We start from the raw sequence: 57,272 nt of genomic DNA, 5'->3' as shown, positions 1-57,272 counted from the left end.
TGACTTCACTGGCGTACCTTTAGTATTACACGGTGGTACTGGTATCCCAACTGCTGATATCGTAAAAGCTATCTCTTTAGGTACTTCAAAAATCAACGTAAACACTGAGAACCAAATCGAGTTTACAAAAGCTGTTCGTGAAGTATTAAACAAAGACCAAGAAGTTTACGATCCTCGTAAATTTATCGGACCTGGCCGCGACGCTATTAAAGCAACTGTTGCTGGTAAAATGCGTGAGTTCGGTTCTAACGGTAAAGCGTAAGAATAAAATTCCGTTTTGGAAACCGTCTAGTCTTTTAGACGGTTTCCTTTCGTTGTATAATGAAAGCGTGAACAAGTCGAAAGATTTTATCATTTTTGGTTTTTAAATAGAAAATAATGTGCATAGTCCTATTAATAAATGTGATAACGTATCTAAATTGATAAAGTGAATTCGATGAATAGTTGATCTTTATCTATTCGTGCTACAGGAGAAATGAAGATAATGGTTTCCTATTTATCCCGCATTAAAGGGCAGTAAGACCCCCACCTCAAAATTTAGTGGAAGCAAAAAAGTTAGGTGGGGGTCAACTGCCCGTAAAAGCCCGATTGGTTCAACTAATAACCAGTGGGGGATAAACACCCCCGACTAATTAAAGTTTCACTTTATTGAGTTTTGGGATGGAAAGAGTAATTGAGATTCTTAAGGGGAGCTTTCTATAAAAATATAGAAAGTAAATACATTCACAAGAAGGGAGCTCAATATGGAAAAATTGCTAATTGAAGGCGGAAGAGCTTTAAATGGAACAATTCGAGTAAGCGGTGCAAAGAACAGTGCCGTTGCATTAATTCCAGCGACAATTTTAGCAGATACTCCAGTAACTATTGGTGGTGTCCCTAATATTTCGGACGTGAAAATGTTAGGAGACTTACTAGAGGAAATTGGAGGGAAAGTAACTTATGGACAGGAGGAAGAGATGGTAGTCGATCCTTCTAACATGGTTGCAATGCCTTTGCCAAATGGAAAAGTGAAAAAGTTGCGCGCTTCTTATTATTTAATGGGTGCGATGCTTGGCCGTTTTAAAAAAGCTGTTATTGGGCTTCCGGGTGGATGTCATTTAGGACCGAGGCCAATTGATCAGCATATTAAAGGGTTTGAAGCGCTGGGTGCACATGTTACAAATGAACAAGGTGCCATCTATTTAAGGGCAGATGAACTACATGGAGCACGTATTTATTTAGATGTTGTTAGTGTGGGAGCTACGATTAATATTATGCTAGCAGCTGTACGAGCGAAAGGTAGAACTGTTATTGAAAATGCAGCGAAAGAGCCCGAGATTATTGATGTAGCTACATTGTTAACAAGCATGGGAGCACGTATTAAAGGTGCTGGTACAGATGTAATCCGAATAGATGGTGTGGACTCTTTACATGGTTGTCACCATACTATCATCCCAGATCGTATCGAAGCTGGTACGTATATGATTCTAGGAGCTGCATCAGGAGGAGAAGTAACGGTTGATAACGTTATTCCTCAGCACTTAGAATCAGTTACTGCAAAGCTAAGAGAAGCTGGTGTTCAAGTTGAAACGAACGATGATCAAATTACGGTGAACGGTAATAGAAAGTTAAAAGTAGTTGATATCAAAACGCTTGTATATCCAGGTTTTCCAACAGATTTACAACAGCCGTTTACGACGCTTTTAACAAAAGCGCACGGGACGGGAGTTGTAACAGATACAATTTACGGTGCCCGTTTCAAACACATTGATGAATTACGTCGTATGAATGCTCAAATTAAAGTAGAAGGTCGTTCGGCAATTGTAACTGGTCCTGTGTTACTGCAAGGTGCAAAAGTGAAGGCGAGTGATTTACGAGCGGGAGCGGCACTTGTTATTGCAGGGTTAATGGCAGATGGAATTACAGAAGTAACAGGACTTGAGCATATTGATCGAGGTTATGAGAATATAGTGGACAAGCTTAAAGGGCTTGGAGCAAACATTTGGCGAGAACAAATGACAAAACAAGAAATTGAAGAGATGAAGAACGCATAAGTGATACTTCCGCAAGGGGGAAGCGAAGGATCACTACTTGCGGAAGTACACTTTATAGAAAAACACGGTTCACAAAATACGGCAGAAATATAAAGACTTAAAGGAGAGGGATTATTGTGGAAAGAAGTTTATCTATGGAGTTAGTACGTGTAACAGAGGCTGCAGCATTATCATCAGCGCGTTGGATGGGGCGCGGGAAAAAAGATGAAGCAGACGGTGCAGCAACATCAGCTATGCGTGATGTATTTGATACAATTCCGATGAAAGGTACAGTTGTAATTGGTGAAGGTGAGATGGATGAAGCACCAATGCTATATATCGGAGAGAAATTAGGTACAGGATATGGACCACGTGTAGACGTTGCAGTTGATCCTTTAGAAGGGACAAACATCGTAGCAGCTGGTGGCTGGAATGCTCTTGCTGTTATTGCAATTGCAGACCATGGTAATTTGTTACATGCTCCTGACATGTACATGGATAAAATCGCGGTTGGCCCAGAAGCAGTTGGGGCGGTCGACATTGATGCGCCTATTATTGATAACTTACGTGCAGTTGCGAAAGCGAAAAATAAAGATATTGAAGATGTTGTAGCGACAGTTTTAAATCGCCCACGTCATCAAGAAATTATCGAAGAAATTCGTAAAGCTGGTGCTCGTATTAAATTAATTAATGATGGAGATGTAGCTGGAGCGATTAATACAGCGTTTGATCGTACAGGTGTAGATATTTTATTTGGATCTGGTGGAGCACCTGAAGGTGTATTAGCAGCAGTTGCTTTAAAATGTTTAGGTGGAGAAATTCACGGAAAACTATTGCCACAAAACGAAGCTGAATTAGCGCGTTGTAAAAAAATGGGCATAGAAGACATTAATCGTATCCTTCGTATGGAGGACTTAGTAAAAGGTGACGATGCAATCTTTGCAGCAACAGGTGTAACAGATGGAGAACTATTACGCGGTGTTCAATTTAAAGGTAGCGTAGGAACAACGCAATCTCTTGTTATGCGTGCGAAATCAGGCACAGTTCGCTTCGTAGATGGTCGTCATAGCTTAAATAAAAAACCGAACTTGGTTATTAAGTAAAAGGTGGAAGTGGCTCGCTCAGAATCGCAGGACATTGGAACTCTCGACCTTGAAGCGCTCTTTGCTTCGAGTGAGAGAGTGAAATGACCGGAGATTCTAGCCGCTGGAACTGGATTTAAGTAAAAAGCGTAAGCAGCTTGCTCAGAAGGGGAAGGCATTGGAACTCCTGACGAAGAGGCGTTTTGTGCCTCGCAGGAAGGGGTGAAATGACTGACCCTTCTAGCCACCGGAGCTGGATTAAATAAAAAGCGTAAGCGGCTCGTTCAGAATGGGAGGGGGATGGAGCTTCTGACGTAGAGGCGCTTTTTGCCTCGCAGGAAGAAGTGAAGCCACCGACCATTCTAGCTGCTGAAGCTGGATTAAATAAAAAGCGTAAGCGGCTCCTTCAGAAAGGTTAAAATGGTCGATCTTTTTAACTATCGGAGCTGGAACTAAACTAAATAAGAAGCGAAGACAAATTTTCTTGTCTTCGCTTCTTGTATTTGTGTTCCAACGTATTGATTAAAACTAGATAAAAGGGTTACAATAGTGAATATTACCCTACTTGAACTTATTGCCTTTCATTATTAATTATTTGCCTTCCGTATTTTTCCCTTTACCCATGAAAAAAGAGAATAACGTTAAAGTGTGGTGTCTGAATGAATTTGTCAATTGCAGCATTAGAAAACATGAAATTAAAAGAGTTATACGAGCTTGCGAAAGAATTTAAGATTTCGTATTATAGCAAGTTAACGAAAAAAGAGTTAATCTTTTCTATTTTGAAAGCTCGAGCAGAAAAAGAAGGTTTCTTTTTCATGGAAGGCGTATTAGAAATTATTCAATCAGAAGGATTTGGATTCCTACGTCCTATCAACTATTCTCCAAGCTCAGAAGATATTTATATCTCAGCTTCGCAAATTCGTCGTTTCGATTTACGTAATGGAGACAAAGTTTCTGGTAAAGTACGACCTCCGAAAGAAAATGAACGCTATTTTGGGTTATTACAAGTTGAAGCTGTAAACGGAGATGATCCAGATTCAGCAAAAGAGCGTGTGCATTTCCCTGCATTAACACCATTATACCCAGATCGCCAAATGAAATTGGAAACGGAACCGAAAAAGTTACCGACACGTATCATGGATTTAATCGCACCAGTTGGATTTGGACAACGTGGTTTAATTGTTGCGCCTCCAAAGGCTGGTAAAACAAGTCTATTAAAAGAAATTGCACACAGTGTTACAACAAATCATCCAGAAGCAGAATTAATTGTTCTTTTAATTGATGAGCGTCCAGAGGAAGTAACAGACATTGAACGTTCTGTTAAGGGTGACGTTGTAAGTTCTACTTTTGATGAAGTACCAGAAAATCATATTAAAGTAGCTGAACTTGTGTTAGAACGTGCAATGCGTCTTGTAGAGCACAAAAAAGATGTTATCATTTTAATGGATAGTATTACCCGTTTAGCGCGAGCTTACAACCTCGTTATTCCGCCAAGTGGTAGAACATTATCGGGTGGTATCGACCCAGCGGCTTTCCATAGACCGAAGCGTTTCTTTGGAGCTGCACGTAATATTGAAGAAGGCGGTAGCTTAACGATTTTAGCAACAGCCCTTGTTGATACAGGATCTCGTATGGACGATGTTATTTACGAGGAATTTAAAGGAACTGGAAATATGGAACTTCACTTAGATCGTTCGTTAGCTGAACGTCGTATCTTCCCAGCGATTGATATTCGTCGTTCTGGTACACGTAAAGAAGATCTATTAATTCCAAAAGAGCATTTAGACAAGTTATGGGGCATTCGTAAAACAATGCGTGATACACCAGACTTTGTTGAAAGTTTCTTACGTAAGCTTCGTCAAACGAAGACAAACGAAGAATTTTTACAAAACATTGTTGCAGACTCTAAAAGGTATGTAACAACTAAGTAAAGGGAAAAGATTGGGACTCGCTTATTTTATAGTAAGCGAGTTTTCTTATGCCTTTTAGGTGATATTAAAGAGAGAAATAAGTGGGAGAACCTTAGCTGGTCAGAGCTGATCGAGCCCAAGCCACTTTAAATTTCAAAAGACAAAAACAGGTAGTTGCAAAATGAAGTTAGCCTTGTTATAATTTCATCATATGTGTTTCATCAATATAGTTGTGTATGCAGCTGAAGATGAAAAACTCTGTTTCGAAAATGATTCAGGGCGGAAGGAGATGAAAAGAATGAAAGCAGGAATTCACCCAGATTACAAGAAAGTTGTATTCATGGACACAAACACAGGCTTCAAATTCTTAAGCGGGTCTACTAAAGGCTCTAGCGAAACTGTTGAGTGGGAAGATGGTAACACTTATCCATTACTAAAAGTTGAGATCAGTTCTGATTCTCACCCATTCTACACTGGACGTCAGAAGTTTGCTACTGCAGACGGACGCGTTGATCGCTTCAATAAGAAATACGGTATCAAGTAATAAAAACATAAAACAGGCAAGTGTATGTATTCGCTTGTCTGTTTTTTTTGTGAAAATATTATACCTTTACCCTACTTTTAACTAAAAAGTAGATGAAAGGAGAGCTTCATGTACTTAATAAATCAAAATGGCTGGATTGAAGTGATTTGCGGTAGTATGTTTTCTGGTAAATCAGAAGAGTTAATCCGCCGTGTGCGCCGTACGCAATTTGCAAAACAACATGCAATTGTATTTAAACCATGTATTGATAATCGCTATAGTGAAGAAGACGTTGTATCACATAACGGATTAAAGGTAAAAGCAGTTCCTGTTTCAGCTTCAAAAGATATATTTGAACATATCACTGAAGATATGGATGTAATTGCAATCGATGAGGTACAATTCTTTGATGGGGACATTGTGGAAGTGGTGCAAGTATTGGCAAATCGTGGCTATCGTGTCATTGTAGCTGGTTTAGACCAAGATTTCCGTGGTCTACCATTTGGACAAGTTCCTCAGCTGATGGCAATTGCTGAACATGTAACAAAGCTACAAGCAGTATGTTCTGCATGTGGATCTCCGGCAAGTCGTACACAACGATTAATTGATGGAGAACCAGCGGCATTTGATGATCCGATTATTTTAGTTGGGGCTTCAGAATCGTATGAACCACGATGTCGTCATTGTCATGCAGTTCCTACAAACAAAGACAAGTAAAACTCGCTGCGCAAGGCGGGTTTTTTTCAGAATGGAGAGTGTGGGTGGTGTGAGCCACTTATGCTTTTAAATATTATCTAGCTTCAGCGGCTAGAATCTCCGGCCATTTCACTCTCTCGCTTGAAGCAAAAAGCGCTTCAAGGTCGAGAGCTCCAATGGCCTGCGATTCTGAGCAAGCCGCTTACGCTTTTAAATATAATTTGCGTTTTTTTGAGTAAGTACCATATACTATTTGTATTAGATACTAGGATGTAGAGGTGAATGATGTGTTAGATCGTTTGCAAGCTGTAGAAAATCGTTATGAGAAGTTAAATGAATTGTTAAGTGACCCAGAGGTTATTAGCGATACAAATAAGCTTCGTGAATATTCAAAGGAACAGTCTGATATACAGGAAACGGTAGAGGTGTATCGTGAGTATAAGGATGTTCGTGAGCAATTAAAAGATGCGAAAGCAATGTTAGAAGAGAAGTTAGACGCTGAAATGCGTGACATGGTAAAAGAAGAGGTTTCTGAGTTAGAATCACAAGAAAAAACGTTATCAGAACGTCTGAAAATTTTACTAGTTCCAAAGGACCCTAATGATGATAAGAACGTTATCGTTGAGGTTCGTGGGGCTGCTGGTGGCGATGAGGCCGCTTTATTTGCTGGTGACTTATACCGCATGTATAGCCGTTATGCTGAGGTTCAAGGTTGGAAAACAGAAATTATCGAGGCTAGCTATACAGAGTTAGGTGGATATAAAGAGATTATCTTTATGATTAACGGTAAAGGTGCTTTCGCGAAGCTGAAATTCGAGAATGGTGCTCACCGTGTACAACGTGTTCCTGAAACGGAATCTGGTGGACGTATTCATACATCTACAGCAACTGTAGCTGTATTACCAGAGGCAGAAGAAGTAGAAATCGACATTCACGAGAAAGATGTTCGTGTTGATACATTCGCTTCTAGTGGTCCTGGTGGACAAAGTGTTAATACAACGATGTCAGCGGTACGTTTAACGCATTTACCGACTGGTGTAGTTGTATCTTGTCAGGATGAGAAATCACAAATTAAGAATAAAGAAAAAGCGATGAAAGTATTACGCGCACGTGTTTATGATAAGTTTAGACAAGAAGCACAAGCTGAATATGATCAAAACCGTAAACAAGCTGTTGGTACGGGTGATCGTTCAGAGCGTATTCGTACGTATAACTTCCCGCAAAACCGTGTTACAGACCATCGAATCGGTTTAACGATTCAAAAGCTAGATCAAATCTTACAAGGTAAGTTAGATGATTTCATCAATGCCTTAGTGATGGAAGATCAGGCTCAAAGGATGGAGGCAGCTGAGTAATGCGTGTCTATGAAGCCCTGAAATGGGCTTCTTCTTTTTTACAGGAAAATGGACGAGATGAAAATGCGGGAGAAATTGTCCTTTGTCATGTATTAAAGATGAACAGAACAGGATTACTTATGAATATGCGTGAAGAAATAAATGAGGAACAAGAGGCAAGCTTTACGGAGTTTATCCACAAGCACGTAGAAGGTATTCCTATTCAATATATGATTGGTTATGAAATGTTTTATGGCCGGTCGTTCTTTGTGAATGAAGAAGTATTAATACCAAGACCGGAAACAGAAGAGCTTATAGTAGGAGTATTAGAAAGAATTGAGCGCCATTTTGGCGACAAGGAACTACATGTAGCAGATATAGGCACAGGTAGTGGAGCGATTTCTATTACGCTTGCTTTAGAAAATAAAAATCTCCACGTGTATACAGTAGATATTGCACAAGAGTCGATTGAAGTTGCAAAAGAAAATGCAAAAGCTTTAGGTGCAGAAGTAACGTTCTATCACGGTGATTTATTGTCACCATTTCATAAAACGGGTCAAAAGCTAGATGTTGTTGTTTCAAATCCTCCATATATACCGGAAGAGGATTGGCGTGGTCTTTCTCCTGTTGTGAAAGAGCATGAGCCGAAGAGAGCGCTTGTTGGTGGAGAAGACGGATTAGATTTTTATCGCCGTTTTATGGAAGAATTGCCGAATGTGTTGCAGGAGAAAGCAATTGTAGCGTTTGAAATTGGAGTAGGACAAGGTGAGGATGTAAAAAGATTGTTACAACAAGCTTTTCCACATGCCCATGTTGAGGTTGTTTTTGATATTAACGGAAAAGACCGTATGGTATTTGCAGAGATGGAGTAAGGTTCACACCTTACTCCATTTTTTTGTGGGAAAATTCATATAGATTTTGAATTTAATAGTTTAGAAATATGAAAGTCTGTCCACACTGTTTGTAGAGGGGACGGTGGAGGAAATGAAAAAACAAGTTATTGCTTATCTTCTTATATTATTAATTGGTGCACAGTTACTTGTGCAGTTTGGATATATGAAAGCTGATGCAAAAGGGCCTTCAGTTATTCCGAAAGAGGCCGTTCGATTACGAATTTTAGCAAATAGTGATTCAGATAAAGACCAGGCATTAAAGCGTAAAGTGCGTGATGAAGTAAAAGCACAAATTGATGGATGGGTAGCGGATTTAACTTCATTTGAAGAGGCGCGCAAAGTAATTCAAAGTCATATTCCAGAAATCGAGAAAACGGTGGAAAATACGTTAAAAAGAGAAGGAAGTAAAGAATCATTTCAAGTGAAATTTAGTAAGAATGTAAAGTTTCCTACAAAGGTATATGGGAATTTTATTTATCCAGCAGGAGAATATGAAGCGGTATTGATTACAATTGGAGAAGGTGAAGGGGCGAACTGGTGGTGTGTATTATTTCCACCAATGTGTTTCTTAGATTTTTCGAGTGGGACAGCTGTAAGAAAAGAAGAGCACGTTGTGAAGGCGGAATCTCCTGAAGAGGAGCAGGTGAAACAACTAGATGAGGAAGTAGTAAATACAGAAGAGAAGAAAGTGGATAAGGTTAAAGAAACGAAAGTTGTAAAACAGGAAGTAGTAAAAGAAGTAACAGCTTCTGAAAAGAAAGTAGTAAAAAATGAAACAAAAGTCGAAGAGCAGCCTGTAAGTAAAGAAGAAACAAAAACGGTGGAAAAAGTGGAGAAACCTGTGGAGAAAAAACAAGAAAAGCAAAATGAGTATGTAAAAGTAGAAGAGGAAGAAAAAAAGCCAGAAGTTAAATTGTTTATTGTAGAAGCTTTTACATCTTTATTCTCTAAATAGTACTATTAATAAATCCCTCCTCATATATAAAAATGAGGAGGGATTTATTATGAAGAAAGTGTATTTTGCTACGAAAGCAGATGTGGAAAGATTACATTCTTTTTTCGGACAAGCTAATAAAAAAGATGATAAAATAAATGAGTTGTACGCACAATTTATGATTTTGGAAGAGGCGGAAGAAATAAGAGCTGTAATTGGTTATGAACAAAGTGGGGAAGATGTACTTATTCGTTCTTGTTTATTCACACCTCATGTGGATAAACAGACTTTCTTATATTTTTTTGAAATGTTTTTGCAGTATATGAAAGAAAAAAGTGTTCAACAATTGTACTTACTAACAAACCATCCACAATCTGTACCGATCTTTCAGTTCTTTGACTTTTTTACTATAGAAAAGGATGAGGTTCCAGAGGGTATTCAACAGTTAGAACATTTTTGTAAAAATATAAAAGAGCAGAATGCAATAATACTAAATTGTCAGCTATTCACAAAGTTATCCACGGATTAATTGGGTTTATCCACATTTTGTGGATAAACCTTGTTTGTCTTTTGGATAAATCTCATAGTAAACTAAAAATAGACAAGTATTTAAGGGTAGAAAAGGACGTGGAAAAAAATGCATACAAATATGTGGGTTGTGGATAATGTTGTGGAAAGAAAAAAATATTATCCACAGTTACAAGAAGCAGCAAAATTATTAAGAGAAAATGAGGCGGTTGCTTTCCCTACGGAAACAGTATATGGGTTAGGTGCAAATGCGATGGATGATGAAGCAATCGCGAAAATTTTCGAAGCGAAAGGAAGACCGAGTGATAATCCACTCATTGTCCACATAGGTACAAAATCTCAGTTAGATGGGATTGTGAAAGAAATCCCACCAGTTGCAGAGAAGTTAATGGCGCATTTTTGGCCAGGACCATTAACAATTATTTTGCCGAGAAAAGAAGGGATTTCAGAGAGGGTGACGGCGGGACTTAATACGGTTGGGGTAAGAATGCCTGATCATCCAGTTGCACTTGCTCTTATTGAAGAGGCGAATGTACCTGTTGCGGCACCAAGTGCGAATCGTTCAGGGCGTCCAAGTCCAACACTAGCTTCTCACGTATATGAAGATTTGAATGGGAAGATTGCAGGTATTGTTGATGGTGGTGCAACTGGAGTAGGCGTTGAATCAACTGTAATTGATTGTACAAGCACGGTTCCAACAATATTACGTCCAGGTGGGATTACGAAAGAACAATTAGAAGCGGTGATAGGTACCGTTTCTTTAGATCCAGCTTTAAAGGATGAGAAGGAAAAACCGAAATCACCTGGAATGAAATACACACATTATGCGCCGAAAGCACCACTTAGTATTGTTGAGGGCTCGCGTGAGTTTATTCAGCAACTTGTGGATGAGAAAAAGGAAGAAGGATTTAAAGTAGGCGTATTAACGACGGAAGAGTATCAGCATGTATATAACGCAGATGTTATATTGTCTTGTGGTGTTAGAAGTGACTTAGCTAGCGTTGCGACTAAATTATATGATGTACTTAGAACATTTGATGCAAGTGAAGTGGATGTTATTTTTAGTGAGTCGTTCCCTAATGAAGGAATAGGAAATGCTATTATGAATCGTTTAACAAAAGCGGCAGGACATCATATTATTATTGAATGATAAGGTAAGGTTAGCAAACAGAATATTTCTCCTTGGATAAGCATATTGTGAAGTAGCACGTCCAAGGAGGGGCATGAATGACGTTTGAACAGCTAATACCTTTAATAATTATGGCATTCGCCTTAGGGATGGATGCGTTCTCGGTGAGTCTTGGTATGGGGATGATGCCCCTAAAGTTAAGACAAATCCTGTATATTGGTATGACGATAGGGATATTTCATATTATTATGCCATTTATAGGGATGGTACTAGGTCGTTTTTTATCAGAGAAGTATGGAGATATTGCACATTTTGCGGGTGCTATTTTATTAATCGGACTAGGTTTTTATATCGTATATTCGACCATTTTACAAAATGGAGAGACTAGAACTGTCCCTATTGGAATTAGCTTATTCGTATTTGCATTTGGCGTTAGTATAGATAGTTTCTCAGTAGGGCTTAGTCTTGGTATTTATGGGGCACAAACAATCATTACGATATTACTTTTTGGATTTGTTAGCATGTTGTTAGCGTGGATTGGTTTATTAATTGGTAGACATGCGAAAGATATGCTCGGTACATATGGCGAGATAGTAGGTGGCATCATTCTAGTTGGATTTGGATTATATATCCTTTTTCCTATATAATTTTATGTAGGAGGGAATTATGAACAAGCTATTGGGATGGTATGTTAAGTTTTTAACCTTCTTTCCTCGATGGCTAAGAGGGCTTATAATTTGGGGTATTATTTTGCAAATTGCAATTTTAGGTTGGATTAAGTTAATTCGCGAATAGTAAGATAGCTCCTTTCTGTGCATAGTTTTGTTTGTACTATATTGATTGCGCTAAAAAATTACACATATAGAAAGGATGAGATGAATGACAAGATTGAAGCAAGTTTTTGGTATTATTATTAGTTTTTTTGTTTTTTGGTTTAGTATGCTCGGTGTACAAATGTTTGCTGAGTTTTTAGATATTGAGTCATTGAAATTTGTTGCGGGAAAGACTGAGGCGGCGCGTGCTTTTTACTCTCCGTACCCGTTTTTAATTGTTTTTCTTATTACACTGCTTTCCCTATACTTCTTCGTAATTAAGCTAGGGAAACCGAAAAAAGAAAAACTCCCTACTTTAGAGGAAAAGAAGGAAGAATTACAATGATAAAAATCCCCTGCTAAAAAGCAGGGGATTTTTATGTTTGAGTGATGACAGGAATCGATTCTGAGCGAGCCGCTTCCGCTTTTAGATATTATCCAGTTCCAGCGGCTAGAATGGTCGGTGGCTTCGCGTCTTCCTGTGAGGCAAAAAGCGCCTCTACGTCAGAAGCTCCATCCCCCTCTCATTCTGAGCGAGCCGCTTCTGCTTTTAGATATTTATCCAGCTCCAGTGGCTAGAATGGTCGGTGGCTTCGCGTCTTCCTGTGAGGCAAAAAGCGCCTCTACGTCAGAAGCTCCATCCCCCTCTCATTTTGAGCGAGCCGCTTCTGCTTTTAAACTGGCCTAACCAGTTCAAATTGTTCTCCTAATTTTGCATAGTTGTGTCCTGCTAGGCGGCTTATTGGTTTGAGTCCTTCTGCGTGAATGCGCCCTTTTTCATATAGATGCTCGGCAACGTGGAAACGAACGACGCGTCCAATTAGTAGATCACAAGCTGGTGAGTCTTCTGTTCCACCAAGTGGAATTGCACGTTCTAATATACATTCCATTCGAATATTTGCTTCTTTTACACCTGGAACAGAGATGACTTCACTTTCAATTGGTGTTAGTTTTGCTAGTTCAATTTCACTTTCATTTGGCGGGAGATTAGCTGCTGTTTCGTTAATTGCTTCTACGTAAGATTCATCAGAAATATGTACGACAAACTCACCTTTTTCAATTGCGTTTCGGGAAGTGTCCTTTCTTTCTCCGGCTTTTCGTTGTACAGAAACAGAGATAAGTGGTGGATTAGCAGCGACAATATTGAAATAACTATATGGTGCGCCGTTTAATACACCGTCTTTTGTTACAGAAGTAACGAATGCGACAGGGCGAGGGATGATACTTCCAGTAAGTAATTTGTAATTATCTTTTTCAGTTTGTTCATTTGGATTAATGGATAACATGCTTGTAATCCCCTTTCTAAATATGAATACTTATTGTTTGTTTACAAGATATCGGTGAGAAAATCCTGCTGGAAATAATATTTTGTTTCATAAAAAGAACTTACTTCAATTGTAATGAAGTAAGTTCTTTTTCAAGAATCTCAAGATTGAGATGAAAATTAAAGTAAAACGTATGCGCCAGGTCCGATTAAAGCTACACCAACAGCAACAGCGATTAACATTAAATTATATTCATATCCGTTTTGTGTCACCCAGTAACCATTTTTCCCGTGAACAGTGAAGATAGCCATTAACATTGTTCCAACGATAAATAATGAGCCAACTATAATGAAAATACCTGATGCGAATAAGAAACCACCTAGTAATTCAGTTGCACCAGCCATAAATGCCATAAATACACCAGGACGTAAACCGATTGATTCCATCCAGCCACCTGTTCCTTTTAAACCGTAACCGCCGAACCAACCAAATAATTTCTGAGCACCATGACCCATGAATGTAATTCCTATAATAAGACGAATAATAAGAAGACCGAAATCCATCATTTTTAAAAACCTCCTAAAAGTTATTAGCTTACCTTATGTAAGTAATGATAAAATAGTTACTTACTTTAGTCAAGCGGATTTTGAAAAAAGTTTGAATTAAATTTTACAAATTAACAACAAAAAACAAAATGTAGTAAAGACCTCTAGACAAGTTGGGCAAAAAAAGAGAAAATATAAATAGAAGTTAACTTCTTATTGTTATTCAGACAATCAGAATTGACTGGAATTTTGTGAAGCGCTACAATAAGAGTCTATTAGTAATGACGTAATTTATTTCGAAAGCGTTTTTACAGTATAATATTCGAAGTATGAAGTCTTACATGTATCCCGAGCTTTACTAGGGATTGCCCTATAAACTTTTAGGTAAATTATAAGGAGGACTATCCTATGTTTAAAAAATTATTTGGTCTTGGTTCAAAAACAAATGAAGAAACAATCGTAGCTCCATTAACTGGAGCAGTGAAAAATATTGAAGAAGTACCAGATCCAGTATTCGCTGGTCGTATGATGGGTGACGGTGTTGCAATCGATCCTACTGAAGGTGTAGTTGTATCTCCAGTTGATGGTGAAATCGTACAATTATTCCACACAAAACATGCTATCGGAATTAAAGCGAAAAACGGCACAGAAATTTTAATCCACGTTGGATTAGAAACTGTAAAAATGGAAGGCGAAGGTTTCGAAGCTCACGTTTCTGAAGGCCAAGCTGTAAAAGCTGGAGATAAATTAATCTCATTCGACTTAGAATTAATCCGTGAAAAAGCGAAAAGCACAATTACTCCAATCGTTATTACAAACACAGATGCAGCTGAGTCTATTAAGACAACTGTAGGCGTAACAGCTACAAAAGGTTCAACAGAAGTAATGAAAGTTACAATGAAATAATTGCTGTATAAGAGGAATCCGTTTCGTATGAAATGGATTCCTTATTTTTGTTGCATATTCAGTAGGTATGTTAAAATACTCTGGGCACTTGGAAATAGGGTTTCACATATATGTGGATAAGGCGCATTTTTCTTAGAAAAAATATAAGAGAACTGCGCTTTTTGTATATTCACATTTCTTTTGTTCTATTCTAATGTAAGTTATGATGAGTGGTAAGAAATCGAATATAGGGGTGGGGTTGGATGAAACGAGTGTTATTTGTTTGTACTGGCAATACATGTCGTAGTCCTATGGCTGAGGCGTTGCTTCGTCATCACGGAGGAGATAGGTTTGAAGTGCAATCTGCCGGTGTTTTCGCCTATCCTGGGAGCGATGCATCGGTATATGCGAAGGAAGCTTTAGCTGAAAAAGGGATTTCAATTAATCATGCCGCGCAGCAAGTAAACGAAACTTTGCTTGATTGGGCTGATATTGTCGTAACGATGACAGAAAATCATAAACACATTGTACTTGGGCATTATCCGAGTGTTGAAAAGAAATTGAATACGTTATATGGATTAACTGAAGGTATAGGTAAGGACATTTCAGATCCATTTGGAGGCTCGCTTTCTATTTATAAAAAAACGTTAGATGAGATGGAAAAACTTGTACAAACTTTACTGAAAAAACATTCAGTAGGTTGATGTTTCGTGTATAATACGATATTGGAGATCACTTCGTCCTATTGAGGTAGCGAGTGTGAAATGAAGATAATTGATTGAAACTTTGGAGGGGTAAAAATGAAAGTAGTAATAGCATCTGATCACGGCGGTATGAATATCCGCAAAGAACTTGTAAGTTTATTAGAAGAGTTAAATATTGAATATATTGATTTAGGTTGTGAATGTGAAGCTGGTTCTGTTGATTACCCTGACTTTGCGTTTCCGGCAGCTGAAATGGTAGCGAACGGTGAAGTAGATCGTGGTATTTTAGTTTGTGGGACAGGCATTGGTATGTCAATCGCAGCAAACAAAGTAAATGGTATCCGTTGTGCGTTAGTTCATGATACTTTCAGTGCGAAAGCAACGAGAGAGCATAATGACACTAACATGCTAGCAATGGGCGAGCGTGTAATTGGTGCTGGTCTAGCGCGTGATATCGCAAAAATCTGGTTAACAACTGACTATGAAGGTGGTCGTCACGAAAACCGCGTAGGAAAAATTAAAACATACGAAACAAAGTAATAGATTCTAACTATTAGTAGTGTGAAATATAATTTGGTGAACCAACCTGTGAAAGGAAGAGGCGTAATGACAGAAATCGTAAAAGTAAGAGAACAGCTACAAATGTCGCTTTCTGATTTCCAAGAACAAGCTTCATTACAAAGCGGTCAAATTTTTGTAGTGGGTTGTAGCACGAGCGAAGTGCTAGGCGAAAGAATTGGAACATCAGGAACGATGGAAGTAGCAGAGGCGATTTTTTCTGAGTTAAAACAATTTCAAGAGCGAACAGGTATTGAATTAGCGTTTCAATGTTGTGAGCATTTAAACCGTGCTTTAGTAGTTGAGAGAGAAGTAGCGATAAAATATCAATTTGAAATTGTAACAGTTACGCCTGTTAGATCAGCAGGTGGTGCATTGGGGACGTATGCGTATCACAATTTGAAAGATCCGGTAGTAGTTGAGTTTATTAAAGCAGATGCAGGAATGGATATTGGTGATACATTTATTGGTATGCATTTAAAACATGTAGCTGTTCCGGTTCGTACAAGTGTGAAGGCAATTGGAAGTGCGCATGTAACGATGGCCAAAACACGTGGAAAACTAATTGGCGGAGCACGTGCTGTTTACGCGGTGACGGAAGAGACTACCACTTGCCGTTAAATATGAGAAATTAGGAAGTCATATAGTAGCTGTTTATCATAAGATAAAAGGTATGTTGTCTGACTTTATAGTAGAAGAAAGAAAAGACCGATTTTCGGTCTTTTTTTTCTTTTATGATATAGAAAGTCATGTTAGAATGTAGTTGAAAACATGAAGGTTCGAAAGAATTACAACCTGAATTTTCGTTTTTTCTGAATAAATGAGAAAAAACTGTTGGGAATCGATGTAATTCGTTCAGAAAAGGGGGATTTTGGTGGATCATTTAAAACGTCAAGATGAAAAGGTATTTGCTGCAATTGAGGCAGAACTAGGAAGACAGCGTTCAAAGATTGAGTTAATTGCTTCGGAAAACTTTGTAAGTGAAGCGGTAATGGAGGCGCAAGGTTCTGTTTTAACAAATAAGTATGCTGAAGGATATCCTGGAAAACGTTACTATGGTGGCTGTGAACACGTAGACGTAGTAGAAGATATCGCACGTGATCGCGTAAAAGAAATTTTTGGCGCAGAGCACGTAAACGTTCAACCACACTCTGGTGCACAAGCGAACATGGCAGTATACTTCACAATTTTAGAGCAAGGCGATACAGTACTTGGTATGAATTTATCTCATGGTGGTCACTTAACACACGGAAGCCCTGTTAACTTCAGTGGAGTACAATATAATTTCGTAGAATATGGCGTGGATGCTGACTCTCACCGTATTAATTACGATGATGTATTAGCAAAAGCGAAAGAACATAAACCAAAATTAATCGTTGCAGGTGCAAGTGCATACCCTCGTGTTATCGATTTCAAACGATTCCGTGAGATTGCAGATGAAGTGGGTGCATACTTAATGGTGGATATGGCACATATCGCTGGTTTAGTAGCTGCTGGCTTACATCCAAATCCAGTACCACATGCACATTTCGTTACAACGACAACACATAAAACGTTACGTGGTCCGCGCGGTGGTATGATTTTATGTGAAGAGAAGTTTGCAAAACAAATTGATAAATCAATCTTCCCTGGTATTCAAGGTGGTCCACTTATGCACGTAATCGCTGCAAAAGCTGTTGCGTTTGGTGAGACACTTCAAGAGGATTTCAAAACGTATGCACAAAATATCATTAACAATGCGAACCGCTTAGCTGAAGGTCTTCAAAAAGAAGGACTTACACTTGTTTCTGGCGGAACAGACAATCACTTAATCTTGATTGATGTTCGTAACCTAGAAATCACAGGTAAAGTAGCAGAGCACGTATTAGATGAAGTTGGTATTACAGTGAACAAAAATACAATTCCATTTGAAACAGCAAGCCCATTTGTAACAAGTGGTGTACGTATCGGTACAGCAGCTGTAACATCTCGTGGTTTCGGTTTAGAAGAAATGGATGAAATTGCGTCACTTATTGCTTATACATTAAAAAATCATGAAAATGAAGCTGCATTAGAAGAAGCACGTAAGCGTGTAGAAGCGTTAACGAGCAAATTCTCAATGTATCCAAATCTATAATAGATTGAAGAAGACTGCTGAAACGTAATTGTTTTGGCAGTCTTTTTTGTGGACATATATTATTTTTAAAGTATGTATACAAATGATGAATAAATTTTGGCGATATAATGAAGGATACAGCTCCCATAATTGGTAAAGATACTAGATAGATTCATCGTAAAATCATGATTTTGCCAAATTTGCCCTTGAATATTAGTAGCGTTTTCTTTACAATCGTAAATAGTGTAAAAAAGCGTGCAAACGCATGAATATCATCTAAAGGAGAGATTCACATGGGAAAACTGTATGTATTTGATCACCCGTTAATTCAACATAAGATTACATATATTCGCGATAAGAATACAGGTACGAAAGATTTTCGTGAATTAGTGGACGAAGTAGCAAGCTTAATGGCTTTCGAAATTACTCGCGACCTTCCGCTTAAGGATATTGAAATTGAAACGCCTGTAAGCAAAGCGACAACAAAAGTGATCGCTGGTAAAAAACTTGGTTTAATTCCGATTTTACGTGCAGGTTTAGGAATGGTTGATGGAATTCTGAAATTAATTCCAGCAGCAAAAGTAGGACACGTTGGTTTATACCGTGACCCTAAAACATTGCAACCGGTAGAATACTATGTGAAACTTCCAACGGATGTAGAAGAGCGTGACTTTATCGTACTAGATCCGATGCTAGCAACAGGTGGTTCTGCGGCTGAAGCAATTAACTCTCTGAAAAAGCGCGGTGCGAAACAAATTAAATTAATGTGTATCGTTGCAGCTCCAGAAGGGGTAAAAGTAGTACAAGAAGAACATCCCGATGTTGATATTTATGTAGCAGCATTAGATGAGAAATTAAATGACCACGGATATGTAGTACCAGGTCTTGGTGATGCTGGTGACCGTTTATTCGGAACGAAGTAAGACAACTGACGAGCAGGGGAGATTCCCCTGCTCGTTTTTTTTTGCTGTAAGCAAGTAGGGGAGGGGAGAGGAGAGGATAAATATACATCGTATATACAACATAAGTTGCATACACATCACATATAATATAGAAGTCTTACGTCTGAGGAACACTATATTATGGAAGAAAAGCGTTATATCTCGAAAATATAATAGTGACAAACTTGTGAACATTTCCTTCTATTATAAAGAGAAAACTGTTAGAAATTGCATATATGTAACCAGTATTTAGAAGGGGAACGTTTTCATTTTTGGGAGGAAATGCCTAATACTCAAATTTTTAGATTTTTTACGATTTCTCGTTGACACTGTTAATACCCTATTGTATGCTAACAACGGGGATAGATGGTAGGGCTTTCAGTGACAAAAATACATCTATTCCGTGACGAAAATGTAAACTTTTTGTTTTGTATAGGATTTATGCAAAAAAATGAGTTATTATTAACACATCGTGAATGAGGGTTACATATTGGAGGGATGAATCCTTGCAAAAAAACGATCGCAGCCATATAAAAGCATATGCTTTAATGTCAGGAATTCTTGCTCAATTAGTCGGTTCTATACTTGTTGGAATCTTTGGTGGGCAGTGGATTGATAATAAGGTTGGAACGTTTCCATTGTTTCTTATTATAGGGTTATTACTCGGGTTAGGAACAGGGGTATACGCAATGATTCGACTCATTCGACATTACTATTCGGGAGAGCAATGATGATAGACGTACATGGACTTGTCCAAAGACAAAAGAAATATATGTACTACTTGCTTGCGCTTCTAGTGCTAGGATGGGGATTTACCTCTTACAAGGATGTATTTCTTGGGCTGATTATCGGAACGATTTTCAGTTTTCTTAGTTTGCGCATCATTGCACGTAGAACAGACAAGCTGTTAGATCGCGTAACAAATGGAGAAAACGTGAAGTTTAAGGCGACAGCTGTAAGTACATATTCAAGATTCGCCACGATTGGGTTATTAATTTTATTTGCAGCCAAATATCAAGAGTTAATTGCGATGTGGGGCTTAGGTGTAGGATTGCTGACAGGATACCTTGTCATGATCATAGATTTTCTTTATTTAGAGTATAAGAGCAGGGAAGAGAGGTGAATTACTAGTGGAACACGGTAAATTAGTTAAATTTCTAGGTTTAACGTTCGATTTGTCATCAGTTATGATGGTTACTGTAGCAGCAGTTATTGTTTTCTTAATCGCTGTTATCGGAACTCGCAGCTTAGCCCTTCGCCCAACCGGGATGCAAAACTTCATGGAATGGGTGTTTGACTTCGTGAAAGGGATTATCAATAGTACGATGGACTGGAAAACAGGTGGACGTTTCTTAACACTTGGCGTTACGCTTATCATGTTTATCATCGTATCGAACTTCCTTGGTTTACCATTCATGTATTCAGCAACTGAAGCTGGCGAACATATTGCATGGTGGAGGTCACCAACGTCTGATCCAGCAGTTACATTAACATTAGCCGTGATGGTAGTTACCCTCACCCATTATTATGGAATTAAGATGAAGGGTACGAAAGAGTATGTTAAAGGTTATTTCCAACCTATGAAATTCTTATTCCCATTAAAGGTTATTGAGGAGTTTGCTAACACATTAACGTTAGGTCTTCGTTTATTCGGTAACATTTATGCAGGTGAGATCTTATTAGGATTACTTGCTAAGTTAGGCGGGGCATCATTCCTTGGAGCATTAGGTGCGCTTGTACCGATGTTAGCATGGATGGGATTCAGTGTATTCGTTGGATCAATCCAAGCATTTATTTTCGTTATGTTAACGATGGTTTATATGGCTCATAAAGTAAGTCATGACCATTAATATAATTTAAGTAAGAAAAAATTTATTTTTTTATAATACAAAGGAGGACAAATTAAATGAGTTTAGGTGTAATCGCAGCTGCAATTGCAATTGGTTTATCAGCATTAGGTGCAGGTATTGGTAACGGTCTTATCGTATCACGTACAATCGAAGGTGTTGCTCGTCAACCAGAATTAAAAGGCGCACTTCAAACAATTATGTTCATCGGGGTTGCTTTAGTTGAGGCACTTCCAATCATCGGTGTAGTTATTGCATTCATCGTAATGAACAAATAAGGGAGACTCCCCTTACATAGATGGCGAAGAGTGTTTTTCCGAACTTTCTTCGCCATTGCTTTATGAACGAAACGTATGTCTTTTTTTTTCATATGATCAATTTAGATATTTTGAAGGGAGTGAATCCTTGTGCCAACTTTATTATTAGGAGCTGCCATTCCATTTGGAACGATTGCTTATACATTGTTCATTTTCTTAATTCTATTAGTAATGCTACGCAAATTTGCGTGGGGTCCTTTAATGGGAATTATGAAAGAACGTGAAGAGCATGTTACTAATGAAATCGACGCTGCAGAAAGAAGTAACGCTGAAGCGAAGAAGTTAGTAGAAGAACAACGTGAAATGTTAAAACAATCGCGTGTTGAAGCACAAGAGTTAATCGAAAGAGCGAAAAAACAAGCTGTAGATCAAAAAGATGTGATTGTTGCTGCTGCGAAAGAAGAAGCAGAATCAATTAAAGCATCTGCTGTACAAGAAATTCAACGCGAAAAAGAGCAAGCAATTGCTGCTTTACAAGAACAAGTCGCTTCTTTATCTGTTCAAATTGCTTCTAAAGTAATTGAAAAAGAATTAAAAGAAGAAGATCAAGTTAAGTTAATTCGCGATTATATTAAAGAAGTAGGAGAAGCGCGATGAGCAATGGGATTGTAGCAAAACGTTATGCTGTCGCTCTTTTTAAAATTGCAAAAGAAAAACACGTATTAGAAATGTTTGAAGAAGAATTACGCCTTGTACAAAACGTTTATGTAAAGAACGGGGAACTACATAGCTTTTTAACGCAACCAAACATTTCAAAAGAGCAGAAGAAAACGTTTCTTGCAAACGTATTCGGATCTGTTTCTGAATCAATTTTAAATACGTTATATATTTTAATTGATAACAAGCGTATTGATATCTTACCTGAAATTGCAGATGAATATGTTGTTCTTGCTAATGAAGAACGTAACGTAGCGGATGCAACTGTATATTCTATTCGTCTTCTATCTGAAGAAGAGAAGCTTAACATTGCAGAAGCATTTGCAAAGAGAACGGGAAAAGATGCAATTCGCGTGAAAAATGTTGTAGATGAAGATTTACTAGGCGGAATTAAAGTACGTATTGGAAATCGCATTTATGACGGAAGTTTACAAGGAAAATTAGCACGTATTCAGCGTGAATTAATGAAGAATAGATAGGGGTGAAGCACATGAGCATCAGAGCTGAAGAAATTAGCGCACTGATAAAGCAACAAATCGAGAACTATCAGTCTGAAATCGAAGTTAGTGATGTTGGTACAGTTATCCAAGTTGGTGACGGTATTGCGCGTGCTCATGGTCTTGATAACGTTATGGCTGGTGAACTTGTAGAGTTCTCTAACGGCGTTATGGGACTAGCACAAAACTTAGAGGAAAACAACGTAGGTATTATCATTTTAGGACCTTACACAGAAATCCGTGAAGGTGACGAAGTTCGTCGTACTGGTCGCATCATGCAAGTACCAGTAGGAAAAGAACTAATTGGTCGTGTTGTAAACCCATTAGGTCAACCAGTTGATGGTTTAGGCCCAATCAATACAACAAACACTCGTCCAATCGAAAGTCCAGCACCAGGTGTAATGGATCGTAAATCTGTTCATGAGCCACTTCAAACAGGTATTAAAGCGATCGATGCTCTTGTACCAATTGGCCGTGGTCAACGTGAGTTAATCATCGGTGACCGTCAAACTGGTAAAACAGCAGTTGCACTTGATACAATCATTAACCAAAAAGATGAAGATATGATTTGTATCTATGTAGCTATCGGACAAAAAGAATCAACTGTACGTAACGTAGTAGAAACACTACGTAAGCACGGTGCATTAGAGTACACAATCGTTGTAACTGCATCTGCTTCTCAACCAGCTCCATTATTATACTTAGCTCCTTATGCTGGTGTAACAATGGGTGAAGAGTTCATGTACAATGGTAAACACGTATTAGTAGTATATGATGACTTATCAAAACAAGCAGCGGCTTACCGTGAGCTGTCATTACTATTACGTCGTCCTCCAGGTCGTGAAGCTTATCCAGGGGATGTATTCTACTTACATTCTCGCTTATTAGAGCGTGCAGCAAAATTAAGTGATGCAAGAGGCGGCGGTTCTTTAACTGCACTACCTTTCATCGAAACACAAGCAGGGGACGTATCAGCTTACATCCCAACAAACGTAATTTCTATTACGGATGGACAAATCTTCTTACAATCTGACCTATTCTTCTCTGGCGTACGTCCAGCGATCGATGCGGGTACTTCTGTATCTCGTGTTGGTGGATCTGCTCAGATTAAAGCAATGAGTAAAGTATCAGGTACACTTCGTCTTGACCTTGCATCTTACCGTGAGTTAGAAGCGTTCGCTCAGTTCGGCTCTGACCTTGATAAAGCAACTCAAGCGAAACTAAACCGTGGTGCTCGTACTGTTGAGGTATTAAAACAAGGATTACACAAACCGTTACGTGTAGAGAAACAAGTTATCATTCTTTACGCTTTAACACGTGGATTCCTAGATGATATCCCAGTAGTAGATATCACTCGTTTCGAAGAAGAATTCCATGCTTGGTTAGATTCTAATGCGACTGACTTATTAGAAGAAATCCGCACAACTAAGAAACTTGCGGATGACGACAAATTTGCAGCAGCAATTAACGGATTTAAAAAAGTATTCGTAGCTTCTGAGTAATAAAAGCGGAAGCGGCTCGTCCTGAATGTGAGGGGGAAGAAGTGAAGCCACCGAACATTCAAGCCGCTGGAGCTAGATAATAATATATATAGGCATCTCAATCTTTGAGATTGCTGACGGTTATGTAAAGGAAAAGAGTAGGTGCACCTATTCTTTTCCTTCAATCATGAGCAAGAATATCTTGCAACGTAGATTAGGAAGAGGATTCTTACTAATCGTGCCAACTTCCGGAAAAAAGGTGGTGAAAACCTGTGGCATCTTTACGCGATATAAAAGCGAAGATTACCTCGACAAAGAAAACGAGTCAAATTACGAAAGCGATGGAGATGGTATCTGCATCTAAGTTAAACCGTGCAGAACAAAATGCTAAATCTTTCGTTCCGTATATGGAAAAGATTCAAGAAGTAGTAGCGAGCATTGCGCAAGGAAGTAAAGGAATTAATCATCCGATGCTAAATGCGCGTCCTGTAAAGCGTACAGGATACATCGTTATTACATCTGATCGCGGACTAGCAGGTGGTTATAACAGTAACGTATTACGTACAGTGAGTAACGTAATTCGTGAACGTCATAATATGGATTCAAACCAATATTCAATTATTGTGCTTGGACGACTAGGACGTGATTATTTAAAACGTCGCGGCTTTAACATCATTGATGAAGTAGTTGGATTATCTGACCACCCATCATTTACTGATATTAAAGATCTTGCTTCTCGAGCAATTGCGATGTTTGCAGATGGTGCTTATGATGAGCTGTATATTTACTACAACCATTACGTAAGTAAAATTTCACAAGAAGTAACGGAAAATAAAATTTTACCGCTTACTGATGTGGCGTCTGATAAACCGACGACAGCTTATGAATTCGAACCTTCTGAAGAAGAGATTTTAAAAGTACTATTGCCACAATACGCAGAAAGCTTAGTGTACGGTGCATTACTAGATGGTAAAGCAAGTGAGCACGCAGCGCGTATGACAGCAATGAAGAGTGCTACAGACAACGCAATGGAAGTTATCGATTCACTTACACTTTCATTCAACCGTGCGCGTCAGGCAGCGATTACGCAAGAAATTACGGAAATCGTTGGTGGAGCAGCAGCGTTAGAATAGTATTAAAAAGCGTAGGCGGTTCGTTCAGAATGAGAGGGAGATGGAGCTTTTGACGTAGAGGCGATTTGTGCCTCGTAGGAAAAAGCGAAGCCACCGAACATTCTAACCGCCGGAGCTAGATTCAATAAAAAGCGTAGGTGACTTGCTCAGAAGGGAAGGGCATTGGAACTCCTGACAAAGAGGCGTTCTTTGCCTCGTAGGAAGGGGTGAAATGACCGACCCTTCTAGCCACCGGAGCTAGATTCAATAAAAAGCGGAAGCGGCTCTTTCAAAAGAGTCGCGTAAGCTAAACTAATAAAAAATTAAAAGCCAACTTCTCTTAGAAAGCTGGCTAATTAAAAGAAAGCTAGGAGGGAACCCGATGAATAAAGGGCGCGTTACGCAAATCATGGGTCCGGTTGTAGACGTTAAGTTTGATGGCGGAAAGCTACCAGAAATCTACAACGCCCTTACGGTAAAACAAAGCAACGAAAACGGAAGCATGAACTTAACATTTGAAGTTGCACTTCATTTAGGTGATGATACAGTTCGTACAGTTGCGATGTCTTCCACAGATGGACTTGTTCGTGGCACAGAAGTAGAAGATACTGGTAAAGCAATTTCTGTACCAGTTGGTGATGTAACACTTGGACGTGTATTCAACGTATTAGGTGATGCAATTGACTTAGATGGTGAACTTCCTGCGGATGTACACCGTGATCCAATTCACCGTCAAGCACCTGCATTCGAAGAATTATCTACTAAAGTAGAAATTCTTGAAACTGGTATTAAAGTAGTAGACTTACTTGCTCCTTACATTAAGGGTGGTAAGATCGGCCTATTCGGTGGTGCCGGTGTAGGTAAAACAGTATTAATTCAGGAATTAATTAACAACATCGCACAAGAGCACGGTGGTATCTCTGTATTCGCTGGTGTAGGTGAGCGTACTCGTGAGGGTAATGACTTATACCACGAAATGAGCGATTCTGGCGTAATCAAGAAAACTGCGATGGTATTCGGACAAATGAACGAGCCACCTGGAGCACGTCAACGTGTTGCATTAACAGGTTTAACAATGGCTGAGCATTTCCGTGATGAGCAAGGACAAGACGTACTTCTGTTCATCGATAACATCTTCCGTTTCACGCAAGCGGGTTCTGAAGTATCTGCCCTTCTTGGTCGTATGCCATCTGCGGTAGGTTACCAACCAACACTTGCAACAGAAATGGGTCAATTACAAGAGCGTATTACATCTACAAATAAAGGGTCTATCACGTCTATCCAAGCGGTATATGTACCAGCCGATGACTATACTGACCCAGCACCAGCTACAACGTTCGCTCACTTAGATGCAACAACAAACTTAGAGCGTCGTTTAACACAAATGGGTATTTACCCAGCCGTAGATCCATTAGCATCTACATCTCGTGCACTGTCTCCAGAAATCGTAGGAGAAGAACATTATGAAGTAGCTCGTCAAGTACAACAAACTTTACAACGTTATAAAGAACTTCAAGATATCATCGCTATCTTAGGTATGGATGAGTTATCTGAAGAAGATAAGTTAGTTGTACATCGTGCTCGTCGTATTCAATTCTTCTTATCTCAAAACTTCCACGTAGCTGAGCAGTTTACAGGTCAAAAAGGTTCTTACGTACCTGTAAAAAATACAGTTAGTGGTTTCAAAGAAATTCTAGAAGGAAAATATGATGACCTTCCAGAAGATGCATTCCGCTTAGTAGGTGGCATTGAAGAAGTTATTGAAAACGCGAAGAAAATGATGGCGTAAGGCCTTAGGAGGGACGAAGTATGAAGACATTTCCAGTCAGTATTGTAACTCCTGATGGACCGGTTTACGAAAAAGAAGTAGAAATGGTAAGTGTAAAAGCAGAGAGTGGGGAAATGGGGATCTTACCAGGTCACATTCCAACTGTTGCACCATTAAAAATTAGTGCAGTTCGTCTGAAAAATGGTGGACACACTGATTATGTAGCAGTAAGCGGTGGCTTTATCGAAGTTCGTCCAGATAAAGTGACTGTATTATCATCATCTGCTGAAGAAGCAAACCATATCGATATCCATCGTGCAAATGAAGCGAAGCGTCGCGCTGAGCAACGTATGCAAGATAAACAAGCACATGTTGACTTTAAACGTGCAGAAATGGCCTTGCAACGTGCCGTGAACCGTTTAAACGTTTCTGATATGAAGTAAAAAAAATCCGTAAGGGCCCTTGCCTTTACGGATTTTTTTGTCTATTTTATGGAGAATTTTACAAAACTGGTATAATTATATTGATGCTTGTATAAGTAGAAGTGTACAACAATTTATATTTTATTAAGGGGATGAATCAATGATTGGTGAAATGAAACGAGAAGCATTGTACTCTTTAAAGGGAAAATGGGGACTAGGTGTTGGGTCAACAATTTTATATTTTATTTTAAGTTATGTCGTTTCGATGGCTGCAATGCTTATACTATTAATTCCAGGAATTATTATATTTCTCTCAGTTGTAAGTTTAACTGGATCATTTGAAGAGGAAACGATGTCAATTGGAGCAGGTATTACCTTTGGGATTTTTTATTGCATTATGATAATTTTGAGTAACGCATCGTATGGGATTACATCATATGGTTATACAAATGTATTTTTACAGATTAGTAAACGAGAAGATGCTAAAGTAGATCACTTATTTGAAGGATTTCGCGGTTTTAAAAGAATGATGAAAACAATGTGGGCAATGCTTGCAATTTTGTTATATACAGGTACATGGATTCCGATGCTGTTAATAGGCTTATTTGCATTGTTAGGTGAAGAAGGGAATACGTCATTTGCAATAGCTTTCTTCGTGCTATTAGCGATTTCAATTGTTGGTATGATTGTGATGTATTTTTCTTATGCGCTGACGTACTATGTAATGATTGAAAATCCAGAATATAGTGTTTCGCAGGCGATGAAGGAATGTAAGAATCTTATGAAGGGGCATAAGTTAGATTTGTTTCTTTTATGGCTGAGCTTCATAGGATGGGCTATTTTAGCGCTTCTTACTTTTGGAATAGGCTTTCTTTGGCTTAGTCCGTATATGAGTACAACGACAGCACACTTTTATCGCTACATCTCAAAAGGTGAATTGCAATAGAAACATGCTATACTAATAGAATTATTGTGTATAGGAGGCTAAATATGATTAGTGATCTAAAAGGAGAAGCACTAGATTCATTAGAAGGGAAATGGGGATTAGCAGTCGGAGCCACATTACTTATTTCTGTTATAATGATCACTTTTAACTTTATTGTTGATTTTTCGTTTACACAAATTTTGGGTTGGGAAGATATGAAAAACTCCATGATAGTAGATATTATTACAACTTTTATGGTAGGTCCATTAACGTTAGGTGGCTATTATTTAGCGCTACATATAATTCGAGAAAAAGACGCGCGTATTGGGCATATATTTAGATGGTTTACAGCAGGAAGTAAGTTTATAAAGTCATTTTTATTATATATAGTAGTGAACATTTATATTTTCTTATGGTTTTTACTATTTATTATTCCAGGCATCATTAAATCATTCTCTTATGCGATGACGTACTTTATAATAAATGATCATCCTGAGTATTCCATAAATCAAGCTATTACAGAAAGCCGTCGTATGATGGATGGGCATAAGATGGAGTATTTCATTTTATGTTTAAGTTTTATCGGTTGGTTTATATTGAGTTGTATTACGTTAGGGATTGGATTCTTATGGTTAATTCCATATTTCTACACAACATCTGCGGCTTTTTACGAAGAAATCGCAGAAGAATATTATGAGAAAAAAATTTAGCACTATAAAACCCCCAGTATGAATTATTTGTTCATACTGGGGGTTTTTTGTAGAAACTTTATAAATTGATTACTAGTAAGTGGTTTACTGAAATAGTAACCTTGCATATATTTACAGTTATGTTTTTGCAGAAACTTAAGCTGTTTTTCGGTTTCAATTCCTTCGGCAACGACTGAAAGATTTAAAGTATTTGCGAGGGAAAGGATTGTAGAAACGATGGCTCGTTCTTCAGGACGATGATCGGCTAATTGTGTGAATTCTCTCGGTACTTTTAATGTGTCGATTGGAAAAATTGATAAATAAGCAAGAGAAGAATACCCAGTACCGAAGTCATCAATGGAAGTTTGGATACCGTATTCTTTTAATTGCTTCAGTCTTAATAACGTTTCTTTCTCGTCAATCATTGCAATTCTTTCTGTTAACTCAAGTGTGACATATTTTGGGTCGACGCTTACGTTGTTTAATATTTGTGAAATGTTTTCGATTAATTGATCTTGTCGGAACTCTTTTGCGGATAAATTAACACTTATTTTTAAATTTTGGTAGCCAAGGATATGCCATATTTTTAATTGGAGACAAGCTTCTTGTAATACCCAATGTCCAAGTGGGACTACTTGTGGCGTCTCTTCTACAATTGGAATAAACTCACATGGTGAAATATCACCTAATAGTGGGTGTTTCCAACGTATTAAAGCTTCAGCGCCGATGATTTTATTTGTTGTCGTATCAATTTGTGGTTGATAGACGAGATGAAATTCTTTGTTTACTAAAGCAATTGGCAGATCTTTTTCAATTCGAGCTTTTCGTTCCATTTTTTTATATAGTTCTTTCGTGTAAAGAGAGCTACCGTTTTTTCCTTTATTTTTTGCTTCGTACATGGCCATATCAGCATGCTGCAAAATGGATAGCGGATCTTCACCTGCTTCAGGATATATTGCAATTCCGATACTCGGTGAGATTTGTAAATGTTGATTTTCGATTTCAAATGGCTCATTCATGGCCGCTACAATTATATCAGCCATTTTTTGGACATCTGGCTTTTTTTTGTAATTTTCGATAAGGATTGTGAACTCATCTCCAGCTAGCCGCGCGAGTTTCATATTTGATGTTGATATTCTTTCGAGCCTTTTTGCTACTGCGATGAGCAATAGGTCTCCTACTCGATGACCGAGGGTATCATTAATAACTTTAAAACGGTCTAGGTCGAGAAACATAACAGCAAAAGGCTTTTTCGATATTTTTGCTCGTGCAATTGCCTGTTCCAAATGTTGATGAAATGCACGACGATTTGCAAGCTCTGTTAAAGTATCATGGTATGCTAGAAAATTAATCTGTTCTTGCTGTTGTTTGCTTTCCGTAATATCTTTAATCATTAAATAAACCCCAGAAATTTTCTCTTTTAAAAAGATCGGTACGGCGGTAACGTGCAAGTAGTAAATATCTCTGTTTTTATGATACGCCCGTATTTCTAAAGAGATAGAATGTCCCTTTTTTACACGATGAAAGGAATTAATCATTTCTTCTAAATCTTCTTCGTATATGAGTGAATAGTAAGGCTGGTTTAATAATTCATTCGTTTGATAACCGAGTAAAGTAGTACCAGCGTTATTTACTTTGAGAAAATTGCCGTATAAATCTAATGTGAAGATTGGATCTGGATGATGCTCGTATAAAGATTTAAACATTTGTTGATTATGATAGAGTTCATTTTTCTGTTCTACTAAATCTTCTGTACGTAGTTTAATTTGTTTCTCGAGTTCTGAGTTGAATTGCATTTGAGCTAGCAATAATATTTTATTTTGTTTTCGAACTAAACTATGACGTATGAGAACGAAAGAGAAAGTTATTATAAGACCAATTACTATAATAGGCCCAAAGACGTATTCAACTAATATAAAAAGAATAAGTGTTATTACTGAAATATAAGGCAATGATAATCGGATTGATTCACCAATTTTAGGTGTTAGTAGTACTTGCTCTTGTTTTTCAGGTTCTTTTGTATGGAGAATACAGGCGATTGCTACTAGTACTAAGGTTACTTGATAGAAAGGAGTAACTGTAAACATAGAATACTCTGGTATGAAGTATTTTATATAAGCATAAATCGCATCTGTAGTAGCATATAAAATTAAAGCACTGCTAAGAAGCGCACCAACCTTTTTAGGTAATAAGGATAGTGGTTTGAATAAAAGATTGATTCCTATTAAGAGAAAGAGTAAATCAACCATTGGATAGGTAAGTTGAACAAATATGTCGATATAGGATGTTGTAAAAACGTGAATGGTTCGTTCAATAAGTAAGTAGTAACTTAAAGTAAATTGGGCTGTAACGATAATACAAATATCACATAGCATAAAAAGTTTTTCTAATAAATCTCGGTTATAAATGATTTCGTATAGAAAGGCAAATGCAAAAGTAATTAAAAAAAGTAAGTAAAAAAGGTCAGATGGATCAACGAACGTATAGAAGTCCTTTACAATTAAACGCTGATAGGCAACGACTATATCACCGATAAAATAAGAGAGAGCTCCAACAGATAATATAATCCAAAATAAACGAGATAGCCCTTCTTTCATGTTTGAAAAGTAAAGTATATAACTACAAGCGATAATATCAATTAATAGGGTACTCATTCCGATTAATAGCTGAAAAGGAAATGAATATTCATATAGAAAAAGCATCGCTACGTAGTGAATCGTTATAGACAGTAATACAATGCTTATAAGAATACTTACATGTGTTTGTTTTTTCATTTATATCACCTACGGTTTCTTGAAAAGCGTATATAAGTTTTATATTTATTTTGCACAGTTATAGCGAGTTGTAAAAATAGATTTTAATAATTCTTGTTTCTGTCTCCCAACATATCGACATAGGAATTTGAAGTTTGTTATAATGATTAGAATAGTTGCATTATTTAGAAAAATTTAAAAATAATAATTACTGCAACTAGGACATATTGTTTACTATGTGAACTTGTTCTTAATTTAGGGGGGAGGGTTTCACAATGGCAAGTGTATATGAAAATAGTTATATGATCGTTTTGATTTTCTTGCTATTAGGTATATTGCTGCCGGTAGTGGCTCTTACATTAGGAAGGATGCTGCGCCCAAATAAGCCAAGTGCAGCAAAGGCGACGACGTATGAGAGTGGAATTGAGCCGTTTCATGATGCAAATATTCGGTTTCATGCTCGTTATTATATTTTCGCTTTATTGTTTGTGATCTTTGATGTAGAAACTTTATTTTTATATCCTTGGGCTGTTGCGTATGACAAGCTAGGTTTATTTGCATTAATTGAAATGCTCATCTTTGTTGTAATGTTGCTAGTTGGATTAGCGTATGCTTGGAAAAAGAAGGTGTTACAATGGTTATAAATTTTGAGGAATTACATCCAAATGAGCGAGCAGAATTAGAACGAAATATCTTTTTTTCTACATTGGAGCAGTTGAAAGGATGGGCGAGGAGCAATTCTTTATGGCCGATGACATTCGGACTGGCGTGCTGTGCAATTGAAATGATGGGAGTAGGCTCATCACATTACGATTTAGATCGATTTGGGTCATTTTTTCGGACTTCACCAAGACAATCGGACGTCATGATTGTATCGGGAACAGTAACGAAGAAGATGGCTCCTATTGTTCGGCGCTTATATGATCAAATGCCCGAACCGAAATGGGTTATTGCGATGGGATCTTGTGCGACAGCAGGTGGTCCGTATGTAAATTCATATGCTGTTGTGAAAGGTGTAGACCAAATCGTACCAGTTGATGTGTATATTCCTGGTTGTCCCCCAAATCCGGCTGCTTTAATTTATGGAATTAATAAATTAAAAGAAAAAATTCGTTACGAAGCAAAGACCGGGAAGCAGGTGACGAATAAATGAGTAATCCAAACAAAGACTTAGAGGATCTGAAAAAAGAAGCAGCTAGGCGTGCAAAAGAAGAAGCGAGAAAACGCCTTGTAGCGAAACACGAGGCGGAAATAAGTGAGCTTGAGGCAAAAAATCAAGAAAAAGAGAAAGCGCTACCAAAAAATAATGATATTGCTATAGAAGAAGCAAAACGACGTGCAGCAGCGGCTGCAAAAGCAAAAGCGGCGGTGTTAGCGAAGCAGAAAAGAGAAGGAACAGAAGAAGTAACGGAAGAAGAAAAAGCGAAAGCGAAGGCGAAGGCAGAAGCGGCTGCAAAAGCAAAAGCGGCGGCGTTAGCGAAGCAGAAAAGAGAAGGAACAGAAGAGGTAACGGAAGAAGAAAAAGCGAAAGCAAAGGCAGCGGCAGCAGCAAAAGCGGCGGCGTTAGCGAAGCAGAAAAGAGAAGGAACAGAAGAAGTAACGGAAGAAGAAAAAGCAAAGGCAAAGGCAGCAGCAGCGGCTGCAAAAGCAAAAGCGGCGGCGTTAGCGAAGCAGAAAAGAGAAGGAACAGAAGAGGTAACGGAAGAAGAAAAAGCGAAAGCAAAGGCAAAGGCAGCGGCAGCAGCAAAAGCGGCGGCGTTAGCGAAGCAGAAAAGAGAAGGAACAGAAGAAGTAACGGAAGAAGAAAAAGCAAAGGCAAAGGCAGCAGCAGCGGCTGCAAAAGCAAAAGCGGCGGCGTTAGCGAAGCAGAAAAGAGAAGGAACAGAAGAGGTAACGGAAGAAGAAAAAGCGAAAGCAAAGGCAAAGGCAGCGGCAGCAGCAAAAGCAAAAGCGGCGGCGTTAGCGAAGCAGAAAAGAGAAGGAACAGAAGAGGTAACGGAAGAAGAAAAAGCGAAGGCAAAGGCGGTGGCAGCAGCCAAGGCAAAAGCGGCAGCATTAGCGAAGCAGAAAGCTTCGCAAGGTGATGGGGATTCGGGAGATGAAAAGGCAAAGGCAATTGCAGCAGCAAAAGCGAAAGCAGCAGCGGCTGCAAGAGCGAAGACAAAGGGAGCTGAAGGTAAGAAAGAGGATGAGCCGAAGCGGGAAGAAACGTCCGTAAATCAGCCGTATTTAAATCAGTATGTTGAGGCTATTAGGGAGAAGGTAGGAGAGGGTGCATTAGTAGATTCCTACATTAATAAACTGTCAAAGGATGTGCCGACTCTTGTGGTGGATCAAGAAAAATATTATGAAGTGATGGAGTCACTGCGATTCCATGAAGGACTTGCTTTTGATTATATGTCAGAGCTACATGCGACGGATTTTGTGACACATATGGAAGTATATGTTCATTTGTTTTCATATGGTAAGAAACAATCGGTAGCGGTGAAGGTAAAGCTAGACCGGGAAGAACCGCAAGTTGAATCTGTGACAGCGCTTTGGAAAGGGGCTGACTGGCCGGAGCGAGAAGCATACGATTTGCTCGGCATTGTATTTAAAGGGCATCCGAATTTAACGCGTATTTTAATGCCAGATGATTGGGTAGGACATCCGCTTAGAAAAGACTATGAACCGTATGATGTGGAGGTGTAGCTATGATCCGTACGGAAGAGATGCTTTTGAATGTAGGACCTCAGCATCCGAGTACACATGGTGTGTTCAGGCTCGTAATTAAGATTGACGGGGAAATTATTAGAGAAGCTACACCGGTTATTGGGTATTTGCATCGCGGGACGGAAAAAATCGCTGAGAGCTTACAGTATACGCAAATTATCCCTTATACAGATCGAATGGACTATTTATCAGCCATGACGAATAATTACGTCATTTGCCATGCTGTAGAGACGATGATGGGGCTTAAAATTCCGGAGCGTGCCGAATACTTGCGAGTACTTGCGATGGAGCTAGGGAGAATTGCAAGCCATCTCGTTTGGTGGGGGACGAATCTTCTTGATATAGGAGCGGTCAGCCCGTTTTTGTACGCGTTTCGTGAACGAGAGATGATTATAAATTTATTAAATGAATTATGCGGGGCACGGCTTACTTTTAACTATATGAGAGTTGGCGGTGTGAAGTGGGATGCGCCAGATGGTTGGATTGAAAAGGTGGAAGAGTTTGTTCCGTATATGAGAGAGCAATTGGCAGGTTATCATGATCTTGTTAGCGGTAATGAGATTTTCTTAAATCGTGTGAAAGGCGTTGGTATATATAGCGCGGAAGAAGCGATCTCGTATTCTTTAAGCGGAGCAAATTTGCGGTGCACTGGAGTAAACTGGGATCTTCGCAAAGACGAGCCGTATTCGATTTATGATCGTTTTGATTTTGATATTCCTGTTGGAAGCGTGGGAGATGCTTGGGATCGCTACGTTTGCCGAATGCAAGAAATCGAGGAGTCTTTAAAGATTGTTGAGCAAGCAGTTCAGCAGTTCCCAAAAGATGGAGCAGTGCTGGCAAAAGTACCGAAAATTATTAAGGCACCTAAGGGAGAAGCGTTTGTACGTATCGAATCGCCGCGCGGAGAGATTGGTTGTTATATCGCTAGTGACGGAAAGAAAGAGCCGTACCGTTTGAAGTTTCGTAGGCCATCTTTTTATAACTTGCAAATTTTACCGAAGTTATTGAAAGGTGAAAACATCGCTAATTTAATTACGATTTTAGGTGGAGTTGATATTGTACTTGGGGAGGTTGATGGCTAATGATTGAGACGCTCTTACAATCACCTTCAAGCTGGACGAATTTCTTCATTTTTTTCGGATTAGCGGTGCTTCTACTATTTGCAGTCCTTGGCTTCGTTACATATGGAATTTTGGCAGAACGGAAAGTGATGGGATTTATGCAAGGGCGGATTGGACCAAACCAGGTTGGAGGCCGATTCGGTTTACTGCAAACGGTAGCTGATGTTTTAAAACTATTATTGAAAGAAGATAGTATTCCGAAAGCAGCAGATAAACCACTGTTTATATTAGCACCTGTCATTGCATTTGCGCCAGCATTTATGGTGCTGGCAGTTATACCGTTCACTGATAAATTTCAATTTGCCGATATTGGAGTCGGGCTACTTTATTATATCGCTGTTTCCGGTATTACGACGATAGGTGTTGTAACTGGGGGATGGGCATCGAATAATAAATATTCCCTTTTAGGAGGGATGCGTGCGGCGGCGCAAATGATTTCTTATGAGATTCCGCTCGTAATGAGTGTAATTGGTATCGTGTTGTTGGCTGGTAGCCTGAATTTAAATGAGATTGTAGCGGCGCAGGAGAAGGTTTGGTACATTTTCGTGCAGCCAATTGGCTTCGTCGTTTTCTTAATTGCAGCAGTTGCAGAGTTAAATCGGACGCCATTCGATTTGCCAGAAGCGGAGTCAGAACTTGTTTCTGGATATCATACGGAATACTCAGGTTTTCGCTGGGCGTTTTTCATGCTTTCAGAGTACGTATATTTCTTCGGGATGGCATCGTTAATTACAGTGCTCTTTTTAGGCGGATGGAATCCAGTCATGTTTCTTGGATTTATCCCAGGTGCCGTATGGTTTGCTTTGAAATTTAGCAGTGTAGTCTTTCTATTAATTTGGTTCCGCGTTACGTTCCCGCGTATAAGAGGTGACCAGTTAATGGAGTTTGGATGGAAAGTATTATTGCCGATTGCACTTGCAAATATTTTCTTAACGGCATTGATTAAGGAGTTATTCTTCTAATCTATGAGGGGGGTGCCAGTAAGAGATGAAGGGACTATTTAAAGGATTAAAATATACACTAAGTAATTTGAGCAAGAAGAAGGTAACGTATGATTATCCAAATCAACCGTTGCCGTTGCCAGACCGTTTTCGGGGGATTCAAAAATTCTATCCGGAGAAATGTATTGTTTGTAATCAATGCTCTAACATTTGTCCGACAGACTGTATTCAGTTAACAGGAAAGAAACATCCGGATCCTACGAAAAAAGGAAAAATTATCGACACGTATGATATTAATTTTGAAATTTGTATTCTTTGTGATTTATGTACAGAAGTTTGTCCGACAGAGGCGATTGTCATGACAAATAACTTTGAGCTCGCGGAATATTCACGTGATGACTTATTTAAAAATTTGCAGTGGCTTGACGAAAACGACGAAAACGTCAGGAAGGAGAATAAGGCATGAATGGCGAGTTTGTAGCATTCTTTATACTATCCTTGTCTGCAATTATCGGCGGTGTTCTTATGTTGAACTTAACGAAAGTTATGCACATGATGCTAGCTCTCGTTCTAACATTTCTCAGCATTGCAGGTTTGTATTTTCTTTTATCAGCCGAATTTATAGGCGTTGCACAAATTTTACTTTACTCTGGTGCAATCACAATTATTATGATTTTCGGCATTATGTTAACGAAACATAACGCGGAAAATGAATCGCGTCTTACTCTTCGAAAATGGATTATCTTCTTTGCGGTTGTAGCATTTGGAGCGGTTATGTATTTCGCTGTTAATAATATTGATTTTGCAAATGAGAGCACACAAGGAAGTTTACCTCTCCATGAAAACAACACACTTCAAATCGGTACGCTTCTCTATTCAAAATATATTATCCCATTTGAACTAACTTCAGTTATTTTACTTGTAGCACTCGTTGGCGCGATTATACTTGCGAAAAAGGACGAGAAAGAGGAGGATTCCAATGAGTAGCGTTCCGGCTTCTGCATATTTAACACTTGCGATTATTTTGTTTTGCATCGGCCTATTTGGAGCTTTAACAAAGCGGAATACAGTAATCGTATTAGTTTGTATCGAATTAATGCTAAATGCTGCCAATTTAAACTTAGTGGCGTTTAGTAAATTAGGCTTATTTCCGAATTTAACAGGTCAAATTTTCTCACTGTTTACGATGGCTGTAGCGGCAGCGGAAGCGGCGGTAGGACTCGCTATTTTAATTGCTTTATATCGTAATCGTACGACAGTTCAGGTGGATGAAATGGATACGCTCAAAGGATAGCATTGTGACCGAAAAAGGGGGAAGGAAACAATGATCGATTATGCATGGCTCATACCGCTTTTCCCACTCGTTTCGTTTTTGTTACTTATTATATTCGGGAAGAAAATTAGAGAAGGAAGCAGTGTACTTAGTATTTTTTTCGTCTTTCTCTCCTTTATACTTGCGGTACTTGTGTTAATAGAAAGATTTTCAGAAGCAAGCGTGAAGCATAAGTGGGTGTGGCTTAGAGCTGGAGATGTGGATATATCATTTGGCTTTGAAGTGACTGCATTAGGAGCTTTAATGTTGTTTATCGTTACGCTTGTGAGTCTGCTTGTACATGTGTATTCGAAAGGTTATATGAAAGGTGATGAACGATTACCAACCTTTTACGCATATTTAGGACTCTTTACATTTGCGATGTTAGGGCTTGTTATATCAACGAATTTATTACAGCTTTATATATTTTGGGAATTAGTTGGCCTTGGCTCATTTTTACTTATCGGTTTTTATTTCTTTAAAGAAGAAGCGAAGGCTGCTGCAAAAAAGGCTTTTATTATGACCCGTATTGGGGATGTTGGTTTATTTATCGGGATGATTTTAATTTTTTGGTACGCAGGTAGTTTTGAATATGACGCAATATTTAGAGCGATTTATACAGGGGATCTACCTCCTTACATGATTACAATAACGGCGATATTAATTTTTATCGGGGCGATGGGGAAATCAGGTCAGTTCCCGCTTCACACGTGGTTGCCAGATGCAATGGAGGGGCCAACGCCCGTGTCGGCACTTATTCACGCGGCGACGATGGTTGCAGCGGGCGTATATTTAGTAGCGACGATGTTTCCATTATTTTCGGCAAGTGCGGTAGCGATGCAGACAGTGGCAATTGTCGGAGCTTTCACTGCAATCTTTGCGGCCTCTATCGGCCTTGTACAAACAGATATAAAGAGAGTACTTGCTTATTCTACAGTTAGCCAGCTCGGGTATATGATGCTCGCGTTAGGTTCTGCTGGTTATGTAGCTGGTATATTCCATTTGACGACACATGCTTTTTTTAAAGCACTACTATTTTTGGCAGCAGGAAGTGTAATTCATGCCGTGCATACGCAAAACATTAACAAAATGGGCGGTTTACAGAAGAAGATGAAAGTAACTGGTACGCTATTTTTGATAGGTACACTTGCAATTAGTGGGGTTCCACTCCTTTCTGGGTTCTTTAGTAAAGATGAAATTTTGGCTGCGACTTGGATGAATGGTAATTACTTTTTATTCGTATTAGCAGTACTTGCGGCATTCTTAACGGCATTTTACATGTTTCGTCTATACTTCCTTGTCTTTATTGGGGAAGCGAAGACGAAGGAAGATGTGCATGAGTCGCCCCGCATTATGACGTATCCAATGATTGTTCTCGGCGTTCTCGCAGTAGTGGCAGGATATATAAATACACCATGGTTTGGGACGTTTCTCGGAGATTGGTTGACGAAAGATGTAGGGTTTAAGGTTGAAGAAGCGCATGGACCAGTTTGGATTATGATTGTTGCGACGCTCGTTTCATTTGCGGGAATCGCTCTTGCATATTCCATATATGGCAAGAAATCAATTTCTAGAGAGTGGGCTGGGGGTACGGGAACCTCGCTTTATAATCTTTTGAAAGAAAAATATTATGTGGATGAACTATACAACATGACGGTGATCCCTATTACGAAAGGAATCGCTCGTGTGCTTCGCTTATTTGAAGTGTATGTAGTCGAAGGAATTGCAGTTTTAATTGCAAGTGTAGTTAAAGGCACAAGTAACCTTGGCTCGAAACTTCAAAACGGGAATGTACAAGTGTACGGTACTGTAACGGCGGTTTCGCTCGCTGTACTCGTCATTATTTTGCTCTATACGGGAGGGGATTTACGATGAATGATTTGTTGTTAACGTTCTTCATTTTTTCCCCGCTTTTAGGAATTTTATTGCTTGTATTAACACCGAAAAAGGAATTGCGTACAGTGCGGGCGCTTGGCTTATTTGGGACGGCACTTCCATTTGGAATCGCCATCGTCCTCGCTTGTACATATGCTTCTGGAAAGAGCTTGTCACTATTTGATGAAAAGGTGAAATGGATTAAGTTCGGAGATTTTACAGCGGTGGATAAAAGGTGGTTTTCTATTTATTACGAGCTCGGTATTGATGGTTTGTCGCTTGTCATGATGGTACTGACGGCTCTTCTAGCGATGCTTGCAGCAATTGCAGCCTTTTCTATTAAAAGCAATTTAAAAGCATTTTATATGCTGTTACTCATGCTAGAAATAGGGATGCTCGGCGTCTTTGCTGCTCAAAATTTAATGTTGTTTTTTATCTTCTTTGAAATTACGTTGCCACCCATGTTCTTATTAATTGGGAAGTGGGGAAAATTGTCGAGTGAAAAGGCTGCTTATAGTTATTTAATATATAACGGTATTGGCTCAGCTATTTTGCTCATTGTTTTCTCAATTTTGTTCGCGAAAACAGGTACAACAAATATTGTGGAGCTGAAAGAGATATTAAGAAGCGTAAGCGCAGGGGGAGAACTCGTCATCCCAAGTAGCTTGCAGCTTGGTGTATTTATTGCCATAATGATTGCCTTTGCAATTAAACTACCTGTTTTTCCGTTGCACCGCTGGATGGTCAATGTACACATAGAAGCGCATCCAGCTGTAGTTATGCTTCATGCGGGTGTTTTGTTAAAGATTGGAGCGTACGGTATTATTCGCTTCGGGAAAGGGTTATTCCCGGAATATTTTCACGATGTTGCAACGCTAATTGCGATATTAGGCGTAATTAATTTATTATACGGTGCCTTTTTAGCGCTCATCCAAACGGACTTTAGGAAAGTACTCGCTTACTCTAGTATTTCGCATATGGGAATTGTATTAATGGGACTTGCGTCACTTAATGCACCTGGTACACAAGGAGCGCTATTCCAAGTTGTATCACATGGTTTAATTGCAGCCTTGCTCTTCTTCTTGCTAGGTGTTATAGAACAACGATTTGGAACTTCGGATATTACGGTGCTAGGCGGACTTGCGAAAAGTGTACCGATACTTAGCGGATTCTTTTTAGCAGGAGGAATGGCATCACTTGGATTACCAGGGATGTCTGGGTTTGTTAGTGAATTTCTTGCCTTTCTCGGTTTATTTCAAGGAGAGCCCGTCATTGCTGCAGTCGGTGTGATTGGCATCATTTTAACCGCTGTATACGTATTAAGAGCGACACTTCAAGTGACATTTGGAAAGAAAGAATGGGAAGCAAAATCTGATATACACGGATGGGAGTACGTCCCTGTTTTACTACTTATCTTTTGTATTATTGCAATTGGGGTTATGCCAGAGATACTAGGGGATCCGCTTCAAAATACATTGAAAACATTGGGGGTGAAGTAGGATGGATATGAATACGTTACTTAGCTTATCGTGGCATCTAATGGTGCCAGAATTCATTATTCTCGGGGCCGCCATCCTTCTTTCCATATGTGATTTGTTTTTTAAGCTGAACCATAGATATGTAGCTCTTGGTGCGATCGCTGCCATCGTATTAGCAATTGTTTCATTAATTACGCTATATAGCGAACCAGCTGGAGATATTTTAAATGGATCGTTTGTGTTAGATGGATTTTCAAAAGGGTTTAAAACGTTGTTATTAGGCGCCTCAGCTCTCATTTTATGCATCGCAATGAGCGATGATAAGAAGAATCCGATTGAAGATAAGGGCGAATATTATTACTTATTTTTAATGGCACTCCTTGGCGCGATGTTCATGGCTTCTAGTGTTGACTTTATCACCCTTTTCGTTGGTTTAGAGTTACTTTCACTTTCTTCTTATATTTTAGTCGGAATACGAAAAAAGAACCGTGCATCAAATGAAGCGGCAATGAAATATGTCATTAGCGGAGGAATTGGAACGGCGATCACGCTCTTCGGAATGAGTTATTTATACGGTATTACAGGTTCAACTAACATTGTAGATATGCAAAAGGTACTCACTGGGGAGCTCGCTAGTGGTATTCAGTTATTGCTAGCTCTCGCATTTCTTTTATTGCTAGTCGGTCTCTCATTTAAAATTGCCACAGTGCCGTTTCATATGTGGGCACCTGATGTGTATGAAGGAGCGACTACACCTGTTACCGCTTTTCTTGGAACGATTTCTAAAATTGCTGGGTTCCTACTCATTATTCGTTTGTTCCTTATGGTTTTTGCAAGTGTATTAATACAAGGAGATATGCAATCTTTATATGGGCATATGAGTATATATATTGCGGTGCTAGCAAGTATAACGATGATTGTTGGGAATGTAGTCGCGTTAAAACAATACAACATAAAACGTTTATTTGCTTATTCAGGTATTGCGCATGCTGGGTATTTGCTCGTTCCACTTGTGGCATTATCACCATTTACGCTGGATAGCATGTGGTTTTATATGCTGGCATACATGCTTATGAATATAGGCGCGTTTGCCATTATCCACGGCTTAATCTTACAAAACGATAAGGAAAATATAACGATTTTCACCGGATTATATAAGAAATCACCATTTGCAGCGATCATGATGACAATCTTTATTTTATCGCTGGCCGGGATACCAGGGACGGCTGGCTTCATTGGAAAGATTAACATCTTTTTAGGCGCGCTTCATGTAGAGCCAGCACATTACGTACTAGCTTCGATTATGATGGGTACGACAGTTGTTTCATTCGTATATTATTTCCGTATTTTACAACAAATGTTTTTCCGCACCGGAGAGACAGAAGAGAGGATACGGTTACCGTTAAATATAAAGGTTGTTATGAGTCTTTGTGCAATTTCGATTGTAATACTAGGGATTATGCCGATGATTGGGTACAATTTCTTTTATGAATATTTTCCATTAATGAAAGATTTCTTCTTCTTAGGGAACGTGGTACAATAGTGAAAATAAAAGGTGTGGAGTCAGTACTCTGCGCTTTTTATTTTGTGTTAACTTGTAATGTAGATATACGTTTTTTGAAAGAAAATCACGATGTAAAATGTAAGATGTCTATGTGCATTTGAAAAAGTGTGGCTCCTACTTATTATGGTATCGTTTTTATATTCTTTCATAAGTAGTAGCTGAGTAAAAAGGGGTCGATTTTTTGGCACAACTTTTAGGGCAACAAGCACTGATTGCCATTGTTTCGCATTTATTGTTTATTACCATTACGTGGTGGGCTTTGCAAGGCATTCACATTGAGCGTTTAATGAAGTCCGGAAAAGTGCTGCAGACGCGAGTATTACTCATCTTAATTACAATTGCAATTGGGACATCTGTAAGTAACTTTTTCCTTGATTATTTAGGATATTCGAAGAGTTTAACGTATTTAGTAAAGTAAGTGTATAGAACCTCAAATCTCCGTTAACAATGGGGATAGGAGGGGATGAAATTGAAGCTTAAAGCCATTCTTATTGTTGCACTTAGTGTTGTTTTATTTTTGGTTGGATATAGAGAGATGAAACCGATAAGCGATGAACAGAAAATGGAGAGCATGATTAAGGCTTTAGAGAAAAATGATGCTAAAGTAGAAAAATGGTCATGGTTAGCTAGAGAAACAAAAACAATTTCTAATATACATACGTTTCAAAAGTTATTAAACGATGTGAAGGACAAGGCAAATATTCAAAAGTGGGAAGTAGAGCAATCTCCAGATGGATATAAAGCTACATCCTATAAAAAGTTTGCTTCTCATGAAGAACGAGTAGTAGTAACTTGGAGTAAAGAAAATACTAAAGAAAACACTTTCATTATCTTTGAAGTAAGTGGGGCGAAATGGGACCCGAAGTATGTTCAAAAAGTGAATAAAATTTTTAGTGAAAAACCTATAATTTACACTTGTGTTCAAGGTGTACTGAATGATAAGATTGAAGGTGTTTTGCAAAATAAAACCAATCAGGTTTTGAAAGATCTTTCAGCAAGAGCGATCGAACAAGTAGAAGAAAGAGCATTTGTGTCAGTCTCCGCATACAATAAAAAGTGGGATGACGCTCTTTCAACAAATAGAGAGAAAATAAATGTGCAAATAGCAATACGTTCTACAGACAACAAAGATACAATTGTGGTTGGCACACCGATCATAACTTCTGAGTATTGAGTGAATAGATACTGAAAAAAGGACACGGAGGGGAATAATTTGGAAAAGATCATCGTCCGTGGCGGAAAGCGGTTAAACGGCACAGTGCGTGTTGAGGGCGCAAAAAATGCTGTATTACCTATAATCGCTGCAGCCCTATTAGCGAGTGATGGAAAGAATGTACTATCTGAAGTACCAGTTTTGTCTGATGTATACACAATTAATGAGGTATTACGTCATTTAAATGCTGAAGTCGTATTTGAAAATAATCAAGTAACAATCGATTCTTCTAAAGAACTAAACATTGAAGCACCATTTGAATATGTACGTAAAATGCGTGCATCTGTTCAAGTAATGGGACCATTATTAGCACGTAATGGTCGTGCTCGTATTGCACTTCCTGGTGGATGTGCAATCGGTTCACGTCCAATTGACCAACATTTAAAAGGCTTCGAAGCAATGGGAGCAAAAGTACAGGTTGGTAACGGTTTTGTTGAGGCATATGTTGAGGGAGAACTAAAAGGAGCTAAAATCTACTTAGACTTCCCAAGCGTAGGCGCGACAGAAAACATTATGTCTGCAGCTACATTAGCAAAAGGGACAACAATTCTTGAAAACGCAGCGAAAGAACCAGAAATCGTTGACTTAGCTAACTTCTTAAATGCAATGGGAGCGAAAGTACGCGGAGCTGGAACTGGAACGATTCGTATCGAAGGCGTTGATAAATTATATGGTGCAAACCACTCTATTATTCCTGACCGTATTGAAGCGGGAACATTCATGGTTGCAGCAGCAATTACTGGTGGAGACATCTTAATTGAAAATGCTGTACCTGAACATTTACGCTCAATTACAGCGAAAATGGAAGAAATGGGTGTTAAAATTATTGAGGAAAACGAAGGTGTACGTGTTATCGGCCCAGATAAGTTAAAAGCGGTTGATATTAAAACTATGCCTCACCCAGGTTTCCCAACAGACATGCAATCACAAATGATGGCATTATTACTACAAGCTGATGGAACAAGCATGATTACAGAAACGGTATTCGAAAACCGCTTTATGCACGTTGAAGAATTCCGTCGTATGAATGCTGATATTAAAATTGAAGGTCGTTCTGTTATTATGAACGGTCCAAACAGCTTACAAGGTGCTGAAGTAGGCGCAACTGATTTACGTGCTGCAGCTGCATTAATCTTAGCTGGTTTAGTATCAGAAGGTTATACTCGTGTAACTGAGTTAAAACATCTTGACCGTGGTTATGTAGATTTCCATAAGAAATTAGCTGCATTAGGTGCAACTATTGAACGTGTAAACGAAAAAGTAGAAGAAGTGAAAGAACAAGAAGTTTCTGATCTTCACGCTTAATTGAAATAGTCTCTATGTCTTTTGACATAGGGGCTATTTTTTTTTGGGTTATTACTGTTATAGTCAATAAATTCTATACTTATGCACGTACCAGTAAAAATATTTAGAAAATTTCCGTTTTATGCTCTTCCTCCTTAAGTATGTTCTAAAAGAAAGAGTTGTTCCATAAGAATGAATGGAGTAAAGCTTTTATATTGGGGGAAAATAGGATGAAATTTTCAAAGCCGCTTTTTATTACAGTAGCGCTCTTAATAGCGCTCGTTATCATTGTACCTGCAGCCCTTGTTATCCCATTTGCGAAAGCAAAAGTAGGGGAAGAAACGGCCTCTAAAACTCCTCCAGCGATAGAAAGTATACCAGCTCCAGGAAAAGTAGATACAGCGGTTCAAGTTGCTGTATATCGTGAGAAACAGAAGAAGGTAGAATCATTGCCTATGGAGGAGTATGTGACCGGTGTAGTAGCTTCTGAGATGAATGCCAGTTTTGAAATAGAGGCACTAAAGGCACAGGCATTAGCAGCGAGAACATTTGTAGTACAACGTATGCTAAGCGGAGGAAAGAAAAATAATGCGGACGTGACAGATACGGTGAAAGATCAAGTGTACAAAAGTAAAGAAGAATTGAAGAAGCAATGGGGCAATAACTACGAAAATAATTTGAAGAAAATCGAAGAAGCCGTTTCGAAAACCGCAGGACAAGTTTTAACATATGATGGAAAACCAATTTCAGCATCCTTTTTTTCAACGAGTAATGGTCGAACAGAAAATGCAGCTGACTATTGGGGAAATGATTATCCGTACTTAAAGAGTGTAGATAGTCCGTGGGATCAAGCCTCTCCAAAGTTTACGAACGAGCAAACATTTACAGTAGCTGATTTTCAAAAGCGCCTCGGTGTGAAAGTGCTAGCAGACGGGAAGGTTGGAAATATTAAAGACCTTACGGAAGGAAAGCGCGTAAAGGATGTAGCTTTTCAAGGAAAAACATTAACAGGAAAAGAAGTTCGTGAAAAGTTAGATTTACGTTCTTCTGATTTCACGTGGAAACAACAAGGGGATAAAATCATCATTACAACGAAAGGCTTCGGCCACGGAGTTGGTATGAGTCAATACGGGGCGAACGGTATGGCAGCAGAAGGAAAGAAATATACAGATATCGTCGCCCATTACTATAAAGGCGTTGAAATAAAGACGATGAATGATTATGAAGGAAAATTGATGGTGAAGAAATAGGTGTCAGAACTCTGGCATCTATTTTTTCTGTTTAAAATATCATAATTTTCCATTAACTGTTTGATATAATAGGATAAAAAGTATTTGGGGGAGACGAAATGGCGCTACTGGAGTTAAAGCAGTTAGGGAAGACCAACCAGTTACCGGAAATTGAGCTAAAGGTTGAAAAAGGACAATGTATTGTTTTGCAATGCAATAATCATACAGCTAAAGTGTTACACCGCATCATTATTGGTGAAGAAGAAGCTTCGACTGGCAATGTACTGTTTGAAGGAGAAGCAATTGGAAAGAAAAATTATTCCCGCATCGGTTTTTGTTTTTTGAAAGATGAGGCATATAATCGTTTGAAGGTGAAAGAATACTTTAATTTTTTAATAGGGCTTTATGAATCAAAGATAAGTATAGAAGAAGTTGTGCAGTCTGTTGGTCTCCTAGATAAACTAAACGTTAAAATAGAAAAACTATCATTTTCAGAGAAGCGTCGTCTTCATATTGGACGAATTATGATTCATAATCCGGATTTAGTTATTTTGGAAGAGCCAGAGCAAAATGTAGATATAGAGAGTACGATCATTATTCGAAAAGCAATTATGAAAATGAAAGAACAAGGAAAGGCGATTTTTATTACGTCATCTTTCCTATCGGATGCCCTTTCGTTAACGGAAGATGTATACATATTAAACAACGATGGTGTGAAAAAGATAGAAATTGAGCAAGAGGAAGTGGAAGAAGTCGGTGAAGAAAAAGTCATTCAAATGATTCCGCAAATGAAGTTAGAAAGAATACCAGCGAAAGTGAACGATAAAATCATTTTACTTGATCCGATGGAAATCCATTTCATTGAAACGCAAAACGGAGTAACACATATTCACGTTCGTGAAGGGGATTTCGTATGCGCTTTAACATTAGGTGAACTAGAAGCAAGGTTAACAGGTTTTGGTTTCTTTAGATGTCATCGCTCGTACCTTGTAAATTTGCAAAGAGTACGAGAAGTGATTACTTGGACTCGTAACAGTTTCAGTTTAATTTTGGATGACGAAAGAAAAAGTTCAATTCCGCTTTCCAAAGGACGCATGGATGAATTAAAAGGCGTGATTGGACTATAAAAAGTGCTCCAATAAGCTCAACATGGGATTCATTCACCGGTAAAAATACTCCTTTTACTGGTATTTTACTGCGTAATCCCTTTGTTTTTCATATGATTGAGTCAAGACAAGCGAAACAAATAAACGAAAAGCGCTAAAGCGACTTTCATCTATAAAGAAGAAAAACAAAGGGGATGAAGAAATGACATTGGCAATTGAAATGAAAGATGTAATGAAAAGTTTCGACGGAAAAACGGCACTTCAAAATGTAAATATTGAGGTGAAGCAAGGAGAGATTTTCGGATTCCTTGGACCGAGTGGATCTGGTAAGACGACAACAGTAAAGATTTTAACTTCTCAATTGCTTCATAGTGTTGGAACGGTAAGAGTATTAGGGAAAGATATTACAGGACCAAGTAGCATCGATTACAAACGAATTGGTATTTTAACAGATAACAGCGGCTTATATGAAAGACTTAGCATTTATGATAACTTACTATTATTTTGTGACTTATACGATTGTAAAAAAGAACGAATCGATGAAGTACTAGCACAAGTAAATTTATTAGATGATAAAAAAACACCAGTAAAGAAACTATCAAAGGGAATGAAGCAACGCGTCATACTAGCAAGAGCAATCCTTCATAAACCAGATATCCTCTTCTTAGACGAACCAACATCTGCACTCGATCCAGTAAACGTCCAAAACATTCATAAAATCTTAAAAGACTTAAATGAAGAAGGAACGACGATTTTCTTAACGACTCACAACATGGATGAAGCAGAAACGCTTTGTAACCGCATTGCCTTCCTTTGTGGCGGAGAAATTGTAGCGCTTGATACGCCAGAGAACCTACGCTTACAATACGCTAAGGACCAAATAGAGGTCGTATTAAAAGATAAACAAAAAGAAGTAGTGCAAAAAGATGAATTAGGCGCAAAACGTATTTCAGAATGGATGAAAAAGGGCGAACTGTTATCTATTCATTCATACGAACCAACGCTAGGCGATATCTTTATTGAAGTTACTGGGAGGGGATTATAATGACATTTTCAATGAAACGGTTTTCGGCTATTGTAAGAAAAGAAATAAATGATGCAGGTAAAAACTCACAAGTTATATTAATGGCGCTATTACCTATTCTACTTGCTGTATTCTATAGTAATATGGATTCTATAAAAGAGTTCTTTGCAGGTTTTGTTATTGTAATGACGATTACCATGGTGGGAAGTTATGTGCAAGCAATTATTATTGCAGAGGAGAAGGAAAAACACACGTTACGAGTATTGATGTTGTCTCCAGCAAGTCCAATAGAAGTTATTTTAGGTAAAAGTGTATTAACTGTATTTTTTGTACTAGCATCTAGTTTTATTAGTTTAGTGATTTTAGATACTTTTAAAGGAAATATTGGTATGCTAGTTATTATTATTTTAATAGGAACATTGTTATGTGTCGTTTTAGGTACTATAGTTGGCTTACTATCCCAAAATATAGCACAAACATCTATATTGGGGCTTCCGATTTTTATAATATTCATAATGGGGCCGATGCTACAAGAAATGGTTAAGAATGAATTTATTATAAAAGTAGTTAATCTTCTTCCGACAAATCATGTTATGGAGGCATTGCAAAAAGTTATAAAGGGAGAAGGGTTTATTGCGATTCAAGAACATATTTTAAACAATACAATTTGGACTATATGTCTTATCATTCTTTGTATTATTGTGTACAAAAAGAAACAATTAGACTAAAAACTGAGCCGAAACGCTCAGTTTTTTCTTTTTTTCTATCATTTCCTCGGAAATTTTACATTCCTTATACATATTTTTACAGATTTTGTCGAAAAGTAATTAGTTATACGTTGTATAGGATACGTGAATATTGTTCAAAATGATTGCTGAGGTGATGATGGAATGCGAGGAAGAAATAATAAAAAGTCGCAAAAGGTAGTACATTTATTTCAGAAAAGATGGGTGTTTCCGGCACTATACATTGCTTGTGCAGCGGTAATCTTAATGGTTGCGCTATGGTTCCAAGGAGCTAATCCGAAGAAGACTCCAAACCACGATCAAGCAACACCGTATACACAATCGGAAGATCCAGCAGTACCAGTAACGAAATCTTCAGAAGTAGTGAAAATGCCAGCTGCCGCGAATGCGGAAGTAGTCGTACAGAAGAAATTCTATGAAGATGCAGCAACTGAGGCGGAACAAGAAAAAGCACTTGTCTTTTATAACAACACATATTCCCCGAACAAAGGAATTGACATTGCTGCGAAGAATGGGAAAGAGTTCAATGTTGCTGCTGCTTTAAGTGGTACAGTAACGAAAGCTGAAAAAGATTCACTTCTTGGTTATGTTGTAACAGTTGATAGTGGAAATGGTGTAGCGGTATCTTATCAAAGCTTAGGCAGTGTGAAAGTAGAAAAAGGTGCAAGAGTTGCACAAGGTGAAGTATTAGGAACATCCGGTCTAAGTGCAATGAATAAAGAGGCAGGCTCTCACGTTCACTTTGAAGTACGTAAAGACAATGTGGCTGTGAATCCTGAACGTTACTTAAATAAATCAGTAACAGAAATTAAAGCTGATGCAGGTGCTGCAAAAGCTACGAATGCTTCTGGTAAAAAAGCTGACGACAAATCTCAAAAAGAAGAGAAGTCAACGAGCGCGAAACCAGAAAATAAAACAGAAGACAAGTCTCAAAAAGAAGAGAAATCAACAAGCGGTTCAACTAGTGACAAAAAAGAAGAACCGAAGAAAGAAGAAAAATCAACAAATGGTTCTACACAATCATCTAACGATTCTTCTTCACAAGAATAAGAAAGTGAAAAAATCAGTTCTCATTAGGAGAGCTGATTTTTTTATTTCTATATAAAAATAATCAATTTCGAGAAAAAAGTTGCAAAAACAAGGGAAAATGACGAGATTCTCGAATATATATTACAAAAGGGAGGGGATACTGTGTCATTTTTATTTGTTCTGTCGACTGCTATTATTTTATTGTTTGTTTTATTCACTTTATATTATTATATTGCCGGTAAGAAAGAGGTTCCCCACCATCAGTTGTTAGAAGAAGAATTGGAACGAGAAGAATGACGCCTTTTATACAAGGTGTCATTTTTTTTGGCCATAATAGTCAGTTTTAACGTATTTCTCACAAAAAAACGTAATTTTTCTTAACTTAGTCCGCAAAAATAGTGAACATGTAGCATATATCAGTAGTGCGGGCAATACAATGGTATAAACCAAAGCAAAGAGAGTGTTTGAGGTGAGAAATCGTGAATCATTTCATTATAAATCCAAGAATGTTTAACGCTTACAAACAGCACTCACACTTACTTCTTAGTCGTATGCAGCGAGGCTCATTTCACCCTTCTCACATCCAAATTAGGGAGGCGAGTGGTGTGCACGATTACATCAAAGAGAGAACTATCAAGATTGGTAAGTATATCGTGGAGACAAGAAAGACAGTGCGTGTCATTGCAAAGGAATTTGGGGTATCAAAGAGTACAGTTCATAAAGATTTAACAGAACGTCTACCAGAGATTAATCCAGAGCTCGCAAATGAAGTAAAAGAAATTCTTGATTATCATAAGTCTATTCGTCATTTAAGAGGTGGAGAAGCAACAAAACAAAAGTATAGAAAAGAAGATGTAGAGAAGCCTGTACGTCAATAATGTTACAGTAGCAAACATTCCGTTCACATTCGGTAATATTTTTCAGAAGAATTCTTTTTGCGAATATTACGTTTCTGTTAAATTTATGATAAAATCAGAAATTAGGTGAAAAGAATTCGGGTGTAACCTGATTTTGAATATCGAGGAGGAAAAAACGGGAATGTTTGCGCGAGATATCGGAATTGACCTAGGTACGGCTAATGTATTAATTCATGTTAAAGGTAAGGGTATTGTATTAAACGAGCCATCTGTTGTGGCAATTGATCGTAATAGTGGTAAAGTATTAGCAGTCGGTGAAGAAGCGAGAAGTATGGTGGGACGTACGCCTGGTAATATTGTAGCAATTCGTCCGCTTAAAGATGGTGTAATAGCAGATTTCGAAATTACAGAAGCAATGTTAAAGTATTTCATTAACAAATTGGACGTAAAGAGCTTCTTTTCAAAACCTCGTATTTTAATTTGTTGTCCAACAAATATTACATCGGTAGAACAAAAAGCAATTCGTGAAGCTGCTGAACGTTCAGGTGGTAAAACAGTATTTTTAGAAGAAGAACCAAAAGTAGCCGCAGTTGGTGCTGGTATGGAAATCTTCCAACCAAGCGGTAACATGGTTGTTGATATTGGTGGAGGTACAACAGATATCGCTGTACTATCTATGGGTGATATTGTTACCTCTTCCTCTATCAAAATGGCTGGCGATAAGTTTGATATGGAGATCTTAAACTATATTAAACGTAAGTATAAGCTATTAATCGGGGAACGTACTTCAGAAGATATTAAAATTAAGGTTGGTACAGTATTCCCAGGTGCACGTAGTGAAGAACTTGAAATTCGCGGACGTGACATGGTAACAGGCTTACCACGTACAATTACAGTATGCTCTGAAGAAATTACAGAAGCATTAAAAGAAAATGCAGCTGTTATTGTACAAGCTGCAAAAGGCGTATTAGAGCGCACACCACCAGAATTATCTGCAGATATCACCGACCGCGGTGTTATTCTAACAGGCGGTGGAGCTTTACTACACGGTATTGACATGCTTCTAGCAGAAGAACTAAAAGTACCGGTATTAATTGCTGAAAACCCAATGCACTGCGTTGCGGTTGGTACAGGTATTATGTTAGAGAATATCGACAGATTACCAAAGCGTGCTTTGAGATAATTTGAAAGAACTAAGGCTGACGCCTTAGTTCTTTTTTTCGTTTTTATATTTTTTTATTTTGATTTTTTGCGAAAATGGAAGGAAAATAGAGAAATATGAAGGAAACAGGTAAAATATTCATATATATGGTTAAATTTAATATTTCCTTATTTGAAAACGTTTATAATATAATGAGTCGAATACGACATTAAGGCAAATAATGTTTCAATACATATTGCCTTTCCCTAATTTGGGCATACACTCTTTTCTACCTCCGTGTCAGTTGCAAAAATGTGCAACTATTTTAATGGAATAGAGTGTGTGCATTTTTTTTTAGGAAGTTGTGCTAAATATAAAATGTTACTTTGTAATGACAAATAATAAACAAAATGGGATAATAGCAATATGTCCAAGTGGTAAGACCAATATTACAAAAGGGGCGATTGTTACATGCTAAATATAGAACAAATTAAAGAAATCATTCCTCACCGCTATCCATTTTTACTTGTTGATAAAATATTAGAAGTAGATGAAGGAAAAAGAGCGGTTGGGATTAAAAATGTATCCGCAAACGAAGAATTCTTTAACGGACACTTCCCTGACTATGCAGTTATGCCTGGTGTACTTATTGTAGAAGCATTAGCGCAAGTTGGAGCAGTTGCAGTATTAAAGAAAGAAGAAAACCGCGGAAGACTTGCTTTCTTTGCAGGTATCGACAATTGCCGTTTCAAAAAACAAGTACGACCAGGTGATCAGCTTCGTCTAGAAGTAGAAATGACACGCGTACGCGGCCCGATTGGAAAAGGAAAAGCAATCGCAACAGTAGATGGTGAAGTTGCATGTGAGGCAGAAATTACATTTGCGATTGGTGATAAAAAAGAATAGAAATTAAAAAATCTCCTTGTGAAAAGACAAGGAGATTTTTTAATTTCTGCTATATAACGATGAAACGATAATTTACAAACTAATCAGAAAATAACTTGTAAATAGATGGAAATTACCATATACTTACTTTATTGTTTATCTAGAAAACAGGATAAGTGATAAAGGTAATAAAGAAATAAGGGCATTGTCATATTGTTAAGGTACTTAAATAAGACAAAGTAGAATGTTATTGATTATGATGAAATGTGGGGAACTCAGCAAGAATATTAATTAGACGTATGAAATCGAGCATAAAAGAGAGAAAAGGGAAATGTCGCATTTCACAAAAGGAGATTATGAATATGTTCGGGAGAAAGAAAAGAAAACCATTACGACAATTAATTACACATAAAGAGCCTAAATCGCGTATTACAGAACAATACCGTAACATTCGTACAAACATTGAGTTTACATCTGTAGATAATCATGTTCGTTCTATCATTGTTACTTCAGCGGATCCAGGTGATGGGAAAACAACAACAATCGCAAACTTAGCAGTCGTTTTCGGACAACAAGGAAAGAAAGTTTTATTAATTGGAGCTGACTTGCGTAAGCCGACGATACAAAACTTATTTGCCATTCATAGTTCAAATGGGTTAACGAACTTATTATCAGGACAAGCGAAACTTATGCAATGCATTCAAAAAACAGATATAGAGAACGTATACTTAATGGCAGCAGGTCCAATCCCGCCAAACCCAGCAGAATTATTAGGGAGCCGGGCAATGGACGAGGCGTTGCTAGAAGCATATAACATGTTTGATATTATATTAATTGACACACCACCTGTCCTTGCGGTTACGGATGCACAAATACTTGCGAATAAATGTGATGGAATCGTACTCGTTGTACGCAGTGAAAAGACAGAAAAAGATAAAATCGTAAAAGCGAAACAAATATTAGATAAAGCATCAGGCAAACTACTAGGTGTTGTTTTAAACGATAAAAGAGAAGATAAAGAACAGTATGGTTATTACTAAAATATGAAAAAGCCAACAAAAATTTTGTTGGCTTTTTTGTTTTCTGAAAATTATTTATCAAGTTATACAGTGTAAAAAGCATGATATGATAAAATTTTTGGGAAATCATTGGAATGTGTTGTCATATTTAAGATTATTTTGTAAGATTAAACTTGTTTCGTGTGAACAAATATAGAACTGAATTATTAAAAATAAAAAATGTAAGATTTATATGTTATAATTTTTCCTATGTGTAAATTTTAGAAAGTTGGAGGAACTTATGGAAGAAACAATTAGTTTAAAAGAGTTATTTCATATCTTAAAAAAACGTTTAGCAATGATCCTCGTAATCGCCTTTGGTGCAGCTATTGTAAGTGCTATCATTAGCTTTTTCTTCATGACACCAATCTATCAATCTTCGACGCAAATTCTTGTTAACCAGAAGAAACAAGAGGGTGCAATGTTCCAAGCTGGTGAAATTCAAACGAATATTCAATTAACGAATACATATAAGGTTATCATTAAAAGTCCAGTAATCTTAGAACAAGTGAATGAAAAATTAAATTTAAATATGACATCTCAAGCGCTAACAGGAAAGATTAATGTTGCAAATGAAAAGGATTCACAAGTAATCTCTGTAACAGCTGAGGATAAAGATCCAAAACTAGCTCGTGATATTGCTAATGCAACTGCAGATGTATTTAAAGGTGAAGTTGCAAAAATTATGAATGTCGATAACGTAACAGTATTATCTAAAGCAGAAGTTGCAGAAAATCAATCTCCAATTAAGCCAGCGCCTATGCTTAATGTAGCGATTGCTTTCATTGTTGGTTTAATAGCTTCAGTTGGTCTTGCATTCTTATTAGAATACTTAGATAACACGGTTAAAAAAGAAGAAGATGTAGAGAACTTACTTGGCTTACCAGTATTAGGAATTGTAGCTCGTATGGATGAAGAAACAATGAACGTGAAATCACACGCTCCATCATCAAGAAAAGTGAGGGGACAAACAATTGGCTCTTAATTTATTTAAAAAGAAAAAGAATCATCGTCAACGCCGTCAATTAATTGCTCATCAACAACCGAAATCACCAATTTCAGAACAATATCGTAATATTCGAACGAATATTGAATTTGCAGCTATTGATACGAATTTACATTCATTAATGGTCACGTCTGCAAACCCAAGTGAAGGGAAAACAACAACTACAGCGAATATGGCAGTTGTTTTTGCTCAACAAGGAAAAAAAGTATTATTAATTGATGCAGATATGCGTAAACCAGCAATGCATCAAATGTTCCAAGTAGATAACATTTTTGGACTCACGAACGTACTAACACATAGTGAACGCTTAGAAAAATGTGTACAAACGACATCTGTAGACAATTTACACTTTTTAGCTTGTGGTCCAATCCCGCCAAACCCGGCCGAATTGTTAGGTTCAAAATCAATGAAAGAACTTCTTGGACAAGCATATAGTATGTACGATCTAGTTATTTTTGATATGCCGCCAATTTTAGCTGTAACCGATGCGCAAATTATGGCAAATGTATGTGATGCTTCTATTCTTGTTGTTCGTAGTGAATCAACAGAGAAAGAAACAGCGGTAAAAGCAAAAGGATTGTTAGAATCAGCTAAAGGTAAATTGTTGGGCGTTGTTCTGAATGATCGTAAACGTGAAGAAGGCTTATATTATTATTACGGTGCAAACTAATTAAAAGAGTGAGATATGGTTGAAACATATCTCCTTTTTTCCCTTGAATATGAGCGATATCTCATATTCAAGGGAAAAAAGATCTTTATAGGAGAGAGGGAGGATGAAACAAATGATAGATTTACATTGTCACATTTTACCTGGTATCGATGATGGTGCCCAGACAGTAACAGATAGTTTAGCCATGGCACAACAAGCCGTTTCAGAAGGAATACATACAATTGTCGCAACGCCGCACCATCAAAATGGCAAATATGTAAATGAACGTACCTCAATTATTCATCACATAAAACAACTAAATGATGAACTACAACAACATAATATTCCACTTACTATTTTACCGGGGCAAGAGGTCAGGTTATATGGTGATTTATTAGAAGACTATGAGGCTGGTAAAATCGTTACTTTAAATGAAACAAATAAATACATATTCATTGAATTCCCATCAAATCACGTACCTCGTTATACCGAACAATTATTATACGAATTACGTGTAAAGGGAATGATTCCAATTATCGTTCATCCAGAACGTAATGCCGAGTTAATCGAGCGACCAGATAAGTTATATAACATTGTAAATAAAGGTGCATTAACACAAGTGACAGCAGGTAGTTTGCTTGGAAAGTTTGGTAAAAAGATTAAAAAATTCTCATTACAGCTTGTGGAACATAATTTAACACATATGATCGCATCAGATGCGCATAACACGACGTCGAGAGGATTTCATTTAGCAGAAAGCTATGAACTAATTGAGAAAGAATTTGGAATGAGTGTTATGAGTGATTTGAAAGAGAATCCATATTTATTAATTAGCGGGAAAGCAATTTATAAAGAAGATCCAGAACAAATTCGCCGTAAAAAATTGTTCGGTATTTTTTAAATAAAGAATGGGTGATGTCTCCTAACCGTTATCAATGGGGGCACTCGGTCGTGCTGTGGGTAGAAATTTTTATTTCGAACCTACCTTAGACGCTTGTCGTCGGGAGTATGACGTGAGGATGGGTTAGATGCCCATAATTTATTTCTAATAGAAACTCTACCTATGGAGTTATAACTATGACTCCATAGGTAGGGTTTTTGTTATTGTTACATATAAATATAATAATTTATTTTTGGGGGTACTAGATTTGAAAAAAGTAAGAAAAGCAATTATTCCAGCTGCTGGACTGGGGACAAGGTTTTTACCAGCAACGAAAGCGATGCCGAAAGAAATGTTACCTATCGTTGATAAACCGACAATTCAATACATAGTAGAAGAAGCGATAGAATCAGGAATTGAAGATATTATTATTGTTACTGGAAAAGGTAAACGTGCCATTGAAGATCATTTTGACCATTCCTTTGAATTGGAGCAAAGCTTACTAGAAAAAGGGAAGCATGAGATGCTAGAAAAAGTACAAGCTTCCTCAAAAATTAATATTCATTACATAAGACAAAAGGAACCAAAAGGTCTAGGGCATGCAGTATGGTGTGCACGTAAGTTTATTGGAAACGAACCATTTGCTGTATTACTTGGTGATGATATTGTGCAAGCAGAAACGCCTTGTTTACGTCAATTAATGGATCAATATGAAGGTACACAGTCGTCAGTTATTGGTGTACAAACAGTACCTGAAAACGAAACACATCGTTACGGTATTATCGATCCAATTGAACAAAGCGATCGCCGTTATCAAGTACGTCAATTTGTGGAGAAGCCAGTTCAAG

At 38.0% G+C, this 57,272-nt stretch carries 64 protein-coding genes (2 of these 64 cut by a window edge); 61 read left to right on the top strand and 3 right to left on the bottom strand.

Annotated features, from left to right (window positions below; genetic code table 11):
- The 14 genes from NZ044_RS26280 to NZ044_RS26215 form a co-directional block, all read left to right on the top strand.
- On the top strand, positions 1–262 hold the 3' end of the coding sequence (locus tag NZ044_RS26280; RefSeq protein ID WP_001131856.1) for a class II fructose-bisphosphate aldolase. Its footprint begins 596 nt before the window's first position; only the last 262 of its 858 coding nucleotides appear in the window; the start codon falls outside the window, past its left edge; the stop codon is at positions 260–262.
- A gap of 481 nt (positions 263–743) precedes the next feature.
- Positions 744–2,033, top strand: a complete 1,290-nt coding sequence (gene murA, locus NZ044_RS26275) for a UDP-N-acetylglucosamine 1-carboxyvinyltransferase (RefSeq protein WP_000413248.1) — start codon at positions 744–746, stop codon at positions 2,031–2,033.
- A gap of 116 nt (positions 2,034–2,149) precedes the next feature.
- A complete protein-coding gene (glpX, locus tag NZ044_RS26270) occupies positions 2,150–3,115 on the top strand; it encodes a class II fructose-bisphosphatase (RefSeq protein ID WP_000442340.1) in 966 nt (321 codons plus the stop codon).
- Between the two features lie 638 nt (positions 3,116–3,753).
- Positions 3,754–5,025 carry a transcription termination factor Rho gene (gene rho, locus NZ044_RS26265; RefSeq protein WP_001053903.1) on the top strand — a complete coding sequence of 424 codons (1,272 nt, stop codon included), beginning with the start codon at positions 3,754–3,756 and terminating at the stop codon, positions 5,023–5,025.
- 277 nt (positions 5,026–5,302) lie between these two features.
- A complete protein-coding gene (locus NZ044_RS26260; RefSeq protein WP_000643435.1) occupies positions 5,303–5,548 on the top strand; it encodes a type B 50S ribosomal protein L31 in 246 nt (81 codons plus the stop codon).
- A gap of 108 nt (positions 5,549–5,656) precedes the next feature.
- A complete protein-coding gene (locus NZ044_RS26255; RefSeq protein ID WP_000280851.1) occupies positions 5,657–6,244 on the top strand; it encodes a thymidine kinase in 588 nt (195 codons plus the stop codon).
- Positions 6,245–6,510: 266 nt separating this feature from the next.
- A complete protein-coding gene (prfA, locus tag NZ044_RS26250) occupies positions 6,511–7,578 on the top strand; it encodes a peptide chain release factor 1 (protein WP_000887066.1) in 1,068 nt (355 codons plus the stop codon).
- On the top strand, positions 7,578–8,429 hold the full coding sequence (gene prmC, locus NZ044_RS26245; protein ID WP_001267024.1) for a peptide chain release factor N(5)-glutamine methyltransferase: 852 nt from the start codon (positions 7,578–7,580) through the stop codon (positions 8,427–8,429). Before prfA ends, prmC begins: the two co-directional genes overlap by 1 nt.
- A gap of 112 nt (positions 8,430–8,541) precedes the next feature.
- The gene (spoIIR, locus tag NZ044_RS26240; protein ID WP_016078210.1) at positions 8,542–9,405 is read left to right on the top strand and encodes a stage II sporulation protein R; all 864 of its coding nucleotides are present in this window, start codon (positions 8,542–8,544) and stop codon (positions 9,403–9,405) included.
- A gap of 49 nt (positions 9,406–9,454) precedes the next feature.
- Entirely contained in the window at positions 9,455–9,913 is a 459-nt protein-coding gene (locus NZ044_RS26235) for a mechanosensitive ion channel protein (RefSeq protein WP_000758437.1), read from the top strand.
- 108 nt (positions 9,914–10,021) lie between these two features.
- On the top strand, positions 10,022–11,062 hold the full coding sequence (locus tag NZ044_RS26230; protein ID WP_000557357.1) for an L-threonylcarbamoyladenylate synthase: 1,041 nt from the start codon (positions 10,022–10,024) through the stop codon (positions 11,060–11,062).
- Positions 11,063–11,139: 77 nt separating this feature from the next.
- Entirely contained in the window at positions 11,140–11,688 is a 549-nt protein-coding gene (locus NZ044_RS26225) for a manganese efflux pump MntP (protein ID WP_000142476.1), read from the top strand.
- Between the two features lie 19 nt (positions 11,689–11,707).
- On the top strand, positions 11,708–11,836 hold the full coding sequence (locus tag NZ044_RS26220; RefSeq protein ID WP_257147524.1) for a hypothetical protein: 129 nt from the start codon (positions 11,708–11,710) through the stop codon (positions 11,834–11,836).
- 84 nt (positions 11,837–11,920) lie between these two features.
- Positions 11,921–12,199 carry a DUF3935 domain-containing protein gene (locus tag NZ044_RS26215; protein ID WP_000197471.1) on the top strand — a complete coding sequence of 93 codons (279 nt, stop codon included), beginning with the start codon at positions 11,921–11,923 and terminating at the stop codon, positions 12,197–12,199.
- A 328-nt stretch (positions 12,200–12,527) separates the two neighbouring features.
- Here NZ044_RS26215 and NZ044_RS26210 read toward each other — a convergent pair whose 3' ends face one another.
- Complete coding sequence (locus tag NZ044_RS26210) at positions 12,528–13,139, bottom strand: flavin reductase family protein (RefSeq protein ID WP_000949050.1); 612 nt, start codon at positions 13,137–13,139, stop codon at positions 12,528–12,530.
- A gap of 158 nt (positions 13,140–13,297) precedes the next feature.
- Positions 13,298–13,684, bottom strand: coding sequence for a DoxX family protein (locus tag NZ044_RS26205; RefSeq protein ID WP_000968613.1), 387 nt, complete (start codon positions 13,682–13,684; stop codon positions 13,298–13,300).
- 387 nt (positions 13,685–14,071) lie between these two features.
- On the opposite strand from NZ044_RS26205, the gene NZ044_RS26200 reads away from it, so the two are divergent.
- The 19 genes from NZ044_RS26200 (at position 14,072) to NZ044_RS26110 (ending at position 28,582) form a co-directional block, all read left to right on the top strand.
- A complete protein-coding gene (locus NZ044_RS26200; protein WP_000473666.1) occupies positions 14,072–14,569 on the top strand; it encodes a PTS sugar transporter subunit IIA in 498 nt (165 codons plus the stop codon).
- A 242-nt stretch (positions 14,570–14,811) separates the two neighbouring features.
- Positions 14,812–15,252, top strand: coding sequence for a low molecular weight protein arginine phosphatase (locus NZ044_RS26195; protein WP_000832378.1), 441 nt, complete (start codon positions 14,812–14,814; stop codon positions 15,250–15,252).
- Positions 15,253–15,348: 96 nt separating this feature from the next.
- Positions 15,349–15,792, top strand: a complete 444-nt coding sequence (rpiB, locus tag NZ044_RS26190; RefSeq protein WP_000869542.1) for a ribose 5-phosphate isomerase B — start codon at positions 15,349–15,351, stop codon at positions 15,790–15,792.
- A gap of 66 nt (positions 15,793–15,858) precedes the next feature.
- Complete coding sequence (locus NZ044_RS26185) at positions 15,859–16,431, top strand: TIGR01440 family protein (RefSeq protein ID WP_000136383.1); 573 nt, start codon at positions 15,859–15,861, stop codon at positions 16,429–16,431.
- Between the two features lie 253 nt (positions 16,432–16,684).
- Entirely contained in the window at positions 16,685–17,926 is a 1,242-nt protein-coding gene (gene glyA, locus NZ044_RS26180) for a serine hydroxymethyltransferase (RefSeq protein ID WP_000349800.1), read from the top strand.
- A 272-nt stretch (positions 17,927–18,198) separates the two neighbouring features.
- Complete coding sequence (gene upp, locus NZ044_RS26175; protein WP_000517539.1) at positions 18,199–18,828, top strand: uracil phosphoribosyltransferase; 630 nt, start codon at positions 18,199–18,201, stop codon at positions 18,826–18,828.
- A 384-nt stretch (positions 18,829–19,212) separates the two neighbouring features.
- On the top strand, positions 19,213–19,326 hold the full coding sequence (locus NZ044_RS26170; protein WP_000232961.1) for a DUF4024 domain-containing protein: 114 nt from the start codon (positions 19,213–19,215) through the stop codon (positions 19,324–19,326).
- Positions 19,327–19,352: 26 nt separating this feature from the next.
- Positions 19,353–19,577, top strand: a complete 225-nt coding sequence (locus NZ044_RS26165; protein ID WP_001171223.1) for an AtpZ/AtpI family protein — start codon at positions 19,353–19,355, stop codon at positions 19,575–19,577.
- The gene (locus NZ044_RS26160) at positions 19,577–19,969 is read left to right on the top strand and encodes an ATP synthase subunit I (protein ID WP_000567600.1); all 393 of its coding nucleotides are present in this window, start codon (positions 19,577–19,579) and stop codon (positions 19,967–19,969) included. The genes NZ044_RS26165 and NZ044_RS26160 overlap by 1 nt, the downstream gene beginning before the upstream one ends.
- A 7-nt stretch (positions 19,970–19,976) precedes the next feature.
- Complete coding sequence (atpB, locus tag NZ044_RS26155) at positions 19,977–20,696, top strand: F0F1 ATP synthase subunit A (protein WP_000399879.1); 720 nt, start codon at positions 19,977–19,979, stop codon at positions 20,694–20,696.
- A 56-nt stretch (positions 20,697–20,752) separates the two neighbouring features.
- Positions 20,753–20,971, top strand: coding sequence for a F0F1 ATP synthase subunit C (gene atpE, locus NZ044_RS26150; protein ID WP_000052064.1), 219 nt, complete (start codon positions 20,753–20,755; stop codon positions 20,969–20,971).
- Between the two features lie 129 nt (positions 20,972–21,100).
- The gene (gene atpF, locus NZ044_RS26145; RefSeq protein ID WP_001142615.1) at positions 21,101–21,607 is read left to right on the top strand and encodes a F0F1 ATP synthase subunit B; all 507 of its coding nucleotides are present in this window, start codon (positions 21,101–21,103) and stop codon (positions 21,605–21,607) included.
- Complete coding sequence (gene atpH / locus NZ044_RS26140; protein WP_000064682.1) at positions 21,604–22,146, top strand: F0F1 ATP synthase subunit delta; 543 nt, start codon at positions 21,604–21,606, stop codon at positions 22,144–22,146. Before atpF ends, atpH begins: the two co-directional genes overlap by 4 nt.
- Positions 22,147–22,157: 11 nt before the next feature.
- Positions 22,158–23,666 carry a F0F1 ATP synthase subunit alpha gene (gene atpA, locus NZ044_RS26135; RefSeq protein WP_000027521.1) on the top strand — a complete coding sequence of 503 codons (1,509 nt, stop codon included), beginning with the start codon at positions 22,158–22,160 and terminating at the stop codon, positions 23,664–23,666.
- Between the two features lie 251 nt (positions 23,667–23,917).
- Positions 23,918–24,778 carry a F0F1 ATP synthase subunit gamma gene (atpG, locus tag NZ044_RS26130; protein ID WP_000157703.1) on the top strand — a complete coding sequence of 287 codons (861 nt, stop codon included), beginning with the start codon at positions 23,918–23,920 and terminating at the stop codon, positions 24,776–24,778.
- Positions 24,779–25,139: 361 nt separating this feature from the next.
- The gene (gene atpD / locus NZ044_RS26125; protein WP_001032597.1) at positions 25,140–26,546 is read left to right on the top strand and encodes a F0F1 ATP synthase subunit beta; all 1,407 of its coding nucleotides are present in this window, start codon (positions 25,140–25,142) and stop codon (positions 26,544–26,546) included.
- 20 nt (positions 26,547–26,566) lie between these two features.
- Positions 26,567–26,968 (top strand): F0F1 ATP synthase subunit epsilon, encoded by a 402-nt coding sequence (gene atpC / locus NZ044_RS26120; protein WP_000847214.1) that lies wholly within the window; start codon positions 26,567–26,569, stop codon positions 26,966–26,968.
- 139 nt (positions 26,969–27,107) lie between these two features.
- Complete coding sequence (locus NZ044_RS26115; RefSeq protein ID WP_000578833.1) at positions 27,108–27,893, top strand: DUF975 family protein; 786 nt, start codon at positions 27,108–27,110, stop codon at positions 27,891–27,893.
- A gap of 44 nt (positions 27,894–27,937) precedes the next feature.
- The gene (locus NZ044_RS26110) at positions 27,938–28,582 is read left to right on the top strand and encodes a DUF975 family protein (RefSeq protein WP_000622478.1); all 645 of its coding nucleotides are present in this window, start codon (positions 27,938–27,940) and stop codon (positions 28,580–28,582) included.
- Positions 28,583–28,605: 23 nt separating this feature from the next.
- On the opposite strand, the gene NZ044_RS26105 is transcribed toward NZ044_RS26110, so the two are convergent.
- Positions 28,606–31,335 carry a putative bifunctional diguanylate cyclase/phosphodiesterase gene (locus NZ044_RS26105; RefSeq protein ID WP_079246210.1) on the bottom strand — a complete coding sequence of 910 codons (2,730 nt, stop codon included), beginning with the start codon at positions 31,333–31,335 and terminating at the stop codon, positions 28,606–28,608.
- 254 nt (positions 31,336–31,589) lie between these two features.
- On the opposite strand from NZ044_RS26105, the gene nuoA reads away from it, so the two are divergent.
- The 28 genes from nuoA to bpsC all read left to right on the top strand — a co-directional run.
- The gene (gene nuoA, locus NZ044_RS26100; RefSeq protein ID WP_000179273.1) at positions 31,590–31,958 is read left to right on the top strand and encodes an NADH-quinone oxidoreductase subunit NuoA; all 369 of its coding nucleotides are present in this window, start codon (positions 31,590–31,592) and stop codon (positions 31,956–31,958) included.
- Positions 31,949–32,467: an NADH-quinone oxidoreductase subunit NuoB gene (gene nuoB, locus NZ044_RS26095; protein ID WP_000236331.1), complete on the top strand. Its 519-nt coding sequence runs from the start codon at positions 31,949–31,951 to the stop codon at positions 32,465–32,467. Before nuoA ends, nuoB begins: the two co-directional genes overlap by 10 nt.
- Positions 32,464–34,005 (top strand): NADH-quinone oxidoreductase subunit C, encoded by a 1,542-nt coding sequence (locus tag NZ044_RS26090; RefSeq protein WP_340950041.1) that lies wholly within the window; start codon positions 32,464–32,466, stop codon positions 34,003–34,005. Before nuoB ends, NZ044_RS26090 begins: the two co-directional genes overlap by 4 nt.
- 2 nt (positions 34,006–34,007) lie before the next feature.
- Positions 34,008–35,108 carry an NADH-quinone oxidoreductase subunit NuoD gene (nuoD, locus tag NZ044_RS26085; protein WP_063676193.1) on the top strand — a complete coding sequence of 367 codons (1,101 nt, stop codon included), beginning with the start codon at positions 34,008–34,010 and terminating at the stop codon, positions 35,106–35,108.
- Entirely contained in the window at positions 35,108–36,109 is a 1,002-nt protein-coding gene (gene nuoH, locus NZ044_RS26080; protein ID WP_000573426.1) for an NADH-quinone oxidoreductase subunit NuoH, read from the top strand. The genes nuoD and nuoH overlap by 1 nt, the downstream gene beginning before the upstream one ends.
- Positions 36,110–36,134: 25 nt before the next feature.
- Positions 36,135–36,554 carry an NADH-quinone oxidoreductase subunit NuoI gene (gene nuoI / locus NZ044_RS26075; protein WP_000677191.1) on the top strand — a complete coding sequence of 140 codons (420 nt, stop codon included), beginning with the start codon at positions 36,135–36,137 and terminating at the stop codon, positions 36,552–36,554.
- Positions 36,551–37,075, top strand: coding sequence for an NADH-quinone oxidoreductase subunit J (locus NZ044_RS26070; RefSeq protein WP_001012810.1), 525 nt, complete (start codon positions 36,551–36,553; stop codon positions 37,073–37,075). Before nuoI ends, NZ044_RS26070 begins: the two co-directional genes overlap by 4 nt.
- A complete protein-coding gene (gene nuoK / locus NZ044_RS26065; protein WP_000100079.1) occupies positions 37,068–37,382 on the top strand; it encodes an NADH-quinone oxidoreductase subunit NuoK in 315 nt (104 codons plus the stop codon). Before NZ044_RS26070 ends, nuoK begins: the two co-directional genes overlap by 8 nt.
- Before the next feature lie 30 nt (positions 37,383–37,412).
- Positions 37,413–39,275: an NADH-quinone oxidoreductase subunit L gene (nuoL, locus tag NZ044_RS26060; protein WP_044783402.1), complete on the top strand. Its 1,863-nt coding sequence runs from the start codon at positions 37,413–37,415 to the stop codon at positions 39,273–39,275.
- Positions 39,272–40,774: an NADH-quinone oxidoreductase subunit M gene (locus NZ044_RS26055; protein ID WP_000998944.1), complete on the top strand. Its 1,503-nt coding sequence runs from the start codon at positions 39,272–39,274 to the stop codon at positions 40,772–40,774. Before nuoL ends, NZ044_RS26055 begins: the two co-directional genes overlap by 4 nt.
- 7 nt (positions 40,775–40,781) lie before the next feature.
- Positions 40,782–42,296 carry an NADH-quinone oxidoreductase subunit NuoN gene (nuoN, locus tag NZ044_RS26050; RefSeq protein WP_002083561.1) on the top strand — a complete coding sequence of 505 codons (1,515 nt, stop codon included), beginning with the start codon at positions 40,782–40,784 and terminating at the stop codon, positions 42,294–42,296.
- A gap of 202 nt (positions 42,297–42,498) precedes the next feature.
- Positions 42,499–42,735, top strand: a complete 237-nt coding sequence (locus tag NZ044_RS26045; RefSeq protein WP_000057889.1) for a DUF1146 family protein — start codon at positions 42,499–42,501, stop codon at positions 42,733–42,735.
- 51 nt (positions 42,736–42,786) lie between these two features.
- Positions 42,787–43,491 carry a YwmB family TATA-box binding protein gene (locus tag NZ044_RS26040; RefSeq protein WP_000767913.1) on the top strand — a complete coding sequence of 235 codons (705 nt, stop codon included), beginning with the start codon at positions 42,787–42,789 and terminating at the stop codon, positions 43,489–43,491.
- A 39-nt stretch (positions 43,492–43,530) separates the two neighbouring features.
- On the top strand, positions 43,531–44,835 hold the full coding sequence (murA, locus tag NZ044_RS26035) for a UDP-N-acetylglucosamine 1-carboxyvinyltransferase (protein WP_000411275.1): 1,305 nt from the start codon (positions 43,531–43,533) through the stop codon (positions 44,833–44,835).
- Between the two features lie 209 nt (positions 44,836–45,044).
- Positions 45,045–46,064, top strand: coding sequence for a stage II sporulation protein D (gene spoIID / locus NZ044_RS26030; RefSeq protein WP_063676189.1), 1,020 nt, complete (start codon positions 45,045–45,047; stop codon positions 46,062–46,064).
- 98 nt (positions 46,065–46,162) lie between these two features.
- The gene (locus NZ044_RS26025; protein WP_001185961.1) at positions 46,163–47,170 is read left to right on the top strand and encodes a LytTR family transcriptional regulator DNA-binding domain-containing protein; all 1,008 of its coding nucleotides are present in this window, start codon (positions 46,163–46,165) and stop codon (positions 47,168–47,170) included.
- A 181-nt stretch (positions 47,171–47,351) separates the two neighbouring features.
- The gene (locus tag NZ044_RS26020; RefSeq protein ID WP_000170825.1) at positions 47,352–48,194 is read left to right on the top strand and encodes an ABC transporter ATP-binding protein; all 843 of its coding nucleotides are present in this window, start codon (positions 47,352–47,354) and stop codon (positions 48,192–48,194) included.
- On the top strand, positions 48,194–48,901 hold the full coding sequence (locus NZ044_RS26015) for an ABC transporter permease (protein WP_000144420.1): 708 nt from the start codon (positions 48,194–48,196) through the stop codon (positions 48,899–48,901). Before NZ044_RS26020 ends, NZ044_RS26015 begins: the two co-directional genes overlap by 1 nt.
- 162 nt (positions 48,902–49,063) lie before the next feature.
- Entirely contained in the window at positions 49,064–49,969 is a 906-nt protein-coding gene (locus NZ044_RS26010) for a M23 family metallopeptidase (protein ID WP_097891785.1), read from the top strand.
- Positions 49,970–50,110: 141 nt separating this feature from the next.
- Positions 50,111–50,245: a hypothetical protein gene (locus NZ044_RS26005; protein WP_000008903.1), complete on the top strand. Its 135-nt coding sequence runs from the start codon at positions 50,111–50,113 to the stop codon at positions 50,243–50,245.
- A 308-nt stretch (positions 50,246–50,553) separates the two neighbouring features.
- The gene (spoIIID, locus tag NZ044_RS26000) at positions 50,554–50,826 is read left to right on the top strand and encodes a sporulation transcriptional regulator SpoIIID (RefSeq protein WP_000544012.1); all 273 of its coding nucleotides are present in this window, start codon (positions 50,554–50,556) and stop codon (positions 50,824–50,826) included.
- A gap of 160 nt (positions 50,827–50,986) precedes the next feature.
- On the top strand, positions 50,987–51,988 hold the full coding sequence (locus NZ044_RS25995; protein WP_340950039.1) for a rod shape-determining protein: 1,002 nt from the start codon (positions 50,987–50,989) through the stop codon (positions 51,986–51,988).
- Between the two features lie 429 nt (positions 51,989–52,417).
- Positions 52,418–52,852, top strand: a complete 435-nt coding sequence (fabZ, locus tag NZ044_RS25990; protein WP_000931959.1) for a 3-hydroxyacyl-ACP dehydratase FabZ — start codon at positions 52,418–52,420, stop codon at positions 52,850–52,852.
- A gap of 341 nt (positions 52,853–53,193) precedes the next feature.
- Positions 53,194–53,871: a CpsD/CapB family tyrosine-protein kinase gene (locus NZ044_RS25985; RefSeq protein ID WP_118961592.1), complete on the top strand. Its 678-nt coding sequence runs from the start codon at positions 53,194–53,196 to the stop codon at positions 53,869–53,871.
- Positions 53,872–54,130: 259 nt separating this feature from the next.
- A complete protein-coding gene (locus NZ044_RS25980) occupies positions 54,131–54,874 on the top strand; it encodes a YveK family protein (protein WP_079246206.1) in 744 nt (247 codons plus the stop codon).
- Positions 54,864–55,565: a CpsD/CapB family tyrosine-protein kinase gene (locus NZ044_RS25975; protein ID WP_079246205.1), complete on the top strand. Its 702-nt coding sequence runs from the start codon at positions 54,864–54,866 to the stop codon at positions 55,563–55,565. The genes NZ044_RS25980 and NZ044_RS25975 overlap by 11 nt, the downstream gene beginning before the upstream one ends.
- Positions 55,566–55,677: 112 nt before the next feature.
- Positions 55,678–56,445: a tyrosine-protein phosphatase gene (locus NZ044_RS25970; protein ID WP_079246344.1), complete on the top strand. Its 768-nt coding sequence runs from the start codon at positions 55,678–55,680 to the stop codon at positions 56,443–56,445.
- 247 nt (positions 56,446–56,692) lie between these two features.
- Positions 56,693–57,272, top strand: partial view of a UTP--glucose-1-phosphate uridylyltransferase BpsC gene (bpsC, locus tag NZ044_RS25965; protein ID WP_079246204.1) — the 5' portion only. It continues 302 nt past the right edge of the window; 580 of the gene's 882 nt are visible here — the first part of the coding sequence; the start codon lies at positions 56,693–56,695; the stop codon falls past the right edge of the window.

Source organism: Bacillus sp. FSL K6-1338, assembly GCF_038006965.1.
GTDB classification, from domain to species: domain Bacteria; phylum Bacillota; class Bacilli; order Bacillales; family Bacillaceae_G; genus Bacillus_A; species Bacillus_A thuringiensis_S.
Note: the sequence above shows the minus strand (reverse complement) of the source record. Positions and strands in the feature narration are given on the sequence as shown.

What these genes read in the sequence shown, in the direction of transcription:
- nuoA (WP_000179273.1), top strand. Translation starts at nt 31,590, where the DNA reads ATGGCAAGTGTATATGAAAATAGTTATATGATCGTTTTGATTTTCTTG.
- murA (WP_000413248.1), top strand. Translation starts at nt 744, where the DNA reads ATGGAAAAATTGCTAATTGAAGGCGGAAGAGCTTTAAATGGAACAATT.
- nuoD (WP_063676193.1), top strand. Translation starts at nt 34,008, where the DNA reads ATGATCCGTACGGAAGAGATGCTTTTGAATGTAGGACCTCAGCATCCG.
- NZ044_RS26170 (WP_000232961.1), top strand. Translation starts at nt 19,213, where the DNA reads ATGGTAGGGCTTTCAGTGACAAAAATACATCTATTCCGTGACGAAAAT.
- NZ044_RS26090 (WP_340950041.1), top strand. Translation starts at nt 32,464, where the DNA reads ATGAGTAATCCAAACAAAGACTTAGAGGATCTGAAAAAAGAAGCAGCT.
- NZ044_RS26195 (WP_000832378.1), top strand. Translation starts at nt 14,812, where the DNA reads ATGAAACGAGTGTTATTTGTTTGTACTGGCAATACATGTCGTAGTCCT.
- nuoL (WP_044783402.1), top strand. Translation starts at nt 37,413, where the DNA reads ATGATCGATTATGCATGGCTCATACCGCTTTTCCCACTCGTTTCGTTT.
- NZ044_RS26225 (WP_000142476.1), top strand. Translation starts at nt 11,140, where the DNA reads ATGACGTTTGAACAGCTAATACCTTTAATAATTATGGCATTCGCCTTA.
- NZ044_RS26015 (WP_000144420.1), top strand. Translation starts at nt 48,194, where the DNA reads ATGACATTTTCAATGAAACGGTTTTCGGCTATTGTAAGAAAAGAAATA.
- NZ044_RS26115 (WP_000578833.1), top strand. Translation starts at nt 27,108, where the DNA reads ATGATTGGTGAAATGAAACGAGAAGCATTGTACTCTTTAAAGGGAAAA.
- NZ044_RS26215 (WP_000197471.1), top strand. Translation starts at nt 11,921, where the DNA reads ATGACAAGATTGAAGCAAGTTTTTGGTATTATTATTAGTTTTTTTGTT.
- spoIIR (WP_016078210.1), top strand. Translation starts at nt 8,542, where the DNA reads ATGAAAAAACAAGTTATTGCTTATCTTCTTATATTATTAATTGGTGCA.
- atpC (WP_000847214.1), top strand. Translation starts at nt 26,567, where the DNA reads ATGAAGACATTTCCAGTCAGTATTGTAACTCCTGATGGACCGGTTTAC.
- NZ044_RS26210 (WP_000949050.1), bottom strand. Translation starts at nt 13,139, where the DNA reads ATGTTATCCATTAATCCAAATGAACAAACTGAAAAAGATAATTACAAA.
- NZ044_RS25995 (WP_340950039.1), top strand. Translation starts at nt 50,987, where the DNA reads ATGTTTGCGCGAGATATCGGAATTGACCTAGGTACGGCTAATGTATTA.
- rho (WP_001053903.1), top strand. Translation starts at nt 3,754, where the DNA reads ATGAATTTGTCAATTGCAGCATTAGAAAACATGAAATTAAAAGAGTTA.
- NZ044_RS26110 (WP_000622478.1), top strand. Translation starts at nt 27,938, where the DNA reads ATGATTAGTGATCTAAAAGGAGAAGCACTAGATTCATTAGAAGGGAAA.
- upp (WP_000517539.1), top strand. Translation starts at nt 18,199, where the DNA reads ATGGGAAAACTGTATGTATTTGATCACCCGTTAATTCAACATAAGATT.
- atpA (WP_000027521.1), top strand. Translation starts at nt 22,158, where the DNA reads ATGAGCATCAGAGCTGAAGAAATTAGCGCACTGATAAAGCAACAAATC.
- fabZ (WP_000931959.1), top strand. Translation starts at nt 52,418, where the DNA reads ATGCTAAATATAGAACAAATTAAAGAAATCATTCCTCACCGCTATCCA.
- NZ044_RS26160 (WP_000567600.1), top strand. Translation starts at nt 19,577, where the DNA reads ATGATAGACGTACATGGACTTGTCCAAAGACAAAAGAAATATATGTAC.
- NZ044_RS26070 (WP_001012810.1), top strand. Translation starts at nt 36,551, where the DNA reads ATGAATGGCGAGTTTGTAGCATTCTTTATACTATCCTTGTCTGCAATT.
- nuoN (WP_002083561.1), top strand. Translation starts at nt 40,782, where the DNA reads ATGAATACGTTACTTAGCTTATCGTGGCATCTAATGGTGCCAGAATTC.
- NZ044_RS26230 (WP_000557357.1), top strand. Translation starts at nt 10,022, where the DNA reads ATGCATACAAATATGTGGGTTGTGGATAATGTTGTGGAAAGAAAAAAA.
- NZ044_RS26020 (WP_000170825.1), top strand. Translation starts at nt 47,352, where the DNA reads ATGACATTGGCAATTGAAATGAAAGATGTAATGAAAAGTTTCGACGGA.
- NZ044_RS26010 (WP_097891785.1), top strand. Translation starts at nt 49,064, where the DNA reads ATGCGAGGAAGAAATAATAAAAAGTCGCAAAAGGTAGTACATTTATTT.
- NZ044_RS26260 (WP_000643435.1), top strand. Translation starts at nt 5,303, where the DNA reads ATGAAAGCAGGAATTCACCCAGATTACAAGAAAGTTGTATTCATGGAC.
- atpD (WP_001032597.1), top strand. Translation starts at nt 25,140, where the DNA reads ATGAATAAAGGGCGCGTTACGCAAATCATGGGTCCGGTTGTAGACGTT.
- NZ044_RS26220 (WP_257147524.1), top strand. Translation starts at nt 11,708, where the DNA reads ATGAACAAGCTATTGGGATGGTATGTTAAGTTTTTAACCTTCTTTCCT.
- nuoB (WP_000236331.1), top strand. Translation starts at nt 31,949, where the DNA reads ATGGTTATAAATTTTGAGGAATTACATCCAAATGAGCGAGCAGAATTA.
- NZ044_RS26185 (WP_000136383.1), top strand. Translation starts at nt 15,859, where the DNA reads ATGACAGAAATCGTAAAAGTAAGAGAACAGCTACAAATGTCGCTTTCT.
- nuoH (WP_000573426.1), top strand. Translation starts at nt 35,108, where the DNA reads ATGATTGAGACGCTCTTACAATCACCTTCAAGCTGGACGAATTTCTTC.
- spoIID (WP_063676189.1), top strand. Translation starts at nt 45,045, where the DNA reads ATGAAATTTTCAAAGCCGCTTTTTATTACAGTAGCGCTCTTAATAGCG.
- NZ044_RS26235 (WP_000758437.1), top strand. Translation starts at nt 9,455, where the DNA reads ATGAAGAAAGTGTATTTTGCTACGAAAGCAGATGTGGAAAGATTACAT.
- NZ044_RS26200 (WP_000473666.1), top strand. Translation starts at nt 14,072, where the DNA reads ATGTTTAAAAAATTATTTGGTCTTGGTTCAAAAACAAATGAAGAAACA.
- prmC (WP_001267024.1), top strand. Translation starts at nt 7,578, where the DNA reads ATGCGTGTCTATGAAGCCCTGAAATGGGCTTCTTCTTTTTTACAGGAA.
- NZ044_RS25985 (WP_118961592.1), top strand. Translation starts at nt 53,194, where the DNA reads ATGTTCGGGAGAAAGAAAAGAAAACCATTACGACAATTAATTACACAT.
- NZ044_RS25980 (WP_079246206.1), top strand. Translation starts at nt 54,131, where the DNA reads ATGGAAGAAACAATTAGTTTAAAAGAGTTATTTCATATCTTAAAAAAA.
- atpE (WP_000052064.1), top strand. Translation starts at nt 20,753, where the DNA reads ATGAGTTTAGGTGTAATCGCAGCTGCAATTGCAATTGGTTTATCAGCA.
- rpiB (WP_000869542.1), top strand. Translation starts at nt 15,349, where the DNA reads ATGAAAGTAGTAATAGCATCTGATCACGGCGGTATGAATATCCGCAAA.
- nuoI (WP_000677191.1), top strand. Translation starts at nt 36,135, where the DNA reads ATGAAGGGACTATTTAAAGGATTAAAATATACACTAAGTAATTTGAGC.
- nuoK (WP_000100079.1), top strand. Translation starts at nt 37,068, where the DNA reads ATGAGTAGCGTTCCGGCTTCTGCATATTTAACACTTGCGATTATTTTG.
- NZ044_RS26255 (WP_000280851.1), top strand. Translation starts at nt 5,657, where the DNA reads ATGTACTTAATAAATCAAAATGGCTGGATTGAAGTGATTTGCGGTAGT.
- NZ044_RS25970 (WP_079246344.1), top strand. Translation starts at nt 55,678, where the DNA reads ATGATAGATTTACATTGTCACATTTTACCTGGTATCGATGATGGTGCC.
- atpH (WP_000064682.1), top strand. Translation starts at nt 21,604, where the DNA reads ATGAGCAATGGGATTGTAGCAAAACGTTATGCTGTCGCTCTTTTTAAA.
- NZ044_RS26055 (WP_000998944.1), top strand. Translation starts at nt 39,272, where the DNA reads ATGAATGATTTGTTGTTAACGTTCTTCATTTTTTCCCCGCTTTTAGGA.
- NZ044_RS26205 (WP_000968613.1), bottom strand. Translation starts at nt 13,684, where the DNA reads ATGATGGATTTCGGTCTTCTTATTATTCGTCTTATTATAGGAATTACA.
- NZ044_RS26105 (WP_079246210.1), bottom strand. Translation starts at nt 31,335, where the DNA reads ATGAAAAAACAAACACATGTAAGTATTCTTATAAGCATTGTATTACTG.
- NZ044_RS26025 (WP_001185961.1), top strand. Translation starts at nt 46,163, where the DNA reads ATGGCGCTACTGGAGTTAAAGCAGTTAGGGAAGACCAACCAGTTACCG.